This is a genomic window from Streptomyces sp. NPDC056231 (assembly GCF_048270745.1).
Classification (GTDB): domain Bacteria; phylum Actinomycetota; class Actinomycetes; order Streptomycetales; family Streptomycetaceae; genus Streptomyces.
The window spans coordinates 1-57,167 of sequence record NZ_JBLVKW010000014.1 but is presented as its reverse complement, the minus strand read 5'-3'; the positions used below and the strand labels follow the sequence as shown (position 1 = coordinate 57,167).

Sequence of the window (57,167 nt, the reverse complement as noted above, 5' to 3'; positions counted from 1 at the left end):
CACGACTTTACTCTCATGACCTCGGTTCGCAACTGAGGCCATCGCCTTACAACGCAAGCGTCACGTGGGACTGCCCAAGACGCTACGGAATCATCCATTCCGCCATATGGGTGAAGACAAAACCGCAGACGGGAGTGAACATGACGGCGATTCCCGGACCACTGCAGAGCATGGTCTTCCGGAACGCTGATCTGCCGGCGCTCTTTCACCACACGGACGCCATCGCGATCGCACGGCAACGGGAGACCGTGAACACCACCCGCTGGCAGCTGATCCTACTGGTCGTGGGTGCGATACCGGCAGCGCTCCCCTGGCACTGGGAGGTTGCTGACACGTTTCAACTCACCGATGCGGTCGGGGTGTTGGCCTACCTGGGTGTCCTGATCACGACCTACCTCCCCTCCCGCCGCAAAGCAAAGTCGCATTGGCAACTAAATCGCTCGGCGGCAGAGTTCATCAAATCGATGTGCTGGCGTTACTCGGTGCACGGCTCGCCTTTCGACACCAGCACCCAGCACCCGGAGGCAGTGTTCGCCAACCGGCTCGAAGAGGGGCTGCAGGAGCTCAGAAAAGTCGGCTGGGCGGACCCACGCGACCAGACGACAGATTCGGGCGGACTCATCACGGATTCCATGCGCGAGTTACGGGACAAAGCGTATACCGTACGCAAGGAGACATATGTGCGGGATCGGCTGATCGAACAGCGCAGTTGGTACCGCCGTCGCCAGGATGTGTCCCGGCGCGCCACCCTTGTCTGGTCGACCACGATCGCCGCACTGACCGCCTTCGCCCTGGTCCTCGCCCTGTTGAGGACGTTCTCCGTCACCCAGTCCTTCGCCGCGACCGGCGTGCTGTCCACGGCTGCGGCGGCCTGCCTGGCGTGGAGCGAGATGCGCCGCCACCATCCGCTGATCTCCGCACACTCACTTGTCGAGAAAGACCTGGAGTCGATGCAGGTCGCGATGGAGACCACACTGACCGAACGGCAGTGGCCCCGGGCGGTGTTCGAGACCGAGCGCATCGTTTCCCCGCAGCACACCGACTGGCTCGCCCGGCATCAGATGTGACGAGCAGCCAATAACCCCGTATGCGCAGTACTGTTGCGCATCGGTCGCATACGACCGGCGCGTACCGATCCGGATCAGGCGCGCTCGACCCCGTCGCGCCAGATCACCGTGACCGGGCGGCCGAGCGTCCTCGCGTACATCACGATGTCGCCCGTGCCGCCGAAGCCGCGGGCCGGCCGGCCGTCCCACACCGCGAGCAGCCGGTCGCAGTGATCGGCGATATAGGCACCCGCCGCGTAGTACGCCTCGTCGGTGGAGTGCGGGAAGTCCAGCAGCACCTCCCGGGCCGCCCGGTCCTTGAGGCTCCGGTAGCGGGCCAGTTCGGCGCCGGCGGCGAACGATGTCTCGTAGTCCCCGCTGGGGATGACGACGGTCAGTTCGGCGCCGTGGGCGAGTGCCAGGTCGGCGAAGAGCTGATCCGCTCCCACGGCCAGGCTGGAGAGGGCTTCCAGGGAGCCGTCGAGCTCGCGGAGCGCCGCCCGGATCCCGGCCAGCACATGGACGTGCGCCTCCTCGGGAATGCTGCGATGGCCGGTCACTCCGATGCGTTTCACGGACTGGAACCCCCTGGAGTGTCTCCGGGGGTTCCCGGAGGACACCCCTCCGGGAGGCACAGCATCCGCCCCCGTCGTTCCTGCGCGACCGACCTCCCCCACATCCTCTCAAAAGCCGCGGGGTGTGCGGGAGCCCCCGCCCGGAATTCGGGCGGGGGCTCCGTCATGTGTGCGATCGGGCGCCGGTGCGTCAGTAGACGCTGACGCCGTATGCGCTGAGCGCCTCGGTGACCGGCTGGAAGTACGTCGTACCGCCGGAGCTGCAGTTGCCGCTGCCGCCCGAGGTGAGTCCGATCGCCTTCGTCCCGGAGTAGAGGGGACCGCCGGAGTCACCGGGCTCCGCACAGACATTCGTCTTGATCATGCCGTAGACGATGTCCCCGCCGCCGTAGTTGACCGTGGCATTGAGACCGGTGACGGATCCGCTGTGGATGCCGGTGGTGGAGCCGCGACGGGTGACGGACATGCCGACCGTGGCGTTGGCCGCGCTGGTGATGTCCTGACTGCCGACGGTGCCCGCGTGGGCGACGGAGGCGTTGTCATACCGCACCAGGCCGTAGTCATTGGTCGGGAAGCTGGATCCGACCGTCGGGCCGATGTACGTCGAGTTCGACGAGTTGGTGTACCAGGGCGGGTTGCCGTCGGTGCAGTGACCGGCGGTCAGGAAGTAGTAGGTGCTGCCGCTGCGGACGTTGAAGCCGAGGGAGCAGCGCCAGCCGGGGGCGTAGATGGCGTCGCCGCCGGAGAGCAGCTTGCTGAAGGTGCCGGACGTGCGCTCGATGCGCAGGGCGCCCGCGTTGGCGCCGGCGGACTTCTTGATCTGCTTGATCTCGGCCTGGGTGACCGTGCTGTCGGCAGTGACGACGAGGGTCTTGGTCGCCGGGTCTATGTTCCAGGCGGTACCGGCGATGTCGGCGCCGAGCACCGCATCACTGGCGGCGGACAGCTGGTTGGCGCTGAACGTCGTGGTGGAGTTGGCATGGGCGCTGGGGACGGCGATTGCGGCGACGGCCACCAGGCCCGCGGCGACCGCGACGATCCGGCTTCGTCTCGCTGTGGTGCTGAGGGGGGTGGTGCGCTTGTTCCTCACTTGTCATTCCTCCCGAGGGGAAACGGGGGTCCGCCAGTGGGGTGGCCGGACCCGTGAGGCGCAGTCGGGGGCGCGGCCGCATGTCCGTTCCAAATGCGACGTGCTCCTGACAAGCGCTGCTCGGGAGTATTCAAGGCGTCAACTCCTCGCGCAAGAGGGCCCGTTGGCCTCAGTTCGGCGGAACGGGCGGGCCATCCGTACCGCCGCACGCCCACAAAGGCCCCGGCAGCGCGCGGGCTGCCGGGGCCTGAACCGATCGGGTGCGGTGATGCGTCAGCGGTCGATCCGGTTCCGCTCTCCCGCCTCGACGGCGATCGGAAGGGTGTTGCCGGGCGGCGGGAAGGGGCAGATGAAGTGGTCGGCGAAGGCGCACGGCGGCAGCAGCGCGCGGTTGAGGTCGACGGTCACGCTGCCGTCCTCGGCCGGCGCGGCCGGCCGCAGGAAGCGGAAGCGGTAGCTGCTGTTCCCGCTGGTGGCGTCGGCGAAGACCGCCCAGAGCGAGCCGTCGTGCTCGACCGCGACCTGAAGCGTGTGCTCGGTGCCGTCCACCTCGAAGGCGATCTCGCCACCGAGGCCGAGCCCCCGCTCGACACCATCGGCGTTCTCGACCCGGACCGTGCGCGCGGTGTCGTACGCGCGGAAGGTGCCGGACAGCGCCCAGCGGGCGTCGTACGGTGTCGCGTCGATGGCGCGGAAGGCCCTCCGTGCCGGGGAGTCCGGGTCGAAGTCCCTTACAGCCCACAGCCCTTCGCGGCTCAGCACGACGAGTCGGCGCTCACCGTGCGCGACGCGGGACTCGTCGATCGGGCCGCGGTCCGCGGTGAGCCGCGCCTCGCCGGTGAACTGCTTCCCGTCGACGGTGAGCCCGTCCTCGGCGACGGCCGTGAGCACCAGCTCGTCGCCGTCCTCCCGCCACTGCCCGGGAAGAGCCGGAATTCGGCCCTCCGGGTAGTCGGAGAGCCAGTGGGTGCCGGTGAGGGAAAGCGGTCCGTACGGTCCCGAGACCGTGGCCGTGCGCTCCTCGTGCCAGTGGATCCAGCCCTGGGCTGCCTGCTGTGCGTCCGTACTCATGCGATCAACCTTTCCACACCGGCCCGGCCGCCCCGAAATGCGACCGCAGAGTGGAACCGGTGCATTCGGAGCGGAAGGCTCCGCGATCTTGGAGGAGCGGGACGACCCGGTCGACGAAGTCGTCGAGGCCGCCCGGCGAGAGATGCGGGGTGGCCCCGAGGGGAGCGCGGGACGATCCTTCGCCTTGCGATGCGCCGCACCGGACACCCCGGGCTGAGCCGCGTCCGAAGCACGGCTCAGCAGTCGCACCCGCAGTCGCAGCAGTCGCAGTTGCCGCAGCAGTCAGCGCAGTTGCTGCAGCAGTCGCAGGCATCGCAGCAGTCGCACTGGCTGCACAGCCCCTCGCGGCGCTGACGGCTCCACGGGTCCTCGAAGGTCCCGCAGCACATCTGGCAGGTGCAGGCGAGCCCCGCCCACACCAGGCACCCCATGATCAGCCCGCGCCGGTCGCGCGGCGGTTCCGGCGGGGGCGACGGGGGGCCGAACGGGCTGCCGGGGGTGTTCGGCGCGTACGGATTGCCGGGCGGCGCCCCGAAGGACCCGGTGACGCCGTGCCCACCGGCCTGGTGCGCATCCGCCTGGTGGGAGCACGTCTCCGTGGCGAACGCGCGGTCCACCGATCGGCGCAGTTCATGCACGAGCAGCACATGCGCCAGCTTGTCGTCGGTGAATTCGGCGTCGCGCAGCGCCAACCGCACGCCGCGCAGCGCGTCGTCGCACAGCCGCCGGGCCTCGGCGCGCGAGGTACCCGTGGCGGTGAGCGGGTTCCAGGCGCCCGACGCCGCGTCAGCCCCCTGGTCCTCCACGGCATCCAGCAGATGGGCCAGTCGGCCGAAGAGCCGGCCGGCCTCGGCGAGCGGCTCGGCGTTCTGCGGCTTGCCCGCGAGCACGGCGGTGTGGGCGAAGGCCGCCGCAGTGGCCGTCTCGGTGGGCTCGGTGACCGTCAGCAGCGGGGTGCCGAGCCCCGCGAGTCGCTCGATGCCGGTCTGCCGGTCGACGGCGTCGACGAGGACCGCGGTGTCGAAGCCCAGCTGAGCACCGGTACGCGCTCCGGCCCTGTCCCAGCCCGCGGCGACCCGGCGGGCGGCCGCGGCGACCGGGCGGCGCTTCAACAGCCCGTCCCGGTCGGCGACGTGGTCCCGCACCTTCGCCGAGGCCAGCACCAGCGAGACGGCGGCGGCGAGCCTGGCCCCTTCGCCCCGGGCGACCGGCGCGGTCCGCATGGCGCGCAGCGGGCAAGGACCCGCGGTGCGCCACCGGCCCGTGGTGCGCTCTGCCTGAGCCTCCGTCAGGACCGAGACGATCAGGCCGTCGTAGTTCGTGACGACCCGGGCGAACTGGCCGTGGTCCGAGCGAAGTGCGAGACAGAGCCCGCAGAGATGGGCCATCCACGCGGTCTTGAGCCCCTCCGACAACCGATGGGCGCAGGGCCTGACTATTCCGAACACGACAATCCCCCGAGAGCCGTTCAGTCATGCGCAGCGCTCGTGCGGGTGCGCGACAGGCATCGTATCGAGTGACCCGTTCACCCGTACGTCCCCCATGTCACCCGTACGGACCGGCGCATCATATTTTCTTTTCCCAGGGGCCTTATGCGGGAGGAACCGTGACGAATCGCCACATCTTTTGCACCAGTAGCGTCACGAATCGCCTGCATACCGACTATCCACTTGGCGCACGATCCGCATCATGGTCGACCATAGGGATACGAAAGAGATGCGGAACACCAAGGAACCGCGGTGAGAGGAGGCGTCCATGGGATCGGTGCGCAAGGCGAGTGCCTGGCTGGGCCTCGTAGAGGACAACGACGAGCGTTACTACGACGACGAGTACACCGAGGGTGCACGGACCGGGACCGGCAATGCCTGGGTGACCGACCCACGGGTACAGGTGGTCTCCGAGGCGGCCGAGGAGACGGGCCGCCGGATCGCCACCGTCACCCCGGACAGCTTCCGGGACGCGCGCGCCATCGGCGAGCTCTTCCGGGACGGCGTCCCGGTGATCATCAACCTCACGGCCATGGACCCTGCCGACGCAAAGCGTGTCGTGGACTTCGCCGCGGGGCTGATCTTCGGTCTGCGCGGTTCTATCGACCGCGTGGCCACCCGGGTCTTCCTGCTGACCCCGGCCGACACCCGGGTGCTCAACGGCGAAGCCGTCGGCCGGCCGGCCGACGGCTTCTTCAACCAGAGCTGAGCAGGGCGCTCGCCGGATCGGTCCGGCCGGCGTCCCGTTCTACCGGAATGCGTCCAGGCCGGTGAGTGCCTTGCCCAGCACCAGCTGGTGCATTTCCACGGTGCCCTCGTACGTGAGCACCGACTCCAGATTCGTCGCATGCCGCATCACCGGGTATTCGAGCGAGATCCCGTTGGCGCCGAGGATCGTGCGCGAGGTGCGGCAGATCTCGATGGCCTCCCGCACATTGTTGAGCTTTCCGAAACTGACCTGTTCCGGGCGGAGCCTGCCCGCGTCCATCCGGCGGCCCAGATGGTGGGCGAGCAGGATGCCCTTGTGCAGTTCGACAGCCATGTCCGCGAGCTTGGCCTGAGTGAGCTGGAAACCACCGATCGGCTTGCCGAACTGTTCCCGGGTCTTCGCGTAGTCGACCGCTGCCTCGAAGCTGGCCCGCGCCGCGCCCATGGCTCCCCAGACGATGCCGTAGCGGGCATGGCTGAGACAGCTGAGCGGTCCGCGCAGGCCGGTGACTCCGGGAAGTACGGCGCCGGCGGGCAGCCGTACCTCGTCGAGGACCAGCTCACTGGTGACCGAGGCACGCAGCGACCACTTGTGCTTGATCTCGGGCGCGGAGAAGCCGGGGGCGTCCGTCGGCACGACGAATCCGCGGATGCCGCTGCCGTTGCTGCCTTCGTCGGTCTGCGCCCAGACGACGGCGACCCCGGCCACCGAGCCGTTGGTGATCCACATCTTGCGGCCGCTGAGCACCCAGTCTCCCCCGCCGTCGCGCTTGGCGTGCGTCCGCATCCCGGCCGGGTCGGAGCCGTGGTCCGGCTCGGTGAGCGCGAAGCAGCCGATGATCTCGCCGGCCGCCATGGCCGGCAGCCACTGCTGCTTCTGCTCCTCGGAGCCGAAGCGGTGGATGGCATACATCGCGAGAGAGCCCTGCACGGAGACGAGGGAGCGGATCCCGGAGTCTGCCGCTTCGAGCTCCAGGCAGGCCAGTCCGTACTGGACGGCGGTGGCGCCCGCGCAGCCGTATCCCTGCAGGGACATGCCGAGGGCGCCGATCGAACCGAGCTCGCGGGCGAGCTCGCGGATGCCGGGCAGCTCGCCGTTCTCGTACCACTCGGCGATGTGCGGCAGGATCCGGTCGGCGGCCCAGGCGCGAACGGTGGACCGGATCGCGAGATCCTCGGGGCCGAGCAGATCGTCGATGCCGATCGGGTCGCCGGGGTCGAAGGGCGGGAGCTTCGACGGCTTCGCGGGAGATGGAGTGGACATGAGAGTGCCTCCGGCGGCTCGCACGATGCTAAAACTAGCAGTGTTAGTTATGGCGTCGTGCTGACGTTACGGCTCAGTGTGCCGCGCGTCCAGAGCCGGTGGCCTCGGCGGGTTGCCGTTGGGCAGGCACCGAAGGGGGCCCTTTCGGCAGGCCCTGGACCGGCACGCCCTGGGGAGCAGAGAACGCGCGGGGCCCTCGCGTCTCCACGGCGGCAGTCACCTCGGCGGCCTCGCGGGGTTCACAGATCTCCACCGGCGGGCACTCCATCACCCGCGGCAGTCGCCGCGCGGCGAGCGCGCCCAGCAGCAGCAGACCTGCACTGACCAGCAGCGTGACATGCAGCCCGTCGATGAAGGCATGCCGGGCCGCGCTCCGCAGCACCCCGCCCAGCGGGCCGCCCAGCTGTGAGGCGACCTGATACGCCTCGCCCAGGGAGTGGGAGGCGGCGGCGGAGGCCTCAGCGGGGACTCCCGCTCCGGAGAGCTTGGCCAGTCCGGGCGCGTAGGCGGCGTTCATGACGCTGCCCAGCAGGGCGATCCCCATACCCGCACCCAGCTGGTACGAGGTCTCGCCGATGGCCGCCGCACCACCCGCCCGGTCCGCCGGGGCCTCGCTGAGCATCGATTCGTACGCCCCGAAGAGCGTGGACTGGAGCCCGAAGCCGAGCACGACGAACGCCACGGTCAGCAGGGCGGGCCGGTCGTGCTGCCCCATCAGGGTCAGGATCAGCACCGAGGCGGCCGTGAGCACGAAGCCCCAGCCGACCATCCGGCGCGGTCCGATCCGGCGCAGAGTGTACGAGCCGGTCGCACCCGCGGCCATCGCGGCGAAGGTGAGCGGCAGCAGCCGCAGGCCGGTCTCCAGCGGGCTGAGGTCCAGGACCAGCTGCAGGTACTGGACGGCGATCAGTTCCAGACCGACCAGGGCCAGCATGGCGAGGACGATGCAGCCGACCGCGGCGGAGAACGCGGGCCGCGCGAACATCGCAATGTCGATCAGTGGATGCGTACGTCGTTTCTGCCGACGGACGAACGCGACGAGCAGTGCCGCCCCGAGCAGCAGCGGCACGAGGGTGGCGAGGCCGAAGGCACCCTCGCCGGTGCCCGCGTGCTTCACGCCCAGGACCACACCGAGCACTCCGGCCGCGGCCATCAGCGCGCCGAGCACGTCCCAGGGGCCGTCGTCGCTGCCCCGCGATTCGGGGAGCAGCAGCCGACCGATCGGCAGGATCAGCGCCATCAGCGGCAGATTGATCAGGAAGACCGAGCCCCACCAGAAGTGCTCCACGAGGAAGCCGCCGATGACCGGTCCGGTGGCCGCGCCGACGGCGGCGACCGCGGTCCACACCCCGATGGCGACGGCCCGCTCTCGCCGGTCGGGAAAGACCTGGCGGAGGATGGACAGCGTCGCTGGCATGATCATCGCGCCGCCGACGCCCAGCAGGGCGCGCGCCGCTATCAGCACGCCGGGACTGTCCGCCATCGCGGCGATCGCGGAGGCGGCACCGAAGAGCGTGTAGCCGATCAGCAGGATGCGGCGGCGGCCGACCCGGTCACCGAGGGTGCCGAAGAGAATCAGCAGCGAGGCGCAGACCAGTGGATAGGCATCCACGATCCACAGCAGACCGGCGGCGCTGGGCCGCAGGTCCTCGGTGACGGCGGGTACGGCGACGTGGAGCACCGTCGCGTCGAGCGCCACGAGCAACAAACTGAGGCAGAGGACGACCAGGACGACCCACCGATTGGCCCCGCCGGCGGCTGCGCGCAGCCGGAATCGGGCTGTGGTCGTCCCGGACATGCATGTACCTCCCAAAGGTCCCTCGCGCTCGGCAGGCCAACCGGGGATGCAGTGTGCACTGCCCCTCCAGGCCCGGCATCGACGGGCGAGTGATCCGTCAGCGTACGCGAGTCCGGCGTGGCCACACGTGGTCGACCTCATACCCCGACAGGTCACGAGGTGTGGCGTATGCCACGCCGGACCGGCCCCGCCGACGGCGTGTGACCGTTCCGTGACCGGCCGGGCACCGTCCGTCCGCCCGCTCGTCGCGGCCGGAGAAATTGATACCTGCACCGCTCCCCATTTATTGGGAGATACTCAAACACTCTTCCGAAATAAGCGCAGAATAAATAGAGCGCGAGGCCACCGGGATTCACTGATGGGTCAGGAATATTGACCCGACTGAGACATAGTCCACATCACATCGTCATCACAAAGCGGCCGGGACGGCAGGATCACGCACTCACTCGCTGTAACGTCGATTGGGTGCGTACCGACATCTTTGCCCGGCTGGACCGGGAGCCGGAACCGCCGAAGATAGAGCCACCGCGGATGAGTCCTCACCGCATCGCTCTCTTCGGCGGGACGTTGGCGTTCTATCTCGCCATCGTCGTTGCCGTGCTGATGGGCTCCTGGCTGGTGGCCCTGGACTGGAAGGTCATGCTCTTCCGGCCCTACCAGCAGTGGCCCGGAATCCATGCGTTCCTCGACTACTACGTCGTCCTCGGCCAGCGAGGCCCGACGGCCGTGATGGTCGCCTGCTGGCTCGGCTGGCGCTCCTGGCGGCAGCACACCCTGCGGCCCCTGCTGACCCTGGGCGCCTCGCTGCTGCTCCTCAATCTGACCGTGGGCGCCGTCAAGCTCGGCCTGGGCCGGCTCGGCCCGCACTACGCGACCCAGATCGGCTCCGCGGAGCTCTTCGCCGGCGGCGATATATTTCCGTCCGGCCACACCGCCAACGCGGTGGTGACCTGGGGAATCCTCGCCTACCTGGCCACTACGCCGCGGGCCAGACGCTACCTGTCGGCCGTATCGGCGGTGGTCTCGCTCGGGGTCGGGCTCACGACCGTCTATCTCGGTACGCACTGGCTGAGCGATGTGCTGCTCGGCTGGGCTGCGGGGCTGCTGATCCTGCTGGGACTGCCGTGGGTCGAGCCGTTGATCACCCGTACCGAGGAATGGATCTTCGCGGTGCGCGAGCAGCTGCGTGCGCGTCGCCGGACCGCTCCCCCGGTGCCCGTCGCGGCCGGTGCGTCCCAGACCGCACCACTGCCGCAACCGGACAGTAGTGGCAGCGCGGGCGAGAGCCCGGTGCTCGAACCGGTCGCCACGAGTGGTCGCCCGGCCGCCTCGGCTCCTGCCGCTCTGGCGGCGGGGACCCGGCAGCGGGCCCACACGCCGCACACGGTGCGCTCGGAGCGGACGCCGGTCACCCCGGTCGGCAGCCGGCGCCCACCGCACGCGGACCGAGCGCCGCGAGGCGGCACAAGCCCGGCCCACCCGGTGGCCGGCGGCTGACGGACCGCATCCCCATGCGGGAACGGTACGCACAGCCGCCCCCCGCACACTCAAGGCCCCGACCCCGGTCGGGGCCTTGCTCATGGCAGGAGTCTCAGCCGACCCAGCAGCGGGTCACCACGGCGTGGTCGACCTCGAAGTTGATCCGCCCGGCCAGGTACTCCATGGTGATGATCGCCCCCGGCGGCAGAGCTCTGACCGTGCGCCAGCCGCGGGCACGGGCCCTGCGCTCGGCTGCTTCTGCGGCGAGGCCGACATACGCGTCGGGCGTGTCATCGGGCTGGGCGGGAGGGGTCGGGATGGGTGCCATGCCACTCACCGTAGGCGGCCCCGGACGGGTACGGAAGCCGGGCGCTTGCACCCGGCACGGCATCCTCACGTACGCCACCGGTCACGCTTGTGTCACAGGATCACGACAGCCGTTTCCCGCACACTGCTTCACTCGAACGTGCGGTTCTCAGGCCGACGCACAGTAATCATGCACACTTATAAACGATCACCGAACGGCTCGGAAATCCAGAGGAAATATGACCTACCCGATGGTCGGAATTTCCTTCCCATAAGGTATTTGAAAACGGGCTCGCCACCGAGAATTCACGCTTCCTTATGGCAGCCTTATCTTCCGGTCGGGATATCCACACCATCCGATCGGGACCGACGCCCGCATCCGCCCGTATACCGGACACAGACCCTCCCTCACCGGCCGGGCACACCGGGCGAGCGGTCGGTCGAAAGTCCGCGGTCTCCTTCAGCTGAGTGCACGGGAGAGCCGGTCCCGGGCCGCCCTGATCGCATCGGTGAGCTCCTGCGGTTCGACGACCTCGAAGTCGAAGCCCATCATCATCACGTGGATCACCAGGACGTCGAGGCTCGCCGCGCCGGCGCGCAGCAGGCAACTGTGCGCGTCGATCGCCTCCAGCACTCCGGAGGACGGCGAGATGCGCTCGGCGGCCTGCTCGACCGGCACCTTCAGCCGGATCACCGCATGCGTCGCGTAGGCAGTGGTGGAGACGCCCTTCGAGACATAGGCGGCCAGGTCCTCTGCGGGCGGGTGGCGCGGCACGAAGCGGGGACCGTGCGGCGGCGTGGGGGTGATCCGGTCCGCCCGGAAGGTACGCCAGTCCCCGCGGTCCAGGTCCCAGGCGACGAGGTACCAGCGGCGCTCGGTGCAGACCAGCCGGTGCGGTTCGACGGCCCGGCGCGACAGGGAACCGCCGTGGGACCGGTACGCGAAGCGCAGCCGCTCGCTGTCCCGGCAGGCCCCGGCCAGCTCGGCGAGGACGCCAGGGTCGACGGTGGAGGCGCCGGGTTCCCGCATCATGGGCACGGTGAAGGCGCTCAGGGCGCCGACCCGGCGGCGGAGCCGGTTCGGCAGGACCTGCTCGAGTTTGGCGAGTGCGCGCACGGAAGTCTCTCCGATGCCCTCGACGCCGTGACCGGCCGCGGTACGCAGCCCGACCGCCACCGCGACCGCTTCGTCGTCGTCGAGGAGCAGCGGCGGCAGCTCGGCCCCCGCGCCGAGCTGATAGCCGCCGCCGGTGCCCGGGCTGGCGTTGACCGGATAGCCGAGCTCGCGCAGTTTGTCGACGTCCCGCCGGACGGTCCGTGGGGTGACGCCGAGCCGTTCGGCGAGATCGGCTCCGGACCAGTCGCGGTGGGCCTGAAGAAGTGAGAGCAAGCGCAGCAGTCGTGCCGAGGTCTCCAACATGGGGCGAGTCTGCCAGCGGTCGAGGACAGCTGCTGTCCTCGACCAAAGTCAGTCGTGCCGCCGGGCCGGTTCCAGCCGTAGACAGAGGTCGTTGTCGGCCGAGTAGCACGGGGCGACGAGGATGTCCCCCGTGGCGGCCCGAGCCGGGTAGACGAAGATCTTCTTCCGGTCCCAGATGTCGTCGAGAATGCGGGAGATCCGGATCCCGCCGCTACCGCTCCCGCTCGGCCCGCCGGGGAACAGCCACAGTTCCCACAGCTGCGGCGTGGTCACCGGTCCGGCGGTCGGCAGGTCGTACGGGAGCCTGAAGGAGAAACTCCCGTCCCTGCCGGTCACGGGCGCCCGGCAGCTCCGCTCGGGACTGCCGGCCGGCCGCGCCTCCACGCACGCGTCGTCGCCGAGCTCCGCCCCGTACAGCGCTCCGTCGACGGTCATCGCGGCCGGGCCGAAGGTGATCGGCCCGGCCTCCGCGTGCGGCGCGCGAACCCAGCAGCGCACGGCGAGCCGGCCGTCGGCAGTCGGGTACGGGATGCGGACCACGGCCCCGCCGACCGTGCCGACGGCGTCGGGCGTGCGGTCGACCAGGGCCCGCAGATCCCTGATGCCGGGTTCGACAGCCGTCTCGCCATCCGTGCCCGGCTGCTGCACCCAGGCGTCCCAGCGGCCCTCGGCAAGCTCCGCCGTGCCCGGCAGCACGGCGCGCAGCCGCCCGTCACCGTCCGGGCTCAGGGGCAGCCGCACGTCCTCGACCGCCCGGCCGCTCCGCCCCTTCGTACCCCGCAGACGCAGGAGCAGGACGGCCCCCGATGCCCCGCCCTCTCGGCGGTCCCGGAGGAGATCGAAGGTGATCCGGCCGTCGGCGTCGGCGACGCAGTCGGCGACGCAGCCGGCAGTGGACTCGGCGGGCGGTGTCGTCCGCAGCGCCGGCGCGGTCACGCGGCCCTCCCCTTGCGGAGCGCATCGCCGGCCTTGTGGCGCAGCGCGTACATGACGTCCAGCACCGCGCCGCGGGCCCGGTGCACGCCGGAGCGCAGGGCGCTGTGCGTGTGGTGGCGCCCGCCGCGCCTGATGAGTTCGGTGTAGAGCGCTTCGTGGCGTTCGGCGATCAGCGCAGGGTCGAACCGTCTCGACGCGGCGTGGGCGGCCCGTCCCATCCGGTGCCGTGTTCCGTCGTCGTCGATCAGGCCGAGCACGGCGTCCGCGACCGCGGCCGCGTCCCCGACCGGCACCAGCCGTCCGTCGGTGCCGTCGTCGATGATCTCGCGCGGGCCGTGCGGGCAGTCCGTGGCGACGACCGGAAGGCCGCAGCGCATCGCCTCGACGATCGTCATGCCGAAGGACTCCCGGTCCGAGGTGACCGCGGCGATCGCCCCCTTGGGCCACTCGGCCTCCAGCGGGTTGACCGAGCCCATCAGGAACACATGGTTGTGCAGGCCCAGCCGGCCGATGAGCGTGTGCAGTGCCTGCCGTTCGTCGCCGGTCGCGTCGCCGCCGCCGTAGATGCGAAGACGCCAGTCGGGGCGAACGGCCACCACGTCGGCGAACGCGCGGACCAGCACGTCGTACCGCTTGACCTTGTGCAGCCGCCCTGCCGCGATCACCCACTTGCTGTCGCAGTCGGCGGGTGCGACGGCGGGCTCGGGCACCCCGTTGGGGATGGACTCGATACGTACGCCGGGCAGCCGCAGCCCGGTCCGGTAGGCATGGGCGTCGGCCTCGGTGACGGTCGTGATCGCGTCGAGCAGCGTGTAGCGGTGGCCGATCTCACGGCGCAGCCGGTAGCTGTGGCTGTCGAGGGTGAGGTGCTCCTGCCCGATCCGGACCGGACCGCGTCGGGCCTGCCGGCTGATCTGGACATTGAGCCCGGGGCGGGTGCCGACGACGACATCAGCCTCCAGGGAGCGCAGATGGTCCGCCACCCGTGCGTCGGTGAGCCGGCTGTATTGCCGGTACCGGCTGTCGCCGCGGGCGAAGACGGCGGCGGGCCTGGTGTGCTCGATCGCGTCGCCGTCGTACGTCGGGCTCTTCTTCCGCAGGTCGACAAGGTGACTCATCCGTACCCCCGCGGGGGCGCCCAGCGCGGGGGCGTCGCGGTGACGGAAGACCGACACGATCTCGATGTCATGGTGCCCGGCCAGTGCACCGGCGAGGTTGAACGTCGTGCGGATGGTGCCCCCGACCCCGTAGGCGTTGTGGAGCAGAAACGAAATGTGCATGACTCGCCGTGTCTCCCGGTTCGGCCGATCTGCTGCGGGCTCCACTGTCATGACGGTAAGGACCGATCGCCGGTTTACTCAAGGTATCGACGAGTTTCAGCCAATTACGTGTCCGCTGATTTCATGATTTGTCGACCGCCCGCCGAACCGGCTGACCGTCGGGCCAGGCAGACCAATGTGCCCCCAATCGGCAACGATTGACCGAAAGTAAACCCTTTGGGGCTTCGATTCACCCCGCTGCGCCGGACGGTTCGATTCCGTTCCCTTTCGCGCGTGACCCCGGCCACGGATTGCCCGTTGTCTCTTCATGAGCCGGGAACCGCCCGGCGCACGTACCGAGTTCGAGGAGCCACCCGTGCCGCGCATGCTCGACGTCAGCGAGGACGTACGCGCCGAGATCGGCGATGCCGAAGCCGATCGGTTGCTCGTCGGCGACAACGCCCCAGGCAGCTACGACTGCACTTCCTGCCGCACCCCTGGCGATTCCGAGCAGGAGCGCACCAGCACGGTGCTGTTCGTCGGCGAAGAGACCGCCGTTCTCGCCTTCGCGCACGCGACCTGCATCCCCTCCCAGGTCGTCCAGGTCTCCGAGGAGCAGCTGCAGGGCGCCGTGCGCAGCATCACCGGCAGCGAGCCGGAGAGCCCGGAGGGGCTCGTGCCCGGCCAGGCCGTCCTCGGCGTCACCAGCGGCCTCGTCCTGATCGACGACGAGCTCCACCCGGCGCTGGTCGTCGAACCCACCGGCGCGATCGCCCGCCCCGGTACGGACGGCAGCGGAGGCGACGATTTCCTGCAGCTCCTGCTCGAGCAGGGCTTCCAGCCGGTCCACCGGATGGGCCGGCTGCCCGCCCTGCTGCACGGCTGGTCGATCCTGCTCGCCATGGGTCAGCTGCATGCCGTGCTGCAGCCGGGCACAGGCGGCGGTGCCCCCGTCGCCTGGTGGCAGGCACACGCCCCACTGCAGGTCACCGAGGGCTGGCGGACCGCGGCCAACAAATCGCAGACCGTTCTCGTCTTCGCCGCCCCGGCCGGATCGATCGGCCAGCAGCCCCGCGAGGACCTGTTGCGCGACGCACTGGAGAAGGCCGCGGCCAGCGGCCTCCTGGTCGCGGCGGCGATGCCGCTGGCCGGGACCTGATCATGTCCGTACGCTCCTCGCACCCGCAACGAGCAGCTATTTCTTCGCCGGGCCCGCATCCGACGGCCGGTGGGGTCGTTGGCACGTACGTGCACTCATACGACCCCTCCCACCAGCGCCCGAGCCCGATCCCTGCCATGCGCCCGTCGCGGGAGCCATCGGGCGGCCAGTCCCCCACCCCGATCTACGACGCGCTGTACTCCGAGTACCGCCGGTCGTTCCGGGCGCTGCCGGGTGATCGGAGCGGCGAGGAGGACCTGGCCTTCATGGCCTTCGGTACGGGACTGTTCAGCACCCGCACCCCGCTGAACGTCCACTCCGGTCATGCGAGCCACTCCGGCGGCGCCTCCGGTCAGGGGCCGCGCACCGGAAACCTCGGCTCCTGGCAGCGGGTCGGCCGGCACGCCGGGCGCGCCACCCCGGCGGCGCTGCCACCTGGCTCCGGGGGAGCCTGACCGTACGACGACGAAGCCCCGCACCGCTCACAGCAGGAACGTGCGGGGCTTCGCCATGTCCGGGACGGACAGACGGTCGGCCGGCCGGCCGGTCAGCGGGCCGACCGGGGGTCACTTCTTACGGCCGCGCTTCTCGCGAACCCGCACCGAGATGTGGATCGGGGTGCCGTCGAAGCCGAACTCCTCGCGCAGTCGGCGCTCGACGAAGCGGCGGTAACCGTGCTCCAGGAACCCGGAGGCGAAGAGCACGAAGCGCGGCGGCTTGGTGCCGGCCTGGGTGCCGAAGAGGATGCGGGGCTGCTTTCCGCCACGGACCGGGTGCGGGTGGGAGGCGACGATCTCACCGAGGAAGGCGTTCAGTCGACCGGTGGGAACGCGAGTCTCCCAGCCTTCGAGTGCGGTCTCGATCGCCGGGACCAGCTTCTCCATGTGGCGGCCGGTGACAGCCGAGACATTGACCCGGGGCGCCCACGCAACCTGCGCGAGCTCGGTCTCGATCTCGCGCTCCAGGTAGTAGCGGCGCTCCTCGTCGAGGGTGTCCCACTTGTTGTACGCGATCACCATCGCGCGCCCGGCCTCCACGGCCATGGTGATGATGCGCTGGTCCTGCACGCTGATGGACTCGCTGGCGTCGATCAGGACGACGGCGACCTCAGCCTTCTCGACGGCGGCCGCAGTACGCAGCGAGGCGTAGTAGTCCGCGCCCTCCTGGAGGTGGACGCGGCGGCGGATGCCGGCCGTGTCGATGAACTTCCAGGTGATGCCGCCGAGCTCGATCAGCTCGTCGACCGGGTCACGAGTGGTGCCGGCCATTTCGTTGACGACGACCCGATCCTCGTTCGCCACCTTGTTCAGCAGCGAGGACTTGCCGACGTTCGGACGGCCGATGAGGGCGATACGGCGCGGTCCGCCGAGGGCGGTGCCGAAGCGCTGGGCCGGAGCCTCGGGCAGTGCTTCGAGGACGGCGTCGAGCAGATCGCCGGTGCCGCGGCCGTGCAGTGAGGAGACCGGGTGCGGCTCACCGAGACCGAGCGACCAGAGCGCGGTGGCGTCGGCCTCGCCGCTCTGGCCGTCGACCTTGTTGGCGCACAGGACGACAGGCTTCTTGGCCCGGCGCAGCAGCTTGACGACGGCCTCGTCGGTGTCGGTCGCGCCGACGGTCGAGTCGACGACGAAGACGACCGCGTCGGACGCCTCGATCGCGTACTCGGCCTGGGCGGCGACGGAGGCATCGATGCCCAGCACATCCTGCTCCCAGCCGCCGGTGTCGACGACCTTGAAGCGGCGGCCGGCCCATTCGGCCTCGTAGGTGACTCGGTCCCGGGTGACTCCGGGCTTGTCCTCGACGACCGCCTCGCGGCGGCCGATGATCCGGTTCACCAGGGTCGACTTGCCGACATTGGGTCGGCCGACGACGGCGAGGACGGGCAGCGGTCCGTGACCGGCCTCGTCGATCGCGCCCTCGACGTCCTCGACGTCGAAGCCCTCCTGCGCGGCGAGCTCCATGAACTCCGCGTACTCGGCGTCGCCAAGCGCTCCGTGCTCGTGGTCCGAGCCGCCGGAGTGAATCTGGTCGTTCATGAAGTCCGTTCCTCTTTGCATCATCATCGATGGACCACGATCACGCGGCCCACTACTCAAGTCTTACTTAGCGCCCGGTGAAGCGCCTGGCCCTGTCCAGGTGCGAGGTCAGCCGCTCCTGGATCCGTACCGTCGCCTCGTCCAGCGCCTTCCGGGTGCGCCGGGACGCACCTTCTTGTGCTTCGAAGGCGTCGCCGAAGACGACATCGACCCGGCTGCGCAACGGCGGCAGTGCCGATATCAACCGCCCGCGACGCTCAGTGCTTCCCAGGACGGCCACGGGGACGATCGGCGCCCCGCTGCGAACTGCGAAGTACGCGAGTCCGGCCCGCAACGAGGCGAAGTCTCCTTCACCCCTGGTGCCCTCGGGAAAGATCCCCAGCACCCCGCCGTTCTGCAGCACGCCGAGGGCGCGGGTGACGGCGGTGCGGTCGGCGCTCGTACGGTCCACCTTCAGCTGACCGATTCCGCGCAGGAACGGGTCGAGGGGGCCGACGAACGCCTCTTTCTTGATCAGGAAGTGCACGGGCCGGGGCGCGGTGCCCATCAGCATCGGCCCGTCGATGTTGTGGGAGTGGTTCACCGCGAGTATGACGGGTCCGGAGGCGGGTACCCGCCACGCACCGAGGACGCGGGGCTTCCACAGCCCGTACATCAGCCCGATGCCGATCCCGCGCCCGACCGCCGCGCCACGCAGCGTGGGCGTGCCCGTGGCAGGGGTCACTTCGCGGCCCACTTCTCCTCGACGAGGGTGACGACGCACTCGATGACCTGCTGCAGGGTCAGCTCGGTGGTGTCCACCTCGACCGCGTCGCCCGCCTTGGCGAGCGGCGAGGTCTTCCGGCTGGAGTCCGCGGTGTCCCGCTTGATCAGCGCCTCCTTGGTGGTGGCGAGATCGGAGCCCTTGAGCTCTCCGCTGCGACGGGCCGCGCGGGCCTCCGGGGAGGCGGTCAGGAAGATCTTGAGGTCGGCGTTGGGCAGCACGGTCGTGCCGATGTCACGGCCCTCGACGACGATGCCGACCTCGGCGTCCGCGGCGATGGACCGCTGCAGCTCGGTGATCCGGGCCCGCACCTCGGGGACCGCGCTGACGGCGCTGACCTTGGAGGTGACCTCCGTCGTACGGATCGGGCCCGCGGCGTCCTCGCCGTCGACCGTGATCGTCGGGGCGGCCGGGTCCGTGCCCGAGACGATGACCGGCTTGTCCGCGGCGGTCGCGACCTCCGCGGCATTGTGCACGTCGATGCCGTTGTTCAGCATCCACCAGGTGATCGCCCGGTACTGGGCGCCGGTGTCCAGGTAGCTCAGGCCGAGCTGGGCGGCGACGGCCTTCGACGTGCTCGACTTACCCGTGCCGGACGGGCCGTCTATGGCAACGATCACTGCGGCCGGGGCCGTCCGGGCGGCGGCGCTTACGGTTTCCACGGTGGTGGACACCTTCCTGGTACTCGGGGTGGGCGGGACGGGGACGCGCGAACCCGCCCCGCTCAAGGTTACCGAGTGTCTGGACGGGCCTTTGCACCCTGTGGACAAGTGCCCCCGGACCTGGCCACTGCGGGCCCGGGGGCGTTCGGCCGTCATGCGCGGGGACCACCTACTGGCGGATCGACCAGCCGCGCTCGCGCAGCGCCGTGGCCAGTGCGGGGGCCGCGCTCGGCTCGACCATCAGCTGCACCAGACCCGCCTGCTGCCCGGTGGCGTGCTCGATGCGGACGTCCTCGACGTTGATCCCGGCCCGGCCCGCGTCCGCAAAGATCCCGGCCAGTTCGCCCGGCCGGTCGCTGATGAGCACGGCCACGATCTCGTACGACGCCGGGGCCGCCCCGTGCTTCCCGGGCACCCTGACCCGGCCCGCGTTGCCGCGCCGCAGCACGTCCTCGATGGAGTCGGTGCCCTCGCGGCGCTTGCCTTCGTCGCCGGTCTGGAGGCTGCGCAGCGCCCGTACGGTCTCGTCGAGATCGGCGGCCACTCCGGCGAGCACATCGGCGACCGGGCCGGGGTTGGCGGAGAGGATCTCCACCCACATCCGCGGGTCGGAGGCGGCGATCCGGGTGACGTCCCTGATGCCTTGGCCGCAGAGGCGTACGGCCGTCTCGTCGGCCTCCTCCAGGCGGGCGGCGACCATCGACGAGATCAGCTGCGGGGTATGGGAGACGAGAGCGACGGCCCGGTCGTGGGCGTCGGCGTCCATGACGACCGGAACGGCGCGGCAGAGCGCGACCAGCTCCAGGGCGAGGTTGAGGACCTCGGTGTCGGTGTCGCGGGTCGGGGTGAGCACCCAGGGTCGCCCCTCGAAGAGGTCTGCGGTGGCGGCGAGGGGACCCGAACGCTCCTTGCCGGCCATCGGGTGCGTGCCGATGTACGGCGTGAGGTCGACGCCGAGGGCTTCCAGCTCACGGCGGGGGCCGCCCTTGACGCTGGCGACGTCGAGGTATCCGCGGGCGATGTCGTCCCGCATGGCGGTGGCGAGCACCGAGGCCACATGGGCGGGTGGCACGGCGATGACCGCCAGGTCGACGCGGCCCTCGGGCGCCTCGTCCGTACCGGCCCCGAGCGCGGCCGCGGTGCGGGCGGACGCCGGGTCGTGGTCGAGGAGGTGGACATGGACGCCGCGCCCGGCGAGGGCAAGGGCTGCGGAGGTGCCGACCAGGCCGGTTCCGATGACGACGGCGGTTCTCACTGGGCGATGTCCTTGCGGAGAGAGGCGGTGGCCCCGAGGTAGACGTGCGTGATCTCGGACTTGGCGAGGTACGTCTCGACATGGGCGAGGATGCGCACCACGCGGGGCATCGCCCCTTCGATGTCCAGCTCCTGGGCGCAGATCAGCGGTACGTCGACGATGCCGATGCCGCGTGCAGCGGCGGCCGGGAAGTCGCTGTGCAGATCGGGGGTGGCCGTGAACCAAATGCTGATCAGGTCGTCCGCAACGAGGCTGTTGCGCTCCAGGATGGCGGTGAGCAGGCCGCTGACCCGCTCGTCCATGTGTCCGGCCTCGTCCCGGTCCAGCTGGACAGCTCCGCGGACCGCTCGTACCGCCACGTCTGGCTCCTCACTTCTTCGTGCTGCTGTTCTTCGTGCCGTTGTTCTTCGTGCCGCTCCAAGGTTGTCGCGCCTGCTCGGCGCCAACCTGCGCGTTTCAGCCTAGAGGGGCGAGGCGGCCGGCGGCCGAGGTGCTCTGTCCGTGAGACACAGCGGTCACCGGGACGCGGCGGTGGCGAGCACGGCGAGCAGCGTCCGCCGGACCCGGCCGGCCGGCTGCGCCGGGCAGGACGGGGACGAGGGCCACCGCAGCGGGGACCGCCCGGACGAAGAGGATCTCGCGGTTCACGGTGGCCGCTCCGTACACCCCGGCGATGACCCCGCCTGCGCCGCGCTTGTCATCGCCCAGCGCGCCCGGCAGCGCTCCGAGGACGGTTCTGGCGCCGCCGGCACCCCCCGCTCCGGCTCCCGCCGCCCAGCAGGCTGCCGAGGCCGTTTCCTGTCATGGTTCTGCCCGTCGGGAGAGGGATGGAATATCGACAATGTCGGCCGGGCCCGGTGCTTCTGCCAGTCGGGCGAGTCTGCCGCCAGGTTGCTAGGCGCTCGGCGTCCGCGGGGTCACGATGCCCATGCCGGGAGCAGACAGCTCACCCGGTCGTGGCCACCACACAAGGAGCAAGCCATGGACGCACGACGAAGGACGGTCCTCACGGCAGCCGCAGCGGGCGCCGCCGGGCTGGTGACCGCTTGCGGCTCGACCGGGGACGGAAGCAGCACGGCATCCGCACCGAAGACCTCACCGGGCGTCACCCCGAGCACCACGGCGCCGAAAAGTTCCCACGCGAGCGGCACGGCAAGCGCCACGACGCCGAACGGCTCCGCCGCGAGCGGCACGGTCCTCGCCAAGACCTCGGACATCCCCGTCGGCGGCGGCACGATCTTCGCGGAGCAGAAGGTCGTGGTGACCCAGCCCAAGAAGGGCGAGTTCAAGGGCTTCTCCGCCATCTGCGTCCATGCGGGGTGCACCGTCGACTCGGTCAGTGACGGCACCATCAACTGTCCCTGCCACGGCAGCAAGTACCGCATCACGGACGCGGCGGTCGTGGCCGGTCCCGCGCCGGGCCCGCTGCCCACCGAACGGATCACCGTCACCGGTGACACCATCCGGCTCGTCTGACACCGGCCATCACGGCGGGAGCCGAAGCCCCCGCCGAGACGGTCGCGTCAGGGCAGTCTGCGGGCGTCACCAGCGACGACCGCCCGGCCTCCGTGGCCGCCCATCCGCACAGCAGCTCCACCGCGTTGAAACGCACCCCGCAGGCGGGGTCGGCGCGCTCGCCGGAGGGGTGCGCGCCAGACCTTTGGGATCATCGTCATGCGGCCGGTGATGACACCACGGCTCCCTGCCGCAACGCATGTTCCCTCACGTACGCTCACCTGCATGACCACCCCGGACGCCGAGGCCCTCGTACGCGACCACACGGTCTACTCCTGTGTGATGGGCTCACGCGCGTTCGGGCTCGCCACGGACGGCAGTGACACCGACCGGCGCGGTGTCTTCCTGGCGCCGACCCGCCTCTTCTGGCAGTTCGACAAACCACCGAAACACGTCGAGGGCCCGGCGGAGGAGCAGTTCTCCTGGGAACTGGAGCGCTTCTGCGAACTGGCGCTGATCGCCAACCCCAATGTCCTGGAGTGCCTGCACTCCCCACTGGTGGAACAGGTCACCCCCGTCGGCCGCGAACTCCTCTCCCTGCGCGACGCGTTCCTGTCCCGTCTCGCCCACCGGACCTTCGTCCGTTACGCACTGGGCCAACGCAGGAAGCTGGAGGCGGATGTCCGTAGCCACGGTGCGCCGCGCTGGAAGCACGCCATGCATCTGCTGCGGCTGCTGGCGAGCGGCCGGGATCTGCTGCGCACGGGAGAGCTGACGGTCGACGTCGGCGCGGCCAGGGAGGAACTGCTCGCGGTGAAGCGCGGCGAGGTTCCCTGGCCGGAGGTCGAACGCCGGATGACCCGCCTGGCCGAGGAGAACGACGAGGCGGTCACAGGTTCCCCGCTCCCACCGGAGCCGGACCGGGCAAGGGTGGAGGACTTCCTGATTCGCACCCGCCGGACGTCGGCGCTGTCACTCGGCGCCGGCTGAACGGCCCGCTCGCAACCACCACCGTTCTGCTCGCCCCGCGACGGCCGGTCCGGAGACGCGTGGGGGAGTCCCCGCAGGGCGATGAAGATGAAGAAGACCCCGGGCTCCCCCGCGTCGCGCCGGACGTTCACCGCGTGAGGAGACGCTCCGGAGGGGCACCGGGTCACCACAGAGCCGCGGGCAGGAGGTGGACCCCCCGCAGGTCCACATCCGAGTCCCGGGACGGAAACCCGTACAGATGCGCCCCGGAGACCGTGGCGAACAGCAGGGGTCCGGTTTCCTCGGCGAGTACCGGGCCGAAGTCCGTGACCGGCAGCCCGGCCTCGTGCAGGTGCGTCGTCTTCGTGCGCATGGATCAAGAGTCCCAGAGCGCCCCCAGCGACAGCAGATCGCTGCGGTACTCGATCCGCTCCGACCACTCCTTGGGCCAGGCCGCGGCCCCCAGATGTGCCCCGGCCAGCGCCCCGGTCAGGCAGCCGATCGAGTCGGAGTCGCCGCGCGTGCAGGCGGCCCGGCGCAGGGCGGTGACCGGCTCGTCGGGGAACAGCAGGAAGCAGTGCAGGGCCGTGGCGAGGGCGTCCTCGGCGATCCAGCCGTCACCGGTCGTCTCGCACGGATCGTCCTCCGGTGACGGGTCGCGCAGGGCGTCCTGCACCCTGGCCAGTGCGGTCAGGCACTCGTCCCAGCCGCGCCGGATGTAGCTCTCGCCGGAGTCGTCGCCCGCGTACCGCCACAGATCGCCGAGCCAGCGCGAGAGGTAACGGCTGCTGTTCTCGTACGCGTACGAGCGCAGCTGTCCGATCAGCCCGGCCGGCTCCGCGCCCTGCGCCAGCAGGTACACCGCGCGCGCCATCAGGTCGGAGGCGGCGAGCGCCGTGGGATGTCCGTGCGTGAGGGCGGCCTGCAACTGCGCCGCGCCGGAACGCTGTTCCTCGCTCAGCCCGGGTACGAGTCCGACGGGCGCCACCCGCATATTGGCGCCGCAGCCCTTGGAGCCTGTCTGGCTGGCCTCCTGCCAGAGCCGGTCGCTGTCGAGCAGCCGGCAGGCAGTCATGCAGGTGCGGCCGGGGGCACGGTTGTTGTCCGGTGAGTGGTACCACTCGACGAATTCTTCGCGCACCGGCCGGGTCAGCCGCAGCGCGGTGAGCAGCCCCCGGTCCATGGCGGTGCGGATGCCCCGCGCGAGGGCCAGCGTCATCTGGGTGTCGTCGGAGACGATCGCGGGACGCGGCAGCCGCATCTGCCGCCACGGCCCGCACTTGGCGAGGATCGAGGGCACGTTGTTGAATTCGGTCGGGAAGCCCAGCGCGTCACCGAGCGCGAGCCCGGTCAGCGCGCCGGTGGCAGCGCCTTTGGTGATGGTCCTGGTCACGATCATGTGCTTCTTCCTTCCGGTCGCAGCAGTGGAGGGTGCAGGGCGGTGGCGGCACCCGCCCGGTACAGGGCGGCCGGTTTCCCCCGTCCGCCGGTGCGGCGCGGTGATCCCTCCACGGCCTGGACGAAGCCGGGCGTGGTGAGGACCTTGCGCCGGAAGTTGGGTCGGTCGAGCTCGACGCCCCAGACGGTCTCGTACACCTGTTGGAGCTCGCCGAGGGTGAACTCGGCCGGGCAGAAGGCGGTGGCAAGACACGTGTACTCGAGTTTGGCGCCGATCCTGTCGTGCGCGTCGGCGAGGATGCGGTCGTGGTCGAAGGCAAGCGCGCCGAGTGCTCCGGCGTCCCACCAGCGGGCGTTGGCCGCGTCTCCACCGCCGCGCGGCTCCGGCAGATCGGGGACGAGCGCGGCGTACGCGACGGAGACGACCCGCATCCTGGGGTCGCGGTCCGGATCGCTGTAGGTACGGAGCTGTTCAAGGTGGAGGGAGGAGACGGTGGACTCGGTCAGCCCGGTCTCCTCCGCGAGCTCCCGGCGGGCGGCGGACTCGGCGGACTCACGGGGCAGGACGAAGCCGCCGGGCAGCGCCCAGTGCCCCTTGTACGGGTCCTCGCCGCGTTCGACGAGCAGGACGTGCAGCCGGCCGCCGCGGACCGTGAAGACCGCCAGGTCGACGGTGACGGCGAACGGCTCGAAGGCATGAGGGTCGTAGCCCTCCGGGGCGGTGCTCATCGTCGCTCCGGGAGGGGTGCGGCGAAGTTCCAGCCTGCGGCGAGCAGGGCGTCGACAGCGGTGAGCGCGGTCTCCAGGCGCTTCTCATGCGTCCCGGTAAGCTCTACGAACGTCCTTCCGGTGCGGGTGAGTTCGGCCCGGAACCGGTCGGTCATCCAGGGCCGGAGCTCCTCGCCGTCGCGCAGCCCGTCGTCCTCGAAGGCGACGCCGTCGTGGTCGGTGAGCAGCCACAGGTGATGGCCGACCCGGTCGGCGGTCTCCTCGACGAGCGGGTTGCGGCCGCCGACGTACCGCTCGTGCCAGACCGTGGTGGCGAAGGAGTCGGTGTCGCAGATGAGCACCGGGGACCCGGTCCGGGCGGCAACCTCCTCCTTGGCGTTCTGCGCCTCGGCGATCAGCGGGAAGTCGTCGGTGGTGAAGGCGACGTCCTCCCACTGCGCCTGAGGCCACCGGGCGCGCAGTGCGGCCAGCTTCTGTTCGCTGAACTCCCGCCCGTACTCGGCGACGTACCGGGTCTGCGCCCAGACGCCGCCGCGCCGCCGGTAGTGGTCGGCGAGGGCGCGGGCCATCGTGGTGGTTCCGGTGGACTCGGCGCCGAGGACGACGACCCGGCGGGTGAGCGCGGCCCGCACGGGCGGTTCGAGGAAGTCCCAGCAGCCCACCGGGTCCTTCCGGACGGCGGTGCCGGAGACCGGAAAAACCGTACGGCCGGGGTCGACGCAGACGGATTCGGCACCGAAGCGGCGGGCCAGTTCGTCCCCGTACGACTCCGAGGTGAAGACGGCGTCGACCGGTTCCGGGACGGCATCGGTGAAGACAGCCATGTGGGCGTCCCAGATCGCCGGGTCGTGGAGATCCATCCGGGTGTCGTCGACGGCGCCGACGACCCGTACGTCCGGATGCAGCTCCCGCATCCAGGCGACGCGATCTGCGAGCGGGACGGACTCGACGGAGGCGGCGCAGACCAGGACGGTCAGCCGCTCGCAGCGGTCCTGGGCGGTGCGGACGAGGTGGTGATGGCCGGCGTGCGGCGGATAGAACTTGCCGAGCACGAGCCCGTGCGCGAACCGATTCATCGGGCCACCTCCGTCAACTCCCGCTGCCGAAAGGCGAGATCAAGCTTCCAGTTGCGCAGCCCGACCAGACACAGCGTCAGGAACCCGACGTACAGCAGGGAGGTCAGATAGAGCTCCTTGTACGCGTAGAGCGGGATGTACACCACGTCGGCGGCGATCCACAGCCACCACGACTCGACCAGCTTCCGGCACTGCCCGTACGTCGCCGCCAGCGACAGCGCGGTCGTCAGCGCGTCCCAGAACGGCACGGTCGAGTCGGTGGCACGGTCGAGCAGGACGGTCAGGGCAAGGGTCCCCGCCACCCCTGCCGCGCACAGCCAGACCCATTCGGTGCGCGTGGTACTGCGCACCGGCAGGGCGGACGAACCCGGTCCACCCCCGTGGGTCCAGGTCCACCAGCCGTACACGGCAAGGGTGATGAAGACGATCTGCAGGCCCGCGTCGGCGTACAGACCGGACTGGGTGAACAGCAGGATGAAGAAAAGGTTGTTGGCGATACCGATCGGCCAGTTGGCGAGGTGCTGACGGGCCACGAGCCAGACGCACAGCGCTCCGCCGCCGAAGCCGAGGACCTCGGTCCAGCTGACCGGGGTGTCCAGGACCGTCACCAAGGGTTGCTGCAGGGGATCGAGGATGCCCGCGAGACTCACACTCGGCTCCTTAATAGTCACCATGACTATAAAGGCGCAGTGACGACAGCAAAAGACCCGCGACCGATTCCTGTTCGAAAATCGAAGCCAGGAACCGGCCGCGGGCCGGAGAGCGGACTGAGCCGCGGGCGAAGGCGTGCGTAGTGCCGTGACCGGCAATGTCTGCCCCGGGAGGAGCGTCGTTCAGAGCGGGCGTGCTGGACGGCGCGACGGGGCAAAGCTTGCCGGGAGGGGCGCTGGGGCGTGTTTCGAAAGTCCCGCCTGCCGGGCGGCGTCCGGCCCGCCCTACGGCCGGACGACGCTACTTTCGAAACACGCCCTAGAGACCGACCTCCCGCATCAGCATGCCCACCTCGGTGTTGGTGAGGCGGCGGAGCCAGCCGGACTTCTGGTCGCCCAGCGGGATCGGCCCGAAGGACGTCCGTACGAGCCGCTCGACCGGGAAGCCCGCCTCGGCCAGCATGCGGCGGACGATGTGCTTGCGGCCCTCGTGGAGGGTCACCTCGACCAGGTAGTTCTTGCCGGTGTTCTCGACGACCCGGAAGTGGTCGGCGCGGGCGTACCCGTCCTCCAGCTGGATGCCGTCCTTGAGGCGCTTGCCCAGCTCACGCGGGAGCGGCCCCTGAATGGCGGCCAGGTAGGTCTTCTTCACGCCGTACTTGGGGTGGGTGAGACGGTGGGCCAGCTCGCCGTGGTTGGTGAGCAGAATGATGCCCTCGGTCTCGGTGTCCAGCCGGCCGACGTGGAAGAGGCGCGTCTCACGGTTGGTGACGTAGTCGCCGAGGCACTGGCGGCCGTCCGGGTCCTCCATCGAGGAGACGACACCGGCGGGCTTGTTCAGCGCGAAGAAGAGATACGACTGGGCGGCGACGGTCAGACCGTCGACCTTGATCTCGTCCTTGTGCACATCGACGCGCATGCCCTGCTCGACGACGATCTGTCCGTTGACCTCGACACGGGACTGCTCGATCAGCTCCTCGCACGCGCGGCGCGAGCCCATGCCGGCGCGGGCGAGGACCTTCTGCAGGCGCTCACCCTCCTGCTCGGCGCCCGGGAATGTCTTGGGCGTCCGGATGTCGGGCTTGTTCGCGTACCTGTCCCGGTTGCGCTGCTCAATCTTGGCGTCGAGCTCGCGCGGACGGGACGGGGCGCCCTGCGGTCCACGCCGCGGCCCGCCGCTCCGGCCGCCGCCCTGCGCGGTCTTCGGCCCGCCCTTGGCGCCACCGCGCGCCGCTGCGCCGCGGCCCTTGCGGGGGCCGTCGCCGCTCTTCTCGCCGGCACCGGTCGTGCCGCCCACGTCGTAGAGGCGCTCCTCGGGCCGGGGCCGGCGGGGACGCTGGTCCTGCCTGTCGTCACGCCCGGCGCCGCCACCCCGGGGGTTCCGGTTGCCGCCGCTCTTGCCGCTGCCGCTGTTCCTGCCACTGCTTCGCATCAAAATTCCGTCTTGTCGTCTGCGTGAGTATCCGGGGTGTCCGGTGCGTCCGGATCGAACGACGGCACACCCTCTAGCGTCTCAGCCTCGATCGCGTCCGCCTCGGGGAGGAAGGGCGCGAGCTCCGGGAGCTCATCCAGGCCGCGCAGGCCCATCCGCTCCAGAAAGTAGTTCGTCGTCCTGTACAGGATCGCACCTGTTTCGGGTTCCGCGCCCGCTTCCTCTACCAGGCCCCTCTGCAGGAGGGTCCCCATCACGCCGTCACAGTTCACACCGCGCACTGCGGAGACGCGTGAGCGGCTGACCGGCTGCCGGTACGCGACCACTGCCAGGGTCTCCAGAGCGGCCTGGGTTAGCCGGGCCTGCTGGCCGTCCAGCACGAAGCCCTCGACGGCCTCCGCGTACTCCGGGCGCGTGTAGAAGCGCCAGCCGCCCGCGACCAGCCGGAGATCGAAACCGCGTCGCTGCACGGTGTACTCGTCGGCCAGCTCCCGCAGCGCATCGGCGACGGCCCGCCGTGGCCGCTCCAACACCTTGGCCAGGTGTTCCTCGGTGGCGGGCTCGTCGACGACCATCAGGACCGCCTCCAGAGCGGGCTTGAGTTCAAGATCCGCGACGGTGGCGCCGACGCCGTCCTGCTCGCTGCGCTCAGTCATGCCTCTGCGTCCTCCTGTACATCCTGGTCGAACTCGTCCGTCACCCTCGGTGAGGCATCCGCTCCCCCGGACCAGCGCACCATGAGCTCGCCGAGCGCCTCCTCCTGGTCGAGGGTGACCGCCTTCTCCCGGTACAGCTCCAGCAGAGCGAGGAACCGCGCGACGACGGTGAGGGTGTCCGCGGCGTCCTCGGTGAGCTGCCGGAAACTGATCTCCCCCGCCTCCCGCAGCCGCGCCACCACGATCTCGGCCTGCTCCCGCACGCTGACCAGCGGGGCGTGGATGTGATCGACGTACACCTGCGGCTTGGGCTTGGGCTGCATCGCCTTCACGGCGAGCCTGGCGAACCCCTCGGCACCGATGCTGATGACCACCTCGGGCAGCAGCTCGGCATGGTGCGCCTCCAGCCCGACGGTCCGTGGAAAACGCCGCCCCTCCGACTCGAGCCGGGCGCTGAAGATCTCCGCGATGCGTTTGTACGCGCGGTACTGCAGGAGCCGGGCGAAGAGCAGGTCGCGCGCTTCGAGCAGCGCGAGATCCGCCTCGTCCTCGACCTCGGCGGCGGGCAGCAGCCGGGCCGCCTTGAGATCGAGCAGGGTCGCGGCGACGACGAGGAACTCGGTGGTCTGGTCGAGATCCCAGTCCGGCCCCATGGCCCGGATGTGGGCCATGAACTCATCCGTGACCTTGGAGAGAGCGACTTCGGTCACATCGAGCTTGTGCTTGGAGATGAGCTGCAGAAGAAGATCGAACGGCCCCTCGAAGTTGGCAAGCCGAACGGTGAACCGCCCGTCGCCCGCAGGTTCAGCGGGTTCCGTGGGCCCAGCGGGATCCGGCGGCTCCAGCTCTGCGGGCTCTGCGGGCTCCGAGAGCTCTGCGAGCGCCGCAGGCTCTCCGGCGGCAGCGGGGCCACCGGCGTCCGCGGACGCGGTGCCGTGCCCGTCCGCCGAGGTCACCCCGTCGCCGTACGCCGACGTCATGTCGCCATAGGTGACCGCGGAGGACTCCGTGGTCCCGGTGACGGGGAGAGGCACGGCGGGCGGCACGGTCGGCTCCCCCGGCCACCCGGTCACCGACGCCTCCTCCGCACCCGGCGCAGGCCGGCCCCCCGGACCACGCCCCAGGGGGCGCCGGGGCGTGCGGGCGGGCTCGTCGTTCGTCGGCATGGAGGTCCAGGGTGCGGCGGGATACGGGCGGCGGGCGGCAGCCCGTTCAGGACGGGCCGGACCTGCCGGTCGGCAGTGGCCGCTACGGCACGGTCCGCCCGCTGAGCAGCGCGGCTCTCCGGGCAGGCTACCGGCGTCCCGCCGGTCAGCGGCCGCGCAGCCGCCGTACGAGGATGCTCGCGTCGCCCCGCGCCTCCAGGTCCGCGAGGACCACCGCGACCGCCTCACGGACGATCCGCCCGCGGTCGACGGCGAGCCCGTGCTCGCCGCGCAGCACGAGCCGCGCGTGCTCGAGGTCCATCAGTTCCTCGGCGGAGACATAGACGGTGATCTTCTCGTCGTGACGTTCCCGGCCGCTGGGCCGCCGGTTCGCTCCGCGCCCGCCTCCGCGCCTGCGCTGCTGCTGGACGACCGGAACGGCCTCCTGCTGCGCGGCGGCTGAAGGAGAGGAGGCCGAGGGGCGGCGGGCCGCCTGCGCGGCCACGGCCACCCGGTTGCCGTCGTCGCCGCGGCTGTGGGAATCCCCCGCGTCGGCCTCCGCCGGCGCGTGCTCCTCCTGGGGGTGTACGGCGCCGGCCTCGGCCGCTCCCCCGGTCGCTCCGGAGCTGTCCGCCGCAGTCTCGTTCTCACCGGCCGGAGCCGGCACCCGCGCCTCGCCGTTCGCCTTGCGCCGCCGGTCCGCCGGGGACGAGGACTGCAGTCCCATCCCCCCGGTGGTCCGGAACAGTTCGTCGGCCCCGGGCAGACTCACTCGGCGTGACACCGGGCGAGCACCTCCCTGGCGAGCTGGCGATAGGCGGCGGCACCGACCGAGTTGGAGGCGTACGTGGTGATGGGCTCACCGGCGACCGTGGTCTCCGGAAAACGCACCGTGCGCCCGATCACCGTGTGGTAGACGTGCTCGTCGAAGGCCTCGACGACCCGCGCGAGCACCTCGCGGCTGTGCACCGTACGGGAGTCGTACATGGTCGCAAGGATGCCGTCGAGCTCCAGCTCCGGGTTGAGCCGCTCCTGGACCTTCTCGATGGTCTCGGTGAGCAGTGCCACGCCGCGCAGCGCGAAGAACTCGCACTCGAGCGGCACTATCACCTTGTGAGCGGCCGTCAGGGCGTTCACCGTGAGCAGGCCCAGCGAGGGCTGACAGTCGATCACGATGTAGTCGTAGTCGGCCATCAGCGGCTTCAGGGCGCGCTGCAGTGTGGACTCCCGGGCCACCTCGCTGACCAACTGCACTTCGGCAGCCGACAGGTCGATGTTGCTCGGGAGCAGGTCCATGTTGGGCACGGCGGTCTTCAGGAGGACCTCGTCGGCCGACATGCCCCGCTCCATGAGCAGGTTGTAGACTGTGAGGTCGAGCTCCATCGGATTGACGCCCAGACCGACGGACAGGGCGCCCTGCGGGTCGAAGTCGACGAGCAGGACACGGCGTCCGTACTCCGCGAGTGCGGCACCCAGGTTGATGGTCGACGTGGTCTTGCCGACGCCGCCCTTCTGGTTGCACATCGCGATGATCTTCGCGGGACCGTGATCGGTCAGCGGACCCGGGATCGGGAAGTAGGGCAGGGGCCGACCGGTCGGGCCGATCCGCTCGCGGCGCTGGCGGGCAGCGTCGGGCGCGAGGGTGGCCGCGTACTCCGGATCGGGCTCGTACTCGGCGTCGGGGTCGTAGAAGTGCCCCTGGGGCACCTCGTCGAAGTCGGCGAAGTGGGCGGTCTCTCGGCCACTCTCGTTGCCGGCCATGGCGTTCACGTTTAGGCCGTCCATCATCTGGGGGGCTGTCGTCATGTGCTGGTGGGTGGCGAAGGTGCGGACAGCGACGGAGCCGACAGCCTCCAGCCCGTTCGGGCTCTGGCCCCGTGCAGGCATCCCTGGTTGAACACCCCCGGGAGTAAATGTCGACTCATTCACAAGTCGTCTTACCTCCTTGGACGTGACCAGGAAACTTATCGATAGGTCAGCGTGACACCATGCCGACGATTGGCGACTCTATGGCGTGTCACCGGTTCGCAGCAACACAATCCGCCGGACCCGGCCCGATGTGTCGGCAATCGAACACCCCTCTGTCAAGGGTGTGCAGTCATTCCGGCGCACATTTCACAACTGCACGAAACGGGCAAAGAGTTACATTCAGCGCGAGTTGCGCGAAGGCCTCACGGGGGCCGACACACGTCCGGCCGGACCTTGCTCGACAAGGTCCGGCCGGACGTGCGGGGTTGACGGGATGCGTTGACCCGTCAGCCGAGAAGGGTGCTCAGCTCGACGTGCTCCAGGCCGTGCGCCTCCGCCACCTCGCGGTAAACGACCTGGCCCTCATGGGTGTTGAGGCCCTTTGCGAGCGCGGCGTCGCGGCGCAGCGCCTCGACCCAGCCGCGGTTCGCGAGCTCCAGGATGTACGGCAGCGTCGCGTTGGTGAGCGCGTACGTGGAGGTGTTCGGCACCGCGCCGGGCATGTTGGCGACGCAGTAGAAGACCGAGTTGTGGACCGTGAAGGTCGGGTCTGCGTGCGTCGTCGGGTGCGAGTCCTCGAAGCAACCACCCTGATCGATTGCAATGTCGACAAGTACACTTCCGGGCTTCATCTTGGCGACGAGCTCGTTGGTGACCAGCTTCGGGGCCTTCGCGCCGGGGATCAGCACAGCGCCGATGACGAGGTCGGCCTCGACGACGGCCTTCTCCAGCTCGAAGGCGTTGGAGACGACGGTCTTGACCTTGGTGCCGAAGACCTTGTCGGCCTCGCGCAGCTTGTTGATGTCCTTGTCGAGCAGCGTGACGTGGAAGCCCAGCCCGACGGCGATCTGCGTGGCGTTCCAGCCGGAGACGCCGCCGCCGATGACGACCGCCTCACCGGGGGCCGTGCCCGGGACGCCGCCCGGCAGCACACCACGGCCGCCGACCGAGCGCATCAGGTGGTAGGCGCCGACCTGGGGGGCCAGGCGGCCCGCGACCTCGGACATCGGCGCGAGCAGCGGGAGCGCGCGGCTCGCGGTCTCGACGGTCTCGTACGCGATGGCGGTGGTGCCGGACTCCAGCAGGGCGTCCGTGCACTCGCGGGAGGCGGCGAGGTGCAGGTAGGTGAAGAGCGTCTGGTCCTTGCGGAGGCGGTGGTACTCCTCGGCGACCGGCTCCTTGACCTTCAGCAGCAGGTCGGCCGTGGCCCAGACCTCGTCGGCGGTGGGCAGGATCTGCGCACCGGCAGCGGCGTACTCCTCGTCCGTGATCGAGGACCCGACGCCGGCGTTCTGCTCGACGACGACCTGGTGGCCGTTGCGGACGAGCTCATGCACACCGGCGGGCGTGATGGCCACGCGGAACTCGTTGTTCTTGACTTCGCGGGGGATGCCGACCTTCACGTCGATCACGGTCCTTGACTCAGAGGGTTACTCGGGCATGGCGGTACATACCCGGACACACTTAGTGTAAATGGAGAAACCACGGAGGTTCGCGGTAAGACCAGTCTAATGAAGGGCTTCCCGCTGTCTAGCCTTACAAAGCATTAATTTTCTGCCGACGTACTGCGGATTTCGTAGGCAGAGCCCTTCTCGTCCAGCAGCCTGCCTGCCGTACCGCGGTGCAGTCGGGCCGCAGCGGGGTCTCCGAGCCGTTCGAGGGTGTCGGCCAGCCGCAGCTCCAGCGCCGCCTGCAGGCGCACGTCCTTGGCCTGCCGCGCCCCCTCCACTGCCTCCTGGCAGGTCTGCAGCGACTCCTGCGGCCGCCCCGCATACTCCTGCACCCGCGCGGCCTCACTGAGCGCCCGCGCCTGGGCGGGCAGGTCACCGAGCCTGCGGTACCCGGCCGCCGCGGCCCGCCAGTTCCGCAGCGCCTCGCCGTACCGCCCGGCGTAGGTGTGGACGGCGCCGAGCCGCCCGTACAACCGCGCCTCGTCGGCGCGCTCGCCCTGGGTGAGCCGCTGCGCGAGCGCCCGGCCGAACCAGTCGGAGGCCCGGTGGAAGTCCCCCAGCTCAGCGTAGGCGCCGCCTACGGATTCCATCGCCCTGCCGGTCGCGTACGGGTCCTTCGCCGCCCGCCCGGCGTCCAGCGCGGCCCGGTACCGGGTCAGCGCCTCCTTCGTGCGCCCGGTCCTGGCATCCAGATCGGCGAGATTGAGCAGCGCGGCAGCCTGCTCACGGTGCAGCTCGCGCCGCTCGGCAACGGCCAGGACCAGTCCGTGCAGCCCGTACAGATCGGGTGCGGCAGCCTCGGTGCCCTGGTGCACGGCCAGCGCCCGCACCAGCGCGGCCACCAACCGCCTTGCCAGGGTGTCGAGTTCACCGTCCTCGACGGCGATCCGGGCGGAGGCGAGCAGAGCGGGCCGGCGGATCCGCAGCCAGGCGGCGGCCGCTTCGGGATGCGGGAAGCGCAGCGAGCGCGGCAGCCCGGCGAGCTTCTTGCCCGCCAAAGAGCCCTCCGGCTCGGTGACCGCCCGGCAGGACTGCAGCTGCCGTACGGTCCGCTCCAGCATCCGGGCCCGGGCCAGCTGGATCTCGGCCGGCCGGTCCCGGTCCGCCAGCAGGGCGCGCAGCAACGGAACGAGGCAGCCGGGCACCTCGTACTGCGAAAGCTCCGCGCCACTGGTCCGCAGCAGGCCCAGCAGGACGAAGTCGTCGAGAGTCGACTGGGCGGCCGAGACCGAGCAGCCGGCCAGCGCGGAGGCGGTGTGGGCGTCGGCGAGTCCGGCCGGGGCGAGCGCGAGCAGGCGCAGTATCCGGGCGGCGGTCGGCGGCAGGGACTCGTGGACCAGCCGGAAGACACGGGCCAGCGGGCGGGCACCGGTGGACTGCTCGTCGTCGTCCGGCAGCTCGCGCAACTGCTTGGTGACGTCGGCGACCGATGCCATCGGATGGGTGGCGAGCCAGCCGCTGACCATGACCAGGGCGGCCGGCTGCCCGCCGCACACCTCGGCAAGGGTCTCGGCGGTCCGCGGGTCGACAGTGATCCTGACCTGGCCGATGGTGCGGGCCAGCAGCTGGACGGCGGAGCCCGCGTCAAGACCGCCGAGGGTGCAGGGCCGGACGCCGGGAATGCCGGTCAGCGGGCCCTGCGCGGTGGCGACGACGAGGCAGTCCGGGTTGTCCGGCAGCAGCGGATCGACCTGCTCGGCGTCGGCCGCATCGTCGAGCAGCAGCAGGGCGCTCCGCGCGGCGAGGGCCTCGCGGACCATCTCGGACAGTTCGTCACCGTCCGCGCCGGGCGGGCCGGTGACGCCCAGCTGTTCGAGGAGCTCGCGTGCGGTGCGTTCGGTGGGGACGGGGGCGCCGCCGGGTTCGGTGAGCCTGACCCGGAGCAGCCCGTCGGGGTAGTCGCCGGAGTCCATGAGCCCGCGGGCGAGTTCCTCGGCGAGTGCGGTGCGTCCGGAGCCGGGGCGTCCGGCGATCAGCAGGACCCGGGCACGGGCGGCCTTGCGGCCGGCCAGGGTGTCCAGCCCGGCCCGTTCGATATCGTCCCGCAGCGCCTTCAACTCGCGTTCACGGCCGAAGAATCGGAGTGGTGCGGCGCCGGACGGCTCCTCGGTACCCGCTGCCTTCGCCGGGCCGCTGGTGTCCACCGCCTGATCCGTCACGGGCCACGCTCCACTTCGCTGCACGCGTTGCCCGCCGGGACTCCGGACAGGACATTCCGAGCGTAGTTCAGGCGTGTGCGCCCTCAGAGCGGAGCGCGGCAGGGCAATCCCCCGATCGGATCGGCAGTTCGTCCGATCGGAAGACTTAGACCGACCGGCAAGTTGGGGGGTGGGGGAAGGAGCGGGGCTGGGGTGCGTGCATCAGAGGAAGGATTGAGCCATGGCGGAGCCATGGTGATGGACGACAACGCTGCGAGGTGCGTGCCCCAGCCCCGTGACGCCGCCCCCCAATTGCCGGTCGGTCTTGGACCGTCAGGCCTCGAACGGCCGGGCCGGCCACGGCGCCTCGGCCGGCCGCAACGAATCGATCCCGTCACCGGCGAGCACCGCCGCGAGCGAGAGGACACCCACCACGAGGCAGTTGTTGTGCAGCTCCCCGGCGAGCACCCCCCGTACGAGCTCCTGCAGCTCCACCCGGGCCAGCTCCATGTCGGCCTCCTCCTCGGAGACCGTGAAGCGCTCACCGTCCGCCTCGGAGAGGTTCCGGGCGAGGAAGATCCGTACGGCTTCGTCGCAACCGCCGGGTGTGGTGTAGACGTCGGTCAGCACCCGCCAGTCCTCGGCCTTGGCGTACGCCTCCTCGTAGAGCTCGCGCTGCGCCGCGTGCAGCGGATTCTCACCGGGGACGTCGAGCAGTCCGGCGGGGATCTCCCAGAGTTTGTGGCGCACGGGGTGCCGGTACTGCCGCAGTACGAGGACCCGGCCGGCGTCGTCGAGTGCGAGCACGGCGACCGATCCGGGGTGGACCTGGTAGTCGCGGCGGACGACCGATCCGTCGGGCATCACCACGTCATCGGTGCGGACGCTGGTCTTGTTGCCCGTGAAGGGGGTCCCGGTCGCAGTGACCTGCCACTCCTCGGGCGTGTCCTGGATAACCATCTACGTCCTCCCACAAAAACAGAAACCGGGGTACGGACCCTCGATCGATCCGTACCCCGGTCAACGGTAACGCCGCCGGACTACTTGCCCGACGTGGCGCCCTGCTTGCTGTCTGCCCCGGCGCCCGTCTTGCGCTCGACGGCCGCCTTCACCAGGCCCGCGAAGAGCGGGTGCGGGCGCGTCGGGCGGGAACGGAGCTCCGGGTGCGCCTGGGTGGCGACCAGGTAGGGGTGGATCTCCCGCGGGTACTCGACGTACTCGACGAGCTTGTTGTCCGGCGAGGTGCCGGAGAAGACCAGACCGGCCTTCTTCTCCAGCTCGGCGCGGTAGGCGTTGTTGACCTCGTAGCGGTGGCGGTGACGCTCCTCCACGTACGGCTGGTCGCCGTACGCCTCACGGACCACCGAGCCCTCGGCGAGCTTCGCCGGGTACAGGCCGAGCCGCATGGTGCCGCCCAGGTCACCCGCGCCCTCGACGTAGGCGAGCTGCTCCTCCATCGTCGAGATGACGGGGTGGGAGGTGGCGGCGTCGAACTCGGTGGAGTTGGCGTCCGGGATCTCGGCGAGGTTGCGCGCCGCCTCGATCACGATGCACTGCAGGCCGAGGCAGAGGCCGAGCAGCGGCACCTTGTTCTCACGGGCGTACTGAATGGCACCGATCTTGCCGTTGACACCGCGGTCGCCGAAGCCGCCGGGGACGCAGATGGCGTCGACGTCGGAGAGCTGCCTGGCGGCGCCTGCCGGGGTCTTGCAGTCGTCGGAGGCGACCCACTTGACCTTGACCCGGGCCTTGTTCGCGAAGCCGCCGGCCCGGATGGCCTCGGTGACGGAGAGGTACGCGTCGGGCAGGTCGATGTACTTGCCGACGAGCGCGACGGTGACCTCGTGGTCGGGGTTGTGGACGCGGTCCAGCAGGTCGTCCCAGGTGGCCCAGTCGACATCGCGGAACGGCAGGTCGAGCTTGCGCACGACGTACGCGTCCAGACCCTCGGTGTGCAGCACCTTCGGAATGTCGTAGATCGACTTGGCGTCCACACAGGCCACCACAGCGGCTTCGTCGACGTCGCACATCAGCGAGATCTTGCGCTTGATGGCGGTCGGCACGTCACGGTCGGCGCGCAGCACGATGGCGTCCGGCTGGATACCGATGTTGCGCAGCGCCGCGACGGAGTGCTGGGTGGGCTTGGTCTTGAGCTCGCCGGACGGGCCGATGTACGGCAGCAGCGAGATGTGCACCACGAAGACGTTGTCCCGGCCGACCTCGTGACGGACCTGGCGGACGGTCTCCAGGAACGGCAGCGACTCGATGTCGCCGACCGTGCCGCCGACCTCGGTGATGACGACGTCGACGTCGTCGGTGGCCATGCGGCGGATGCGGTGCTTGATCTCGTTGGTGATGTGCGGGATGACCTGCACGGTGTCACCGAGGTACTCGCCGCGCCGCTCCTTGGCGATGACCTGCGAGTACACCTGGCCGGTCGTGACGTTGGCGGATCCGTCGAGGTCGACGTCGAGGAAGCGCTCGTAGTGGCCGATGTCCAGGTCGGTCTCGGCGCCGTCGTTGGTGACGAACACCTCGCCGTGCTGGAACGGGTTCATCGTGCCCGGGTCGACGTTCAGATAGGGGTCGAGCTTCTGCATGGTGACCCGAAGGCCCCGCGCCTTGAGCAGGGCACCCAGGCTGGAGGCAGTCAGACCCTTGCCGAGAGATGAGGCGACACCCCCGGTGACGAAGATGTGCTTGGTCGTCGTGGATGTGGGCTGCATAGCCAAAGGGGGCTCCCGTGGTCGCGAATCTTGAGGTGCGTACCGGCGTTGCCATCCGGAGATTCGGAGGTGCCGTCGCTGCGGTTCGGGGGCCTCGTCCGCTGTTGCTGACGACCACCGGTCCACGGGCTACCAGGGTATCAGCGACTGGGAGAGCCCGCTTCCGTCCACACCTGGCACACTCGTTGCACAGAATCACCGCACCACCTTCACGCCCCACCCGTTCGGCGCAGACGTGTTGCCGGGACCGTCGCGCGGATCATGGACGTGCGTCGTATCCTGCTCGGACACTCGCCCCGGGCGAGGCATTGGAGCCCTCGGCTCACCACAACAACCCCTTGCAACGACCTCTTGACCCGCAGTAAGCGCCCCACGGGGCGACATGGCCGTTCGACTGGAGATGCACGTGGCCGGGCGCATCGAGGATTACGCACTCATCGGAGACATGCAGACCGCTGCCCTGGTCTGCCGGGACGGCACGGCCGACTGGCTGTGCCTGCCCCGCTTCGACTCGCATGCCATCTTCGCGGGACTGCTGGGTACCGAGGAGCACGGCTTCTGGCGCCTGGGCCCCGCGTACGCGACCGGGACGGAGCCACCGGCAGCGGACCGGCGGCGCTACCGTGGGGACTCCCTCATCCTGGAGTCGGAGTGGGATACGCCGCGCGGCACGGTCCGCGTGACCGACTTCATGCCCCCGCGTGACGGCGCGCCGCAACTGATCCGGATCGTGGAGGGGATCAGCGGCCGGGTGCCGATGCGCTCCGAGCTGCGGATGCGGTTCAGCTACGGGCGGGTCATCCCGTGGGTGCACAAGGTCGACGGCCGTACGGTCGCGGTCGCCGGCCCGGACTCCGTCTGGCTGGACACGCCCGCCGACACGTACGGCGAGAACCTCACGACGTACTCCGACTTCACCGTCGCACCGGGAGACCGGATCGCCTTCACCATCAGCTGGCAGCCCTCGCACCACGAGCCGCCCGGACTGCCGGACCCCGAGGGGTCGCTGGAGGCGACGGAGGACTTCTGGCGCGAGTGGGTCGAGCAGTGCACGTACCACGGCCCCTACCGCGAGGCGGTGGTCCGCTCCCTGATCACCCTGAAGGCACTGACGTACGCGCCGACCGGCGGCATCGTCGCCGCCCCGACCACCTCCCTGCCGGAGGACATCGGCGGCTCGCGGAACTGGGACTATCGCTACACCTGGCTGCGCGACGCGGCGATCACCCTCTCCTCGCTGCTGCGCACCGGTTACCGCGAGGAGGCCCGCGCCTGGCGCGAGTGGCTGCTGCGGGCGGTCGCGGGTGATCCGGAGAACCTGCAGATCATGTACGGCATCGCGGGCGAGCGTGAGCTGGGCGAGGCCGAGCTGGACTGGCTGCCCGGTTACGAGAATTCAAGCCCGGTCCGGGTCGGCAACGGCGCGGCGGGACAGCTGCAGCTCGATGTGTACGGCGAGGTCACCGAGGCGCTGCACCTCGCCCACATGACGGGCCTGACCCGCAACGACTACGCGACGGGGCTCCAGCTCAAGCTGATCTCGTACCTGGAGAACCACTGGGACGAACCGGACGAGGGCATCTGGGAGGTGCGCGGGCCGCGCCGTCACTTCGTCCACTCCAAGGTCATGGCCTGGGTCGCTGTCGACCGCACCATCAAGCTGATCGAGTCCGGGGACATCGAGGGACCTCTGGAGCGGTGGCGGGAACTGCGCGACACCATCCACCACGCTGTCTGCGAGAACGGCTACGACAAGGAACGCAACACCTTCACCCAGTCCTACGGGTCGCGGGAGCTCGACGCGTCGCTGCTGCTGATCCCACAGATGGGCTTCCTGCCCCCGGACGACAAGCGGGTCATCGGCACGATCGAGGCGATCCAGCGCGAGCTGTCCACGGAGGACGGCTTCGTGCTGCGCTACCCCACCAAGGGCGAGGACGCGGGCGTCGACGGTCTCGAGGGCGACGAGGGCGCATTCCTGGCCTGCTCGTTCTGGCTCGCCGACGACCTGGCGATGATCGGACGGGTCGACGAGGCCCGCCAGCTCTTCGAACGGCTGCTCTCGCTCCGCAACGACCTGGGACTGCTCGCGGAGGAGTGGGATCCGCGGCTGCAGCGGCAGGTGGGGAACTTCCCGCAGGCATTCAGCCATGTGCCGCTGATCGACACGGCGCTGCGGCTGACAGCGAGCGGGGCCTACGTCGGCTGACCGCCAGCCGCCGGATGCGTGGCGGTGCGGTCCGGGAACCGCCCTACGATGGAACTGACCTGTCACGCCCTCGGAAGGGGGCATCATGACGCCCCGCAGCACCGTCGGCACCAGCGACGCCACCGGTACCACGGACCTCGCCGTGGACAGTCTCCGCCGCGATCTCACCGGCGAAGCCTTCGCACCCGGGGACGCCGGATACGACGAGGCGCGCATGATCTTCAACGGCATGATCGACCGGCGGCCCGCAGTGGTTGCCCAGTGCGCGTCGGAGGCGGACGTGGCGCTGTCGGTCCGGTTCGCCCGTGAGCACGGCCTGGAGGTCGCGGTCCGTGGCGGCGGCCACAGCGTCGCGGGCATGTCACTCACCGACGGCGGGCTGGTGGTCGACCTCCGCCGCATGAACAGCGTGACGGTCGCGCCGAACGACCAAGCGGCACGCATCGGCGGCGGCGCGACCATGAGCGATCTGGACCGGGCCACCCAGCCGTACGGTCTGGCGACCACCGGCGGCCGGGCCTCCACCACCGGTGTGGGCGGCTTCACACTGGGCGGCGGTTCCGGCTGGCTGGAGCGGAGATTCGGTCTGGCCTGCGACAACCTGCTGGCCGCCGAGCTGGTGACCGCGGACGGCAGCACCGTCCACGCGAGCCTCGATGAGAATCCTGAACTTTTCTGGGCGCTGCACGGCGGCGGCGGCAACTTCGGCGTCGCCACCTCACTCACCGTCGACCTGCACGAACTGCCGGAGATGTCCTTCGCGCTGCTGCTGTACCGCCCAGAGGCCGGTCCCGAAGTGCTGCGTGCGTACCGGGACCTGATGGCCTCCGCACCGGACGAGGCCGGCGGAGCCCTTCTTTACATCACCGGGCCGCCCGAGGACTTCGTACCGGAGCATCTGGTCGGCACACTCGTCTGCGGCGTCCTGCTCACCTGTACCGGTCCGTCGGCCCGGGCCCGGGAACTGGCCGGGCCGCTGCTGGCCCTCGAGCACGAGTCCGAGGTGATCACCGACATCCCGTACGCGGACCTGCAGTGCATGCTCGACGCCCCGCCCGGGATGCGGAACTACTGGTCCGCCGAGTACCTGGACACCCTCCCCGACGAAGCGGTGGACCTGTTCTGCTCCCACGCCGCCGACATGCCCGTCCCCTCCGCTTCGCAGCACGCCCTCTTCCCGATGGGCGGCGCGGTGGCCCGCGGCCCCGCCGAGTACCCGCTGCCGTGGCGCACCGCCCGCTGGGCCGTGCACCCGTTCGGCGTCTGGGAGAGCCCGTCCGACGACGCGCGCGGCCGCCAGTGGGTACGTCAGGTGCGCACCGATGTGCGCCCCTGGTCCACCGGCGCCGTCTACCTCAACTTCATCGGGCGCGAGGGCTCGGGCCGGGTCGTCGCCGGACTCGGCGCCGAGAACCACGCCCGGCTCGCCGCGGTCAAGGCCGCGTACGACCCTGACAACGTGTTCCACCTCAACCACAATGTTGAGCCTGCCGTCGCCCGGTGAACTCCCCCGACGACGGTCCCGCAGTCCCCGGCCGGTACCGTCCTGACCAGGAACGACAGCCCGCCCGACCCGAACAGAAGCACGAGGCCAGAACCAGTGGAGAACCAAGGCGGAATCACCGTGCAGCGCGCCCTGGAGCTGCCGGGGCTGCGCAGCGGACTCCCCGAGGTGGTAGCCGGCGCGGACCGGCTGAACCGCACGGTGCGCTGGGTGCACGCGGGCGAGGTCCCGAACATCGCATCCCTCCTCAAGGGCGGTGAGCTGCTGCTCACCACCGGTCTGGGGCTCGGCACCCGCCCCGCCGAGCAGCGCATCTTCGTGCGCAGGCTCGCCGACCGCGGGATCGCCGCCCTGGTGGTGGAGCTCGGGCCGCGCTTCAGCAGACTGCCCGCCTCGATCGTGGACGCCGCGCGGGCAGCCGGTCTGCCGCTCGTGCAGCTGCACCGCGAGGTGCCGTTCGTGACGGTGACCGAGGAGATCCACACCGAGATCGTCAACGGCCATTACGCGCTGCTGCGGCAGGCCGAGGATGTGCACCGGCGGTGCACGGAGGCGCTGCTCGGCGGCGGCGGGGTCCCGCAGGTGCTCGGCATCCTGGCGGACTTCACCGCCAACCCGGTCTTCCTGGAGACGGCGGACGGCCAGCTGCTGTACGCGGCGGGCACCGAGTCCGGTCCGGTCTCCGCCGATCCGCTCCAGGTGTGGGACGGGATGCGCGGCGGCCGGGCGGCCCGCGAGGCACCGCCCACGGGTGCGGTGCTGGTGGATGTGCCGGGCGGCGGCCCCGGGTCAGGTTCGGTACGGGCCAGGCTGGTGCTCCTCGCGGTGTCCGGTCCGCTGGTGACGGTGCACCGGATGGCGGCGGAGCGGGCGGCGGGCATCCTCGCCGTGGTGCTGATGCAGGCCCGCCAGGAGGAGGAACTCGCTGCGCGCGGCCGCGGCGACTTCCTGACGGACCTCGCGGAGGGCCGGATCGCTCCGGAGGACGCACCCGCGCAGGCCCGCGTACTGGGCTTCAAGCCGGGCGCGGCGCCGCTGCTGCCGGTGGTGATGCGACTGGCACCCGAGCTGTCCCCGTCGGGCAACTGGGCGCTGCTGGCGCGCGCGGTCCTGGAGGAGCTCTCATCGGTGGGCATGCCGGTGCTGCTCGGCGTCCGTCCCGTGGAGGGCAGGGTTCCGCTGCTGCTCGGCCTGCGGTCCGAGTCGGAGCGTACGGCGGTGGCCGACCGGGTCGCGGCGGCGCTGCGGGCGGGCGTCGAGCGGGCCGCGCTGGAGCGGGCGGGCGCGCAGCCGCCGGTCGTGGTGGTCGGAGTCGCCGGCGGCTGGGCGGCGGCCGGGGCGGGGCTGCGGCACGCGGCCGAGACGGCGACGGCCGCGCAGGGGCTCGGCAACCGGCCCTGGTACGACGCCCGGCGCCTGGACATCGACCTGCTGCTGTGGCGGCTGCGGGACCATCCGGACCTGGCGGCGTTCGTGGATCGGGCGATCGGCCCGCTGCGTGACCACGACCGCACCTCACGCCCGCCGCTGCTGCCCACACTGGAGTCGTATCTCGCCCACGCGGGCCGCAAGGCGGAGACGGCCCGCGAACTGCACCTGAACCGCCAGACCCTCTACAACCGTCTGGCCCGCATCGGCGAGCTGCTGGGGACGGACCTGGACGACCCCGAGACGGTCCTGGCTCTGAGCCTGGCCCTGAGAGCCCGCCGCCACGCCAAAGCGGGAGCATCAGGCGACTGAGACCGACCGGCAATTGGGGGCGGCCTGAACAAGACGGCCGCGGGACGCTCCGGCATCCCCGCCGTCACGTCACCATCCCCGCCCGGTCGCCAACGGCTGAGTCAACTCGTCGTAGACACTGAGGACTTGCGCGATCGTGTCGTCCTCCGTGGGCCAACTCGCCGCCTGCGCACGCCCCGCACCGGCCATCCGCTCCCGAGCCGCCGGGTCGCCCAGCAGCCGTACAACGACCCGGGCCATGGCCTCCGCGTCGCCGTACGGCACAAGTTCGGCCGCGTCCCCAACCAGTTCGGGCATCCCGCCCACCGCCGTGGCGACCAACGGCACCCCCATCCGCAACGCCTCCTGCGCCACCAGCGACCGCGCCTCCCACCGACCGGGCAGCAGAGCCAGATCGGCAACGGCAAGCAGCTCGGCGACATCGTCACGGCTCCCGATCAGCCTGACGGGCAGTTGCTCCTCCCGGATCCGCCGCTGGAGCACACCCCGCTCCCGCCCCTCCCCCGCGATGACCAGCAGGGGTACGGGGTCGAGTTGACGCCACATCCGTGCCGCATCGAGCAGCGTGTCGTACCCGTGATGCGGTACCAGACTGCCGATGGAGACGAGTAACGACCGTCCCACCACTCCGAGTTCGGCCCGCACCTTGCCATCGTCGCGGACAGCGGCGGGAATGCCCGGCAGGGGAATAACGACCGGCGCGAGCCGCGCGTCGCGCGCGCCCCGCCGCCGCGCCCGGTCGACCAGATCCGACGACGTTCCGAGCACAACGGCCGCCGCCCGGGCGGCCCTTCGCTCCAGGAGGTGGAGCAGCCGCCTGCGGGCCCCTTCGGCGTACGCCCGGGTGTGCCAGGTCAGAACCAGGGGGGTGCGCCGCCCGCCGAGCGCAAGACCGGTGCGTACGGCGGCGTGCAGCCCGTGCGCATGGACCACGTCCGCCCCCACGCAGGCGCCCCGCAGGGCGGCCACGGCGGCGGGGTCGCTGCACCTCGGTACGGGGACGAAGCGGGCCCCCGTACCGGAGAAGTCGTAGGCGCGGTCCAGTTCGGCCGGGGCGCAGACGGTGACGTGTACGCCTCTCGCCACCAGCCCCCCGGCCAGCGAGCTGACGTGAGCGCTGCTGCCCGCGCTGCCGCCGCCCAGGACTTGAACCGTACGCAGCTGTGACACGTTGAATGGCTCCCGGGGCTACCGAGTCGGCGGTATGTGCATCGCCAAGGATGCCAGTCCGTACGCACGTTCCGGCACCTCGGAGCCGTGGTTCCGGTGTGCGCAGCGACAACCGGACGTGCGTTACCACCCGGACGGGTGAGGACAACGGTGCGATATTGCCACGCCGGCGACCCGGTGCCCTGGCGATGCGTCAGCGCCCCGACAGCACGTCACCGATCCGACAGCGCCGGGCGAGCCCGCTGATCCGGTCCCCGTAGACCGCCGCGGCCAGGACCCCCGCCGCATGGGCGGCGAGCCCGTACCGGCCGTTGCCCGCCACGATCGCGAGGCCGACGGCCGCGCCCAGGGCATGCGCGCCCGCGTCCCCGATCATGGTGCGTTCCCCCAGCTCCTCGGCAGCGAGGGCGGCCACGGCCCCCATCGGAGCGGCACCGAGTCCGCCCCGGACCAGCCCTGGGGTCCCGAGGGCAAGCACGGTGGCGGTCGCGACGCCCGGCCGCAGGTCCGTCAGGTTGACGAGATGAGCGGTTCCGGCGATCACGACACCGGCGAGGACCTGATCGACGGGCCGTTCCTTCAGCAGGATGCCCGCAGCGAGCCCGGCCGCCCCGATACCGAAGAGCTTCACGGCGCCACTGGTCACCTCGCCGTGCCGCAGCGCGGTGAGATGGGCGCGGAAGCCGCGGCGCGGATCCTCGGCGCCGGCGAAGTCGTCGTACGCGCCACAGCCCCCGGCGGCCAGCACGGCGAGGGCGGCGGCGGTCCTGGTACGGGGCGGCAGCGGGAGCACGGTGGCTCCGGCGGCGGCCCCGAGTGCGACGGCGGGCCCAGCGCACAGGTCGACGGTGCGCCCCGCATAGTTGGTCCGCAACCACCCCGGGCGCGGCCGCCCCCGCAGCGCCCGGTACACTCCGCCCGCGACCCCGGCGGCGACGGCACCGGCGGCGACCCTGCTGATCATTGCTCCCATGCGCGCCAGGCTACGAGCCGGCCCCGAGCATTCGGACGCAGGTGCGCCGAGGCCCGCGCGCACCGCACCGCAGACACCGAAGCCGGACCGCCGCCGCGCCGAACGGCGAAGGCTCCCCCGCACGGCAGTGCGCCGCCGCCTACCCGTCCGCCCGCGCCGCGGCCAGCAGCTCCTCCGCATGCGCCCGCGCCGTCTCCGAGTCCTCCTGCCCCGCAAGCATCCGAGACAGCTCCCGTACCCGGTCCTCGCCCTCCAGGACCGTGACACCGCTCCGGGTCACCGCCCCGTCGACCGTCTTCTCGACCAGCAGCTGCCGGTCGGCGAACGCCGCCACCTGGGGCAGGTGCGTGACGACGACCACCTGCGCGGACTTGGCGAGCTTCGCCAGCCGCCGTCCGACCTCGACGGCCGCCTTGCCGCCGACACCCGCGTCGACCTCGTCGAAGAGGTACGTGGGTACGGGGTCGGAGCCCGCGAACACCACCTCGACGGCGAGCATCACCCGGGACAGCTCACCGCCCGACGCGCCCTTGGCGATCGGCCGGGGCTGGGCGCCGGGGTGCGGGGCCAGCAGCAGTTCCACCTCGTCGGCGCCGGACGGACCGTAGAGCACGCTCCGCCCGCCGATGTCGATGCCGGACGCCTCGTCCGCCGCGTCGGTCTGCCGGATGTCGAAGGAGACCCGGGCGTGCGGCATGGCGAGGGAGGCCAGTTCCTCGGTCACCGCTTCGGCGAAGAGTGCCGCCGCGGCCGTCCGCGCATCGGTCAGCGCCTGTCCGAGCCCGGAGAGTTCGGCCCGCAGCGCGTCCCGTTCGGCCGTCAGCTCGCCGATCCGGTCGTCGTCGCCCTCGAGTTCGGTGAGTCGGCGCGCCCCTTCCTCGGCCCAGGCGAGCACGGCGGCGATGTCCTCGCCGTACTTACGGGTGAGCGCGGTGAGCGCGGCGCGCCGCTCCTCCACCGCGGCGAGCCGCAGCGGGTCGGCGTCCAGCTGGTCGGCGTACCCGGCCAGTTCGCCCGCCACATCGGCGAGCAGGATGGAGATCTCGCCGATCCGGTCGGCGAGCGCGGCGAGCGCCGGGTCGTGGGCGCGGACGGCGTCGAGCGACCGCCCGGCCGCCGCGACGACGGTCGTCGCATCGACGGCCTCCTGGTCCTCCGGGTTGCCCGCGAGCGCGGCGTGCGCGAGGGCGGCCGCGGAGGCGAGCGCTTCGGCGTGGCCGAGCCGCTCGGCCTCGGCGGCGAGATCGGTGTCCTCGCCGGGCAGCGGTTCGACGCCGGCGATCTCGCCCAGTCCGAAGCGCAGCAGATCCGCTTCCTGGGCACGTTCGCGGGCGCGCGTGGTCAGCTCGCCGAGCTCCGTGACGACGGCCCGCAGCCGTCGGTATGCGGCCGCGTACTTGGCGTGCGGCACAGCGACGCCGTCGCCCGCGTACCGGTCCAGGGCCTGCCGCTGCCGCGCGGGCTTCAGCAGCCCCTGCTGGTCGGTCTGGCCGTGCACGGCGACGAGTTCGTCGGCGAGTTCGGTGAGTACGCCCACCGGCACGGACCGTCCGCCGAGATGGGCGCGCGAGCGCCCTTCCGCGGAAACGGTACGGCTGATCAGCAGCGCACCCTCGTCGATCTCGGCCCCGGCCTCCTCGGCCCGTACCGCGGCTGCGTCACCGACGGACACGGTGATCCGTCCCTCGACGACGGCGGCCTTGGCGCCGATCCGCACCAGGGCGGGGTCGGCGCGCCCGCCGAGCAGCAGCCCCAGGCTGGTGACGACCATGGTCTTGCCCGCGCCGGTCTCGCCCGTCACCGCGGTGAACCCGGGTGACAGCTCCACCACCGCGTCGTCGATGACTCCGAGCGACCGTATCCGCATCTCCTCCAACACGGACACGACCTTACGAGGTCCGGGCCCCGGTGTGCGACGGACCCCGGCCGCGGATTCACTCTCCCGTGCGCCGGAGGGCCGTGATCTGCGGCGCCGACGCGATCAGTGGGGTGCTCCCCGCCACCCCGAGACGGGCAGCGCGAACTTCGCCACCAGCCGGTCCGTGAACGAGGCCTGGTGCAGCCGCGCCAGCCGTACGGGCACGGCCCCGCGCCGCACCTCGACCCGTGCTCCGGCCGGCAGCTCCACGGTCCTGCGCCCGTCGCACCACAGCACCCCGTGCGGGGTATGCGGCTGGACCTCGACGGCGAGCACCGAGGTCGGCGACGTCACCAGCGGCTTGGCGAACAGGGCGTGGGCGCTGATCGGAACCATCAGCAGCGCCTCGACCTCCGGCCACACCACGGGCCCGCCCGCCGAGAAGGCGTACGCGGTGGAGCCGGTCGGCGTCGCACAGACGATCCCGTCGCAGCCGAAGCCGGTGACCGGGCGCCCGTCGATCTCCAGGACGACTTCGAGCATCCGCTCGGGTGACACCTTCTGCACGGCCGCTTCGTTCATTGCCCAGTCGGTGTGGACGATGTCGCCGTTGCTGTGCACGAGGACGTCGATCGTCATGCGCTCCTCGACCCGGTACGCCCGGGTGACGACCCGGTCGACCACCTTGTCCAGGTCGTCCCGCTCGGCCTCGGCGAGGAAGCCGACCCGGCCGAGGTTGACACCGAGCATCGGCACCCCGGAGGCCCGGGAGATCTCGGCGCCGCGCAGCAGCGTCCCGTCCCCGCCGAGGACGATCAGCAGCTCACAGCCGTCCACGGCCGCGGGCGTGGCGTCATCGACCGTCTCCACGGCCGTCGGGAGCGGCAAGTCTGCGGCTTCCGCGGCAAGGACCCGTACCCCGAGTCCGCTGCGCAGCAGCCCCTGCACCACGAGTTCGGCGCTGCGGATCGCGGCCGGCCGGCCGGTATGTGCCAAAAGAAAGACAGTTCGTGCCGCATTCGTCGTCAACGAGGCCCCTCCGCCACTGCACGGTCGACATCCGCGGGATCCAGCTCGGGCGCGCCGGCCCGCAGCCAGAGAAAATACTCGACATTGCCGGAGGGCCCGGGCAGCGGGCTCGCGGTCACTCCGCGCACCCCGAGTCCCAGAGCCCAGGCCCGGCGCGCCACCTCTCGTACCGCTTCGGCCCGCAGCTCGGGGCTGCGCACCACGCCACCGCTGCCCAGCCGCTCCTTGCCGACTTCGAACTGCGGCTTGACCATCAGGACCAGGTCCGCGTCGGGGGCGGCACAGCGCGCCAGGGCAGGCAGGACGAGCCCGAGCGGGATGAACGACAGGTCGCCGACCACCAGGTCAACCGCCTCTCCGTCGATCGCTTCCAGCGTCAATTCGCGTACGTTGGTACGGTCCTTGACGGTGACGCGTTCATCGGACTGCAGCGACCAGGCGAGTTGCCCGTAGCCCACGTCGACGGCGACGACATGACCGGCTCCGGCCCGCAGCAGTACGTCGGTGAATCCACCGGTCGACGCCCCTGCGTCCAGCGCCCGCCGCCCCTCGACCTTCAGCCCGAGGGGCACGAAGGCGGCGAGGGCGCCCGCGAGCTTGTGCCCGCCGCGCGAGACGTACTCGGGGTCGCTGTCGTCCTTGATGACGACGACTGCGGCGCTGGTCTCGACCTGGGTGGCGGGTTTGGTCGCGGTGTTGCCGCCGACGGTCACCCGCCCTGCGGCGATCAACTGGCTCGCATGCTCGCGTGAGCGGGCGAGCTTTCGGCGTACCAGCTCGGCGTCGAGGCGGCGACGTGCCACTCCTGCCACGTTCGGTTCAGCTCCTGTTGTTGTACGGGGGCATCGGTGCGGGTACCGGTGCGGGTGCGGGCCGGGTGTCCAGCGCGGTCAGCGCATCGCGCAGCCCACGGTGTACATCCTCGTACACCTCGATGTGTCCCTCCGCCGGGAGGTGGTCCGCGTCGGCCAGCCGCTCCAGCCCCGCGTCCACCTCGGCGTGTCCGGTGGGGGTGCACGTGACGCCGAGGGGCGCGGTGGCTGCGGGCCCGGGTGCGGGGCCGGCCGTCTCCGCCGATTCCCCGGGCGCCCGCATCAAGTCGCTCATGCGGAAACGCTACCGCGAGGGCCTGGGGTACCGTCGGTCACGATGGCGACCATGGCGGAGTGCCGCAGCGCACTCGACACACTTTCCGACAACCTCGAGACGGCCGAGGGCAACGTGCGCAGCGCGGCCTCCCTGGACCGCTCGCTGAGCTGTCACATCAAGGACCTCAAGATCACCTTCACCGGCCGTCTCAAGGATGGCCGGATCCAGGTACTCGACACCATCGACGGCCCGCCGAGCGAGAGGGCCGAGATCCGGCTCGCGATGAACGGCGACGACCTGGTGGCCATGGTGAACGGGAACCTGAACTTCGCAAAGGCCTGGGCCTCGGGCCGGGTCCGGCTGGAAGCAAGCATCCGAGACCTCATGCGCCTCAGAACACTGCTGTAGCACACCCACGCCATTGAGCCTGCCGCGCTGACCGTTCACGCCCACCGGAATCAAGCCCGTCCGGTGATCGAGGAGAAGCACGCCGGCCGGCAGCGCAACCACGCTCAGGACCCCACCGAATCCGCAACGCGCGCGGCCCGCGCGGCCGGCACCACCAACGGCGTCCCCGTCTCCGGATCAGCAATCACCTGACACCGCAGGCCGAACAACCGCTCCACCAGCTCCGCCGTGACCACGTCTCCCGGCGCTCCCTCGGCAATGACCTCGCCCTCGCGCATGGCAATCAGATGCGTGGCGTAGCGCGCGGCGTGGTTCAGGTCGTGGAGTACAGCGACCAGCGTCCGCCCGCGCGTCTCATGCAGCTCCGCGCACAGGTCGAGGACATCGATCTGGTGCTGGATGTCGAGGTACGTCGTCGGCTCGTCGAGCAGCAGCAACGGCGTCTCCTGCGCAAGCGCCATCGCGATCCAGACACGCTGCCGCTGGCCGCCGGACAGTTCGTCGACAAAGCGATCGGCCAGCTCGCAGACACCGGTCGACACCATCGATTCCTCGACAATTCGTTCGTCGTCCGGCGACCACTGCCGCAGCAGCCCCTGATGCGGATACCGCCCGCGCGCGACCAGGTCCGCGACGGTAATGCCGTCGGGCACGATCGAGGACTGCGGCAGCAGCCCCAGGGTCTTCGCGACCTTCTTCGCGGGCATCGCGTGGATCGCCTGCCCGTCCAGCAGCACCTGCCCCCGGCTCGGCCTGAGCATCCGGGACAGCGCCCGCAGCAGCGTGGACTTGCCGCAGGCATTGGGGCCGACGATCACGGTGAACGAGTTGTCGGGGATCTCGACCGAGATGTTCTCCGCGATGACCCGCTGGTCGTAGCCGAGGGTCACCGAGTCCGCGGTGAGGCGCTGCATGGTCGTACTCCGGGAGTCGGTGGGTCGGGTCATCGATGGGTTGGTCCTTCCAGGCGGATTCACCGTGCGACGGGTTCTCATATCCGCCCCGCCCTGCGCTCGGTGACGAGCAGCCACAGCAGGTAGCAGCCACCCACCACGCCGGTGACGACACCCACCGGCAGTTGCCGGTCGCCGAAGGCGTCCATCGCGATCCAGTCGGCGACGAGCAGCAGCGCGGCCCCCATGAAGGCTGCGGGCGCCAGATTGGGCCCTGGCGAGCGGGTGAGCCGGCGCGCCAGCTGCGGGGCACTCAGCGAGACGAACGCGATGGGCCCGGCCGCGGCGGTGGCGACGGCAACGAGCAGCACGGCACAGCCCATCAGGACGAGCCGGGTGCGTTCCACCCGTACACCCAGGGCGTACGCGGCGTCGTCACCCATCTCCATCATGCGCAGCGCCCGCCCGTGCCCGAGCACCGGCGGAATGAGCAGGCCGCACACCGCGAGCAGCGGCCAGACCTGCGCCCAGTCGCGCCCGTCGAGCGAGCCGGTCATCCAGACGACGGCACGGGTCGCGTCGACCAGGTCGGCCTTGGTGATCAGATACTGCGAGGCGGCGGTGAGCATCGCGGCCGTGCCGATACCGACGAGCACCAGCCGGTAGCCGTGGACCCCTCGTTTCCACGCCAGCAGGTACACCGCGGCGCCGGTGAGCAGGCCGCCGGCCACGGCGCCGCCCGCGACCGCGGTGGCCCCGCCCTGGAAGAGGACGATCACCGTCAGCGCACCGACCGTGGCGCCCTGGCCGAAGCCGAGCACGTCGGGGCTGCCGAGCGGGTTGCGGGAGATGGTCTGGAACACGGCGCCGCCGACCCCGAGTGCCGCGCCGACCAGGAGCCCGACGAGGACCCGCGGCAGGCGCAGGTCCGTGACGATGAACTGCTGCTGGAAGGTGCCGTGCCCGAACAGCGTGCTGACGACCTCGCCGGGCGTCATCGCGTAGTCCCCGCTGCCGATGAGTACGATTCCGGCCCCGGCTGCCACGGCGGCAAGGAGCACGGTCACCACGAACGCCCGGACGTCCACCCGGAAGGAGAGCCCGCCGCCGGTCCGCACGGCCCGGACCGCGCCGGCGCCGCCCTTCGTGCGGGTCTTCATGACCTTCACAGCTGGGCCATCCTCTTGCGGCGTACGAGATGGATGAAGACGGGACCGCCGAGCAGCGCGGTGACGATGCCGACCTGCAGCTCGGACGGTCGGGCGATCACCCGCCCCACCACGTCCGCGCCCAGCAGCAGCACCGGCGCGAGCACGGCCGCGTACGGCAGGATCCACCGCATGTCGGGGCCGGTGATCGCACGCACCAGGTGCGGGATCATCAGCCCGATGAAGACGATCGGCCCGCAGGCGGCGGTCGCGGCCCCGCACAGCAGAGTGACGGTGAGCATCGCGAGGACGCGGGTGCGGGGCAGATGGACGCCGAGCGCCCTGGCGGAGTCATCGCCCATCTCCAGGGCGTTCAGCGGCCGGGCGATGAGCAGCGCGAGGACGACACCGGCCGCGATGAACGGCCACACCTTGCCGACGGTCTCCATGTTCGCCGAGGCCAGCGACCCGACCGTCCAGAACCGCAGTCGGTCGAGCGCCGCCGCATCCAGCAGCTGTACGGCGTTGACATAGCCGAACAGCGCGGCGCCGGCCGCGGTCCCGGCGAGGGCGAGGCGTACAGGCGTCGCGGACCGGCTGCCACCGAGCAGGTACACCACGACCGACACGACCGCGGCGCCGAGGAAAGCGAACCACACGTACCCGGTCAGCGAGGTGACACCGAAGAAGCTGATCGCGGACACGACAGCTGCAGAGGCTCCTGCGTTGACCCCGAGCAGCCCGGGTTCTGCCAGTGGATTACGGGTCAGGGCCTGCATCACCGCCCCGGCGAGGCCGAGCGCGGTGCCGACGATCAGCCCGAGCACGGTCCGCGGGATGCGCACCTCCCGTACGAGGACATCGCTCTGGGTCCCCGAGGCGTGGAACAGGCCGTGCCAGACATCGGCGAGGGGCAGCGCCCTGGCACCGATCGCGACACTCGCGAGGCATACCAGCACCAGCGCGACCACGGCGATCAACAGCCCCACGGCGCGGGTCGCATGGCGCCCGGGGGGCGCGGATGTCACCGGCGCGGCGCTGGGACCTGCGCTCGGTTCTGGCGGACTCTCAACCAACACGAGGTTAGGTTAGCCTAACCTATCGAATTGTCGGACCGTCCGGCTCCCCGCACCCAACGAGACGTCGCATACGCCCGATTCATCCCGCACGGATCCGTCGCCTCGGTGAACTCCCGGACTCCCCCTCCCCGTTGCCCAGGCCTCGCCCGCAGCACCCTCAGGCTGCCGCCGGACTACAGCCCGAGCCTGGCCACCGCCTTTCCCGCATCAAGCCGGCACGCCCCCTCACCGGCGTACGACCAGGCAGCCCCGCACAGCGCCCGCAGCCCGTCGAGCACGTCCCCGTCGCCCTCCAGTGCCAGCTCGTCGCCGCGCACCGCGGCCGTCCAGCCACCGCAGCCGAACCCACCGCCGTTCTCCGTGACCTCAGGCTGCCCGGTGAGCAGTCCCCGCAGATCAGCAGCCACATACGTGGGCCGGTGCCTCGGCTCGGCCGCCACCAGCTGCGCCGCGTCCGTCACTCCGGTGAGCACCAGCAGTGAGTCCACTCCACCGTTGAACGCACCCTCGATGTCCGTGTCCAGCCGGTCCCCGACCACCAGCGGCCGCTCCGCCCCGGTCCGCAGCACGGTCTCACGGTGCATCGGCGGCAGCGGCTTCCCGGCGACCTGCGGCTCGGCACCGGTGGCGATCCGCACGACCTCGACCGCCGCACCATTGCCCGGCGCGATCCCCCGAGCGCTCGGAATCGTCAGATCGGTGTTGGACACGAACCACGGCACCCCTCGGTTGATCGCATACGCAGCCTCCGCGAACCGTCCCCACGCCATGTCGGGACCGCCGTACCCCTGCGCCACCGCCACCGGCTCGTCGTCCGCCGACTCCACCGGCACCAGCCCGCGCTCCACCAGCGCGACCTTCAGCCCCTCGCCCCCGACCACAAGCACCCGGGCACCGGGCGGCAGCTGATCGGCCATCAGCCGCGCCACCGCCTGCGCCGAGGTGATCACGTCGGCGGGCTCGGCCGGCACCCCCAGCTCGGTCAGATGGTCCGCCACGGCAGCCGGCGTGCGCAGCGCATTGTTGGTCACGTACGCGAGATGCATTCCCCCGTCCCGCGCGGCGCCCAGCGAATCGACGGCATGCACGATCGCGTGACCGCCCGCGTACACCACCCCGTCAAGATCCAGCAGAGCCGTGTCGTACGCCTCGCTCAGCGCAGTGCTGATTCCGCTCGGCCGAGTCCTGCTCGCCTGACTCATATCTTTGCGCTCCTCATTGCATGCTTCTCCCCCGATCATCGCGCATCGCCACAACGCACATACGATGCAGAAATGAAGACACCAGGTCCCACCGGCCAGGGGCTGCGCCTGATCCCGTTCCGCGGGCTGCGCTACGTCCCCGAGCGGGTCGGCAGTCTCGCCGCGGTGACCTCACCGCCCTATGACGTCGTCGTGCGCCCCGACGGGCTGCACCACCTGGAATCGGCGGACCCGCACAACATCGTCCGATTGATCCTGCCGCAGGCCGACACGCCCGATGCCCGCCAGGAGCAGGCCGCGGAGACTCTGAACCGCTGGCTCGACGAGGGCATACTGGCCCCCGAGAGCGAGCCCGCGCTCTACGTCTACGAGCAGCGCAGCGGCGAGATCCTGCAACGCGGCATCGTGGGCGCACTGGCGCTCTCCTCCCCCGCCGACGGCATCGTCCTGCCGCACGAGGACGTCATGGCCCATGTCGTCGAGGATCGCGCCAACCTGATGCGCACCACAGCCGCCCACCTGGAACCGCTCCTGCTCACCTACCGCAGCGAGGGCGAAGCGACCGGCACAACCGCTGTGATCGAGCGCACCATCCACCGGCCGCCGCTGCTCGCCACGACCACCGAGGACGGCTACCGGCACCAGCTCTGGGCGGTCACCGACCCGGCCGACCGGTCCGAGATCGAGACCGACCTCACTCACCACCAGGCGCTCATCGCCGACGGCCACCACCGCTGGGCCACCTACCTCCGGCTGCAGCAGGAACACACCGACCCGGGCCCCTGGGACTTCGGCCTGGTCCTCCTCGTCGACACGGCCCGCTACCCGCTCCGGGTCCGCGCCATCCACCGGCTGCTGCACCGCCTCACCGTCGCTGACGCGCTGGCCGCGTTGAACGGCGCCTTCCGAGTCCGCGACATCCAGGAACCACTTCCCGTTGCCCTCGATGCCCTCGCCGAGGCAGCCGCCGAGGGCAACGCCTTCCTGCTGGCGGGCGACGGCCGATTCCATCTCGTCGACCGCCCGGACGAGGCCCTGCTGGCCCGCACGATCCCGGCGGACCGCCCACTCGCCTGGCGCACTCTCGATGCGACGGTCCTGCACGCGACGCTTCTCGATCATGTGTGGCAGATCCCCGACAGCCCGGAACGCATCGCGTACATACACGACACCGAGGCAGCCGTGGAACAGGCTGAGCGCCGCAACGCCACCGCGGTCCTGATGCATCCGGTACGCGAAGAAGTCGTCCGGGACCTGGCCCGGCAGGGCGTCACCATGCCCCGCAAGTCGACCTCGTTCGGCCCCAAGCCGGCCACCGGCCTGGTCCTGCGCAGCCTCACCCTCGACTGACCGCGGGCACGGACGCCAGACACAAAAAAGAGGGCGGCATCCCGCCCGGGATGCCGCCCTCTCTCATGCCTTACGCCTTCGTCGACCCGTCCACATCCGCATCGTCGACATCGCCATCGACATCAGCGTCGGTGCCGGCTTCGGCCTCGGCCGTCTCGTCGTCCTCGCTCTCACCGAGAGCGTCGACGAACTCGACACCGTCCAGCTCGGCGAGCCGGTCCGACGCGTCTGTGGCCCCGTCCTTGTCGGCCTCCAAGGCCTTCGCGAACCATTCACGCGCCTCGTCCTCGCGCCCCGCGGCCAGCAGTGCATCGGCGTACGCATAGCGCAGTCGCGGCGTCCACGGGTGCACGGCACTCGATGCGAGCTCGGAGCTCTGCAAGGTGACGATGGCGGCATCGATCTGCCCCATGTCCCTGCGCGCCCCGGCGGCCACCAGGCGCATCTCGACCTGCCCGGCCTTGTCCAGCTTCTGCACCTCGGGGTCACCGGCCATGGCCATCGCTCGCTCGGGCCGCCCGAGTCCACGCTCGCAGTCGGCCATGACGGGCCACAGCTCCACGGAACCGGTCATCCGCTTCGCCGCCCGGAACTCGGCCAGCGCCTCCGAGTACTTCTGCGTCGCGTACGCGGCAAAGCCGGCCGCCTCCCGCACAGCAGCCACCCGCGAGGCCAGCCGCAGCGCGATACGCGAGTACGCGTAGGCCTGCTCGGGGTCCTCGTCGATGAGCCGGGCGACCATGACGAGGTTGCGGGCAACATCCTCGGCCAGGGTCTTCGGCAGGCTCATCAGCTCCTGCCGCACATCCTTGTCGATCTCGTCACCGGTGACGTCGTCAGGAATGGGAAGCCGCTTGATCGGCTCACGGTCCCGGTCGTCCCGGCGGTCGTAGCCACCACGGTCGTCGCGCCCCCGGTAGCCACCACGCTCGCGGTCGCCCCGCTGCCCGCGGTATCCACCGCCGCCGCGGCTGTCGTCACGGCGGAAGCCGCCGCCACGGCTGTCGTCGTCGCGACGGGGCCCACGCGGCCGGTCCTCACGGCGCTCGAAGCCACCACCGGGACGCCCACCACGCTCGTCATCGCGACGCGGGCCACGGTACCCACCACGCTCGTCCTCACGACGCGGCCCGCGGTACCCACCACGGTCGTCCTCACGACGCGGCGCACGATCATCGCGGGGGAACCTGCCGGCGCCGCCACCGCCACGACTGTCATCCCGACGGAAGCCACCGGCACGGTCGTCGCGACGGAAGCCGCTCCGGTCGCCGCTCGTGGGTCGACTGTCATCCCGGCGGAAACCACCACCGGAACCGCCGCCGCGGCTGTCGTCACGGCGGAAGCCGCCGCCACGGCTGTCGTCGTCGCGACGGGGCCCACGCGGCCGGTCCTCACGGCGCTCGAAGCC

At 70.8% G+C, this 57,167-nt stretch carries 51 protein-coding genes and 2 pseudogenes; 12 read left to right on the top strand and 41 right to left on the bottom strand.

Annotated elements, in window-relative coordinates; all coding sequences use genetic code 11:
* The first annotated feature begins 170 nt into the window (after window positions 1–170).
* Complete coding sequence (locus ACNPQM_RS14295) at window positions 171–1,067, top strand: DUF4231 domain-containing protein (protein ID WP_418084326.1); 897 nt, start codon at window positions 171–173, stop codon at window positions 1,065–1,067.
* Window positions 1,068–1,141: 74 nt separating this feature from the next.
* Here ACNPQM_RS14295 and ACNPQM_RS14290 read toward each other — a convergent pair whose 3' ends face one another.
* From ACNPQM_RS14290 to ACNPQM_RS14270, 5 genes and pseudogenes are all read right to left on the bottom strand, one after another.
* Window positions 1,142–1,621 (bottom strand): hypothetical protein, encoded by a 480-nt coding sequence (locus ACNPQM_RS14290; protein WP_358858137.1) that lies wholly within the window; start codon window positions 1,619–1,621, stop codon window positions 1,142–1,144.
* A 190-nt stretch (window positions 1,622–1,811) separates the two neighbouring features.
* Entirely contained in the window at window positions 1,812–2,711 is a 900-nt protein-coding gene (locus tag ACNPQM_RS14285; protein WP_358858138.1) for a S1 family peptidase, read from the bottom strand.
* Between the two features lie 273 nt (window positions 2,712–2,984).
* The gene (locus tag ACNPQM_RS14280) at window positions 2,985–3,782 is read right to left on the bottom strand and encodes a DUF1684 domain-containing protein (RefSeq protein ID WP_418084268.1); all 798 of its coding nucleotides are present in this window, start codon (window positions 3,780–3,782) and stop codon (window positions 2,985–2,987) included.
* 4 nt (window positions 3,783–3,786) lie between these two features.
* Window positions 3,787–3,930 (bottom strand): annotated as a pseudogene (locus ACNPQM_RS14275) (F420-dependent methylene-tetrahydromethanopterin reductase); the annotation flags it as partial.
* Between the two features lie 88 nt (window positions 3,931–4,018).
* Complete coding sequence (locus tag ACNPQM_RS14270) at window positions 4,019–5,230, bottom strand: DUF5685 family protein (RefSeq protein WP_418084267.1); 1,212 nt, start codon at window positions 5,228–5,230, stop codon at window positions 4,019–4,021.
* A gap of 307 nt (window positions 5,231–5,537) precedes the next feature.
* Here ACNPQM_RS14270 and ACNPQM_RS14265 point away from each other — a divergent pair, with 307 nt between their 5' ends.
* On the top strand, window positions 5,538–5,978 hold the full coding sequence (locus ACNPQM_RS14265; protein ID WP_358858141.1) for a cell division protein SepF: 441 nt from the start codon (window positions 5,538–5,540) through the stop codon (window positions 5,976–5,978).
* A gap of 39 nt (window positions 5,979–6,017) precedes the next feature.
* Here the strand turns inward: ACNPQM_RS14265 and ACNPQM_RS14260 are convergent, their stop codons facing one another.
* Both ACNPQM_RS14260 and ACNPQM_RS14255 read right to left on the bottom strand, forming a co-directional pair.
* On the bottom strand, window positions 6,018–7,241 hold the full coding sequence (locus ACNPQM_RS14260) for an acyl-CoA dehydrogenase family protein (RefSeq protein WP_418084266.1): 1,224 nt from the start codon (window positions 7,239–7,241) through the stop codon (window positions 6,018–6,020).
* Window positions 7,242–7,314: 73 nt separating this feature from the next.
* Window positions 7,315–9,039 carry an MFS transporter gene (locus ACNPQM_RS14255; protein WP_418084265.1) on the bottom strand — a complete coding sequence of 575 codons (1,725 nt, stop codon included), beginning with the start codon at window positions 9,037–9,039 and terminating at the stop codon, window positions 7,315–7,317.
* Between the two features lie 465 nt (window positions 9,040–9,504).
* Here ACNPQM_RS14255 and ACNPQM_RS14250 point away from each other — a divergent pair, with 465 nt between their 5' ends.
* Entirely contained in the window at window positions 9,505–10,536 is a 1,032-nt protein-coding gene (locus tag ACNPQM_RS14250) for a phosphatase PAP2 family protein (RefSeq protein ID WP_418084264.1), read from the top strand.
* A gap of 94 nt (window positions 10,537–10,630) precedes the next feature.
* On the opposite strand, the gene ACNPQM_RS14245 is transcribed toward ACNPQM_RS14250, so the two are convergent.
* The 4 genes from ACNPQM_RS14245 to ACNPQM_RS14230 form a co-directional block, all read right to left on the bottom strand.
* A complete protein-coding gene (locus ACNPQM_RS14245) occupies window positions 10,631–10,846 on the bottom strand; it encodes an I78 family peptidase inhibitor (protein ID WP_366132872.1) in 216 nt (71 codons plus the stop codon).
* Between the two features lie 438 nt (window positions 10,847–11,284).
* The gene (locus ACNPQM_RS14240) at window positions 11,285–12,244 is read right to left on the bottom strand and encodes a helix-turn-helix transcriptional regulator (protein ID WP_418084263.1); all 960 of its coding nucleotides are present in this window, start codon (window positions 12,242–12,244) and stop codon (window positions 11,285–11,287) included.
* Between the two features lie 48 nt (window positions 12,245–12,292).
* On the bottom strand, window positions 12,293–13,180 hold the full coding sequence (locus tag ACNPQM_RS14235; RefSeq protein ID WP_418084262.1) for a transferase: 888 nt from the start codon (window positions 13,178–13,180) through the stop codon (window positions 12,293–12,295).
* Window positions 13,177–14,460, bottom strand: a complete 1,284-nt coding sequence (locus ACNPQM_RS14230; protein ID WP_418084261.1) for a glycosyltransferase — start codon at window positions 14,458–14,460, stop codon at window positions 13,177–13,179. The genes ACNPQM_RS14235 and ACNPQM_RS14230 overlap by 4 nt, the downstream gene beginning before the upstream one ends.
* Before the next feature lie 355 nt (window positions 14,461–14,815).
* On the opposite strand from ACNPQM_RS14230, the gene ACNPQM_RS14225 reads away from it, so the two are divergent.
* Complete coding sequence (locus ACNPQM_RS14225) at window positions 14,816–15,598, top strand: hypothetical protein (RefSeq protein ID WP_358858149.1); 783 nt, start codon at window positions 14,816–14,818, stop codon at window positions 15,596–15,598.
* 137 nt (window positions 15,599–15,735) lie between these two features.
* Window positions 15,736–16,053, top strand: a complete 318-nt coding sequence (locus ACNPQM_RS14220) for a hypothetical protein (protein ID WP_418084260.1) — start codon at window positions 15,736–15,738, stop codon at window positions 16,051–16,053.
* Window positions 16,054–16,164: 111 nt separating this feature from the next.
* Here ACNPQM_RS14220 and der read toward each other — a convergent pair whose 3' ends face one another.
* The 5 genes from der to aroH all read right to left on the bottom strand — a co-directional run bounded on the left by der (window position 16,165) and on the right by aroH (window position 20,673).
* Window positions 16,165–17,634 (bottom strand): ribosome biogenesis GTPase Der, encoded by a 1,470-nt coding sequence (gene der, locus ACNPQM_RS14215; RefSeq protein WP_358858151.1) that lies wholly within the window; start codon window positions 17,632–17,634, stop codon window positions 16,165–16,167.
* 67 nt (window positions 17,635–17,701) lie between these two features.
* Window positions 17,702–18,358 carry a lysophospholipid acyltransferase family protein gene (locus ACNPQM_RS14210; RefSeq protein ID WP_358858152.1) on the bottom strand — a complete coding sequence of 219 codons (657 nt, stop codon included), beginning with the start codon at window positions 18,356–18,358 and terminating at the stop codon, window positions 17,702–17,704.
* Window positions 18,355–19,071: a (d)CMP kinase gene (gene cmk / locus ACNPQM_RS14205; protein WP_418084259.1), complete on the bottom strand. Its 717-nt coding sequence runs from the start codon at window positions 19,069–19,071 to the stop codon at window positions 18,355–18,357. Before cmk ends, ACNPQM_RS14210 begins: the two co-directional genes overlap by 4 nt.
* 157 nt (window positions 19,072–19,228) lie before the next feature.
* Window positions 19,229–20,314: a prephenate dehydrogenase gene (locus ACNPQM_RS14200; protein WP_418084258.1), complete on the bottom strand. Its 1,086-nt coding sequence runs from the start codon at window positions 20,312–20,314 to the stop codon at window positions 19,229–19,231.
* Complete coding sequence (gene aroH, locus ACNPQM_RS14195) at window positions 20,311–20,673, bottom strand: chorismate mutase (protein WP_358858155.1); 363 nt, start codon at window positions 20,671–20,673, stop codon at window positions 20,311–20,313. The genes ACNPQM_RS14200 and aroH overlap by 4 nt, the downstream gene beginning before the upstream one ends.
* Window positions 20,674–21,295: 622 nt before the next feature.
* Here aroH and ACNPQM_RS14190 point away from each other — a divergent pair.
* Together ACNPQM_RS14190 and ACNPQM_RS14185 are read left to right on the top strand one after the other, a co-directional pair.
* Window positions 21,296–21,790 (top strand): Rieske (2Fe-2S) protein, encoded by a 495-nt coding sequence (locus ACNPQM_RS14190; RefSeq protein ID WP_358858158.1) that lies wholly within the window; start codon window positions 21,296–21,298, stop codon window positions 21,788–21,790.
* A 264-nt stretch (window positions 21,791–22,054) separates the two neighbouring features.
* Window positions 22,055–22,759, top strand: a complete 705-nt coding sequence (locus ACNPQM_RS14185; protein ID WP_418084257.1) for a DNA polymerase beta superfamily protein — start codon at window positions 22,055–22,057, stop codon at window positions 22,757–22,759.
* A gap of 172 nt (window positions 22,760–22,931) precedes the next feature.
* On the opposite strand, the pseudogene ACNPQM_RS14180 reads toward ACNPQM_RS14185, so the two are convergent.
* The 14 genes and pseudogenes from ACNPQM_RS14180 to ACNPQM_RS14115 form a co-directional block, all read right to left on the bottom strand.
* Window positions 22,932–23,111 (bottom strand): annotated as a pseudogene (locus ACNPQM_RS14180) (DNA polymerase beta superfamily protein); the annotation flags it as partial.
* A 3-nt stretch (window positions 23,112–23,114) separates the two neighbouring features.
* Complete coding sequence (locus ACNPQM_RS14175) at window positions 23,115–24,137, bottom strand: ADP-ribosylglycohydrolase family protein (protein ID WP_398955870.1); 1,023 nt, start codon at window positions 24,135–24,137, stop codon at window positions 23,115–23,117.
* Window positions 24,134–24,865, bottom strand: a complete 732-nt coding sequence (locus tag ACNPQM_RS14170; RefSeq protein ID WP_358858161.1) for an NUDIX hydrolase — start codon at window positions 24,863–24,865, stop codon at window positions 24,134–24,136. The genes ACNPQM_RS14175 and ACNPQM_RS14170 overlap by 4 nt, the downstream gene beginning before the upstream one ends.
* The gene (locus ACNPQM_RS14165; protein ID WP_418084256.1) at window positions 24,862–25,941 is read right to left on the bottom strand and encodes an AAA family ATPase; all 1,080 of its coding nucleotides are present in this window, start codon (window positions 25,939–25,941) and stop codon (window positions 24,862–24,864) included. The genes ACNPQM_RS14170 and ACNPQM_RS14165 overlap by 4 nt, the downstream gene beginning before the upstream one ends.
* Window positions 25,938–26,591: a nicotinamide riboside transporter PnuC gene (gene pnuC, locus ACNPQM_RS14160; protein WP_418084255.1), complete on the bottom strand. Its 654-nt coding sequence runs from the start codon at window positions 26,589–26,591 to the stop codon at window positions 25,938–25,940. Before pnuC ends, ACNPQM_RS14165 begins: the two co-directional genes overlap by 4 nt.
* A gap of 319 nt (window positions 26,592–26,910) precedes the next feature.
* Window positions 26,911–28,029, bottom strand: coding sequence for a pseudouridine synthase (locus ACNPQM_RS14155; RefSeq protein ID WP_418084325.1), 1,119 nt, complete (start codon window positions 28,027–28,029; stop codon window positions 26,911–26,913).
* On the bottom strand, window positions 28,023–28,679 hold the full coding sequence (gene scpB, locus ACNPQM_RS14150; RefSeq protein ID WP_418084254.1) for an SMC-Scp complex subunit ScpB: 657 nt from the start codon (window positions 28,677–28,679) through the stop codon (window positions 28,023–28,025). Before scpB ends, ACNPQM_RS14155 begins: the two co-directional genes overlap by 7 nt.
* Window positions 28,676–29,752 (bottom strand): segregation and condensation protein A, encoded by a 1,077-nt coding sequence (locus tag ACNPQM_RS14145; RefSeq protein ID WP_418084253.1) that lies wholly within the window; start codon window positions 29,750–29,752, stop codon window positions 28,676–28,678. The genes scpB and ACNPQM_RS14145 overlap by 4 nt, the downstream gene beginning before the upstream one ends.
* A 238-nt stretch (window positions 29,753–29,990) precedes the next feature.
* Window positions 29,991–30,596 (bottom strand): hypothetical protein, encoded by a 606-nt coding sequence (locus ACNPQM_RS14140; protein ID WP_358858167.1) that lies wholly within the window; start codon window positions 30,594–30,596, stop codon window positions 29,991–29,993.
* A complete protein-coding gene (locus ACNPQM_RS14135) occupies window positions 30,593–31,711 on the bottom strand; it encodes a ParA family protein (RefSeq protein ID WP_358858168.1) in 1,119 nt (372 codons plus the stop codon). The genes ACNPQM_RS14140 and ACNPQM_RS14135 overlap by 4 nt, the downstream gene beginning before the upstream one ends.
* Window positions 31,712–32,079: 368 nt before the next feature.
* A complete protein-coding gene (gene ald / locus ACNPQM_RS14130) occupies window positions 32,080–33,195 on the bottom strand; it encodes an alanine dehydrogenase (RefSeq protein WP_358858186.1) in 1,116 nt (371 codons plus the stop codon).
* A gap of 143 nt (window positions 33,196–33,338) precedes the next feature.
* Entirely contained in the window at window positions 33,339–35,402 is a 2,064-nt protein-coding gene (locus tag ACNPQM_RS14125) for a tetratricopeptide repeat protein (protein WP_418084252.1), read from the bottom strand.
* Between the two features lie 312 nt (window positions 35,403–35,714).
* Window positions 35,715–36,341 carry an NUDIX hydrolase gene (locus ACNPQM_RS14120; protein ID WP_358858170.1) on the bottom strand — a complete coding sequence of 209 codons (627 nt, stop codon included), beginning with the start codon at window positions 36,339–36,341 and terminating at the stop codon, window positions 35,715–35,717.
* Between the two features lie 80 nt (window positions 36,342–36,421).
* Complete coding sequence (locus ACNPQM_RS14115; RefSeq protein ID WP_358858171.1) at window positions 36,422–38,107, bottom strand: CTP synthase; 1,686 nt, start codon at window positions 38,105–38,107, stop codon at window positions 36,422–36,424.
* A gap of 406 nt (window positions 38,108–38,513) precedes the next feature.
* Between ACNPQM_RS14115 and ACNPQM_RS14110 the strand changes: the two genes are divergently transcribed.
* From ACNPQM_RS14110 to ACNPQM_RS14100, 3 genes are all read left to right on the top strand, one after another.
* Window positions 38,514–40,316 carry a glycoside hydrolase family 15 protein gene (locus ACNPQM_RS14110; RefSeq protein WP_358858187.1) on the top strand — a complete coding sequence of 601 codons (1,803 nt, stop codon included), beginning with the start codon at window positions 38,514–38,516 and terminating at the stop codon, window positions 40,314–40,316.
* Window positions 40,317–40,401: 85 nt separating this feature from the next.
* Complete coding sequence (locus tag ACNPQM_RS14105) at window positions 40,402–41,820, top strand: FAD-binding oxidoreductase (RefSeq protein WP_418084251.1); 1,419 nt, start codon at window positions 40,402–40,404, stop codon at window positions 41,818–41,820.
* A 96-nt stretch (window positions 41,821–41,916) separates the two neighbouring features.
* Window positions 41,917–43,560 (top strand): PucR family transcriptional regulator, encoded by a 1,644-nt coding sequence (locus ACNPQM_RS14100; RefSeq protein ID WP_358858173.1) that lies wholly within the window; start codon window positions 41,917–41,919, stop codon window positions 43,558–43,560.
* A 69-nt stretch (window positions 43,561–43,629) separates the two neighbouring features.
* On the opposite strand, the gene ACNPQM_RS14095 is transcribed toward ACNPQM_RS14100, so the two are convergent.
* The 6 genes from ACNPQM_RS14095 to ACNPQM_RS14070 all read right to left on the bottom strand — a co-directional run bounded on the left by ACNPQM_RS14095 (window position 43,630) and on the right by ACNPQM_RS14070 (window position 49,697).
* Window positions 43,630–44,730, bottom strand: a complete 1,101-nt coding sequence (locus ACNPQM_RS14095; RefSeq protein ID WP_418084250.1) for a glycosyltransferase family 4 protein — start codon at window positions 44,728–44,730, stop codon at window positions 43,630–43,632.
* Window positions 44,731–44,923: 193 nt separating this feature from the next.
* A complete protein-coding gene (locus ACNPQM_RS14090) occupies window positions 44,924–45,694 on the bottom strand; it encodes a hypothetical protein (protein ID WP_418084324.1) in 771 nt (256 codons plus the stop codon).
* A 148-nt stretch (window positions 45,695–45,842) separates the two neighbouring features.
* On the bottom strand, window positions 45,843–47,588 hold the full coding sequence (gene recN, locus ACNPQM_RS14085) for a DNA repair protein RecN (protein ID WP_418084249.1): 1,746 nt from the start codon (window positions 47,586–47,588) through the stop codon (window positions 45,843–45,845).
* Window positions 47,589–47,684: 96 nt separating this feature from the next.
* Window positions 47,685–48,590 carry an NAD kinase gene (locus ACNPQM_RS14080; protein ID WP_327247138.1) on the bottom strand — a complete coding sequence of 302 codons (906 nt, stop codon included), beginning with the start codon at window positions 48,588–48,590 and terminating at the stop codon, window positions 47,685–47,687.
* On the bottom strand, window positions 48,587–49,402 hold the full coding sequence (locus tag ACNPQM_RS14075; RefSeq protein WP_358858176.1) for a TlyA family RNA methyltransferase: 816 nt from the start codon (window positions 49,400–49,402) through the stop codon (window positions 48,587–48,589). Before ACNPQM_RS14075 ends, ACNPQM_RS14080 begins: the two co-directional genes overlap by 4 nt.
* Window positions 49,403–49,409: 7 nt before the next feature.
* Window positions 49,410–49,697: a hypothetical protein gene (locus tag ACNPQM_RS14070; RefSeq protein WP_418084248.1), complete on the bottom strand. Its 288-nt coding sequence runs from the start codon at window positions 49,695–49,697 to the stop codon at window positions 49,410–49,412.
* A gap of 42 nt (window positions 49,698–49,739) precedes the next feature.
* Here ACNPQM_RS14070 and ACNPQM_RS14065 point away from each other — a divergent pair, with 42 nt between their 5' ends.
* Window positions 49,740–50,087 (top strand): SCP2 sterol-binding domain-containing protein, encoded by a 348-nt coding sequence (locus ACNPQM_RS14065; protein WP_358858177.1) that lies wholly within the window; start codon window positions 49,740–49,742, stop codon window positions 50,085–50,087.
* A gap of 104 nt (window positions 50,088–50,191) precedes the next feature.
* On the opposite strand, the gene ACNPQM_RS14060 is transcribed toward ACNPQM_RS14065, so the two are convergent.
* The 4 genes from ACNPQM_RS14060 to ACNPQM_RS14045 form a co-directional block, all read right to left on the bottom strand.
* On the bottom strand, window positions 50,192–51,001 hold the full coding sequence (locus ACNPQM_RS14060; RefSeq protein ID WP_418084323.1) for an ABC transporter ATP-binding protein: 810 nt from the start codon (window positions 50,999–51,001) through the stop codon (window positions 50,192–50,194).
* A 77-nt stretch (window positions 51,002–51,078) separates the two neighbouring features.
* Window positions 51,079–52,140: a FecCD family ABC transporter permease gene (locus ACNPQM_RS14055; RefSeq protein ID WP_418084247.1), complete on the bottom strand. Its 1,062-nt coding sequence runs from the start codon at window positions 52,138–52,140 to the stop codon at window positions 51,079–51,081.
* A 5-nt stretch (window positions 52,141–52,145) separates the two neighbouring features.
* Window positions 52,146–53,105 carry a FecCD family ABC transporter permease gene (locus tag ACNPQM_RS14050; protein WP_418084322.1) on the bottom strand — a complete coding sequence of 320 codons (960 nt, stop codon included), beginning with the start codon at window positions 53,103–53,105 and terminating at the stop codon, window positions 52,146–52,148.
* 275 nt (window positions 53,106–53,380) lie between these two features.
* Window positions 53,381–54,409 carry an HAD hydrolase-like protein gene (locus tag ACNPQM_RS14045; protein WP_418084246.1) on the bottom strand — a complete coding sequence of 343 codons (1,029 nt, stop codon included), beginning with the start codon at window positions 54,407–54,409 and terminating at the stop codon, window positions 53,381–53,383.
* A gap of 72 nt (window positions 54,410–54,481) precedes the next feature.
* Between ACNPQM_RS14045 and ACNPQM_RS14040 the strand changes: the two genes are divergently transcribed.
* Entirely contained in the window at window positions 54,482–55,759 is a 1,278-nt protein-coding gene (locus ACNPQM_RS14040) for a DUF1015 domain-containing protein (RefSeq protein WP_418084245.1), read from the top strand.
* A gap of 70 nt (window positions 55,760–55,829) precedes the next feature.
* Here ACNPQM_RS14040 and ACNPQM_RS14035 read toward each other — a convergent pair whose 3' ends face one another.
* Window positions 55,830–56,549, bottom strand: a complete 720-nt coding sequence (locus ACNPQM_RS14035; RefSeq protein ID WP_418084321.1) for a tetratricopeptide repeat protein — start codon at window positions 56,547–56,549, stop codon at window positions 55,830–55,832.
* Window positions 56,550–57,167 lie beyond the last annotated feature (618 nt).

What these genes read in the sequence shown, in the direction of transcription:
- ACNPQM_RS14065 (WP_358858177.1), top strand. Translation starts at nt 49,740, where the DNA reads ATGGCGACCATGGCGGAGTGCCGCAGCGCACTCGACACACTTTCCGAC.
- ACNPQM_RS14185 (WP_418084257.1), top strand. Translation starts at nt 22,055, where the DNA reads ATGACCACCCCGGACGCCGAGGCCCTCGTACGCGACCACACGGTCTAC.
- ACNPQM_RS14190 (WP_358858158.1), top strand. Translation starts at nt 21,296, where the DNA reads ATGGACGCACGACGAAGGACGGTCCTCACGGCAGCCGCAGCGGGCGCC.
- ACNPQM_RS14245 (WP_366132872.1), bottom strand. Translation starts at nt 10,846, where the DNA reads ATGGCACCCATCCCGACCCCTCCCGCCCAGCCCGATGACACGCCCGAC.
- ACNPQM_RS14280 (WP_418084268.1), bottom strand. Translation starts at nt 3,782, where the DNA reads ATGAGTACGGACGCACAGCAGGCAGCCCAGGGCTGGATCCACTGGCAC.
- ACNPQM_RS14175 (WP_398955870.1), bottom strand. Translation starts at nt 24,137, where the DNA reads ATGATCGTGACCAGGACCATCACCAAAGGCGCTGCCACCGGCGCGCTG.
- ACNPQM_RS14070 (WP_418084248.1), bottom strand. Translation starts at nt 49,697, where the DNA reads ATGAGCGACTTGATGCGGGCGCCCGGGGAATCGGCGGAGACGGCCGGC.
- ACNPQM_RS14045 (WP_418084246.1), bottom strand. Translation starts at nt 54,409, where the DNA reads ATGAGTCAGGCGAGCAGGACTCGGCCGAGCGGAATCAGCACTGCGCTG.
- ACNPQM_RS14265 (WP_358858141.1), top strand. Translation starts at nt 5,538, where the DNA reads ATGGGATCGGTGCGCAAGGCGAGTGCCTGGCTGGGCCTCGTAGAGGAC.
- ACNPQM_RS14240 (WP_418084263.1), bottom strand. Translation starts at nt 12,244, where the DNA reads ATGTTGGAGACCTCGGCACGACTGCTGCGCTTGCTCTCACTTCTTCAG.
- ACNPQM_RS14055 (WP_418084247.1), bottom strand. Translation starts at nt 52,140, where the DNA reads ATGAAGACCCGCACGAAGGGCGGCGCCGGCGCGGTCCGGGCCGTGCGG.
- ACNPQM_RS14295 (WP_418084326.1), top strand. Translation starts at nt 171, where the DNA reads ATGGTCTTCCGGAACGCTGATCTGCCGGCGCTCTTTCACCACACGGAC.
- ACNPQM_RS14105 (WP_418084251.1), top strand. Translation starts at nt 40,402, where the DNA reads ATGACGCCCCGCAGCACCGTCGGCACCAGCGACGCCACCGGTACCACG.
- ACNPQM_RS14220 (WP_418084260.1), top strand. Translation starts at nt 15,736, where the DNA reads ATGCGCCCGTCGCGGGAGCCATCGGGCGGCCAGTCCCCCACCCCGATC.
- ACNPQM_RS14135 (WP_358858168.1), bottom strand. Translation starts at nt 31,711, where the DNA reads ATGCCTGCACGGGGCCAGAGCCCGAACGGGCTGGAGGCTGTCGGCTCC.
- ACNPQM_RS14165 (WP_418084256.1), bottom strand. Translation starts at nt 25,941, where the DNA reads ATGAATCGGTTCGCGCACGGGCTCGTGCTCGGCAAGTTCTATCCGCCG.
- ACNPQM_RS14060 (WP_418084323.1), bottom strand. Translation starts at nt 51,001, where the DNA reads ATGCAGCGCCTCACCGCGGACTCGGTGACCCTCGGCTACGACCAGCGG.
- ACNPQM_RS14115 (WP_358858171.1), bottom strand. Translation starts at nt 38,107, where the DNA reads ATGCAGCCCACATCCACGACGACCAAGCACATCTTCGTCACCGGGGGT.
- ACNPQM_RS14255 (WP_418084265.1), bottom strand. Translation starts at nt 9,039, where the DNA reads ATGTCCGGGACGACCACAGCCCGATTCCGGCTGCGCGCAGCCGCCGGC.
- scpB (WP_418084254.1), bottom strand. Translation starts at nt 28,679, where the DNA reads ATGACTGAGCGCAGCGAGCAGGACGGCGTCGGCGCCACCGTCGCGGAT.
- ACNPQM_RS14120 (WP_358858170.1), bottom strand. Translation starts at nt 36,341, where the DNA reads ATGGTTATCCAGGACACGCCCGAGGAGTGGCAGGTCACTGCGACCGGG.
- ACNPQM_RS14260 (WP_418084266.1), bottom strand. Translation starts at nt 7,241, where the DNA reads ATGTCCACTCCATCTCCCGCGAAGCCGTCGAAGCTCCCGCCCTTCGAC.
- ACNPQM_RS14090 (WP_418084324.1), bottom strand. Translation starts at nt 45,694, where the DNA reads ATGATCAGCAGGGTCGCCGCCGGTGCCGTCGCCGCCGGGGTCGCGGGC.
- ACNPQM_RS14170 (WP_358858161.1), bottom strand. Translation starts at nt 24,865, where the DNA reads ATGAGCACCGCCCCGGAGGGCTACGACCCTCATGCCTTCGAGCCGTTC.
- ACNPQM_RS14040 (WP_418084245.1), top strand. Translation starts at nt 54,482, where the DNA reads ATGAAGACACCAGGTCCCACCGGCCAGGGGCTGCGCCTGATCCCGTTC.
- der (WP_358858151.1), bottom strand. Translation starts at nt 17,634, where the DNA reads ATGAACGACCAGATTCACTCCGGCGGCTCGGACCACGAGCACGGAGCG.
- ACNPQM_RS14035 (WP_418084321.1), bottom strand. Translation starts at nt 56,549, where the DNA reads ATGAGCCTGCCGAAGACCCTGGCCGAGGATGTTGCCCGCAACCTCGTC.
- ACNPQM_RS14230 (WP_418084261.1), bottom strand. Translation starts at nt 14,460, where the DNA reads ATGCACATTTCGTTTCTGCTCCACAACGCCTACGGGGTCGGGGGCACC.